The following is a 57,671-nucleotide window of genomic DNA, read 5'->3' on the forward strand; positions in this document are numbered from 1 at the left end:
CTCTCAGGTCGGCTACGTATCATTGTCTTGGTGGGCCTTTACCTCACCAACTAACTAATACGCCGCGGGATCATCCAGAAGTGATAGCCGAAACCACCTTTCAAACAAGAACCATGCGGTTCTTGTTGTTATACGGTATTAGCACCTGTTTCCAAGTGTTATCCCCTGCTTCTGGGCAGATTTCCCACGTGTTACTCACCAGTTCGCCACTCGCTTCATGGTTGAAATCAGTGCAAGCACGTCAATCAACGGAAGCTCGTTCGACTTGCATGTATTAGGCATGCCGCCAGCGTTCGTCCTGAGCCAGGATCAAACTCTCATCTTATAGATGATGTGCTTGAATAGCTCATCGATTGTTGTTACATTTTTAAAAGCGAATTGACTTCGCAAATATTGTTTGGGTTTGATATCAAGTATCAAACCGCCCTACACATATTTGGTTTGTCGAAACAATGTTCAGTTTTCAAAGGTCTACCAAGTTATCAGAGAAGCAATTGCTCCGTGACAACTTTTAAAGTATATCATGCTGTTTGAAGCGTGTCAACATCTTTTTCAACTTTATTTGAATATTTATTCAACATTCAAATGAAGAAATGAATTTTCCGTGACGCTTCGTGACAACATAAATCATTGTATCAGTTGTCGTTTAGCTCGTCAAGCATAAATTTCAAATCTGAATGACTATTCAATAATTTGTTATTTATGCATCAGCTGCCTCAAACAGCAACAGGTAATATCTTACCAATCATCCCCCCAGAGGTCAAGGGGAAAACGTAAAAAAATAAAAAGCCCCCTCTTAAGAGGAAGCTTGATCTTGGTCTAACCGTTGCAGTGCTTCGGTTTTCCACCCTGGTAAGCGGTCGGCAATGGGCTTAAACCCAATATTGACGCGATGATTCGTCCAGTAATGACGGTGCTGATGTTCCGGGGGCTCCTGAGTATACTTCACGTGTTCTAAGCATCGTAGAGACAAACTAATTTTTCCCGTGAACTCATCAATATCCAAAATCACCACATTGACTTCTTGGTTGACCTTTAAATAGTCGTGAATATCTTTGACGTAGCCACAATGACATTCGGAGATATGAATCAGACCCTGGCGATGACCGCCTAGGCTGACAAATGCCCCATAGGGTTGAATCCCCGTAATGTGACCCGTGACCCGCTGACCAATTTGAAACGGCATCGTCTCGCCCTCCTTATGATCACCAGCCGTACAGCCAATCGACCTTATTCGGCTTCTTTGACAGTTACCTTGTCCATGGTCACTGGCGTTGCTGGTTGGTCACTGGCATCCGTCTTGACTTGCGCAATGGCGTCGACAACATCCATCCCTTCAGTCACTTGACCAAAGACCGTGTGGCGGAAGTCCAACCAAGGGGTCCCACCATCTTTGTAGGCATCCACGATTTCGTCTGGGAAACCGGCATCCTTCATTTGTCCTTGCATTTGTTCCGTCATATCCTTATCCTGAACGATAAAGAACTGACTGCCGTTGGTGTTAGGACCGGCATTGGCCATGGAAACGGCCCCCCGCAGGTTGTACAACTCCTGGGAGAACTCATCTTCGAATGGTTGGCCCCAAATACTTTCGCCACCCATCCCCGTTCCGGTTGGGTCGCCACCTTGAATCATAAAGTTAGGAATGACCCGGTGGAAAGTCAAGCCGTCATAGTAACCGGCCTTGGCGTGGGTCACAAAGTTTTCAACTGTCTTTGGTGCTTGTTCGGGGAAGAGTTGCAGCTGAATGGTCCCCATGGACGTTTCAATCGTTACTTGTGGACCCCTGGCGTTAGCCAAATCAATTTGTGGAAACTTTGTCATAATTATCCTCCATATCTTTTAAAACACTTTCTGCTTATCTATTATCACCGCCAACCGTTAAAAATGCAACTGACAGCATCGGTGGTATACTAGGAGAACACGACACATAATGAAAGGAAGCCTCTCATAAATGACAAAACCAACTACGGCGTTAAGGCAACGGACCATTGACCTGCTGAACCAGCGTGGGGTCCAATTGACGGACATCGCTGCCCTCGTCATTTTCTTGCAAAAAGATTATATTGCTGACCTGACTCCGGCCGATGCGTTAGATAGCGTCCAGACCGTTCTCCACAAGCGGGAAGTCCAAAATGCCGTCATCACCGGTATTCAATTAGACATTGCCGCCGAACAACACAGCCTGTTAGAGCCGCTACAGACCATCGTTGAACGTGACGAAGGGCTCTACGGCGTCGACGAGACCATGGCGTTATCCATCGTCGACATTTACGGGTCCATCGGTTTCACCAACTATGGCTATATCGACCGGGTCAAGCCTGGTATTCTAGCCAAGCTCAACGCCCATGAACCGGGCATCATTCACACCTTCCTAGACGACCTGGTTGGTGCCATTGCCGCCGCGGCCGCTGCTCGGTTGGCCCATGATGACGCCGGTGAGGAAGATACGCCATTTAAATAGTTGGCTGAATGACCTGACCGACCGCGGCTAAACCTGACAATTTGGTTAAGTTTCACTGTCGCTACTGACGGTGAACGCAAAAGCTTCTACAATAGTGTTTGAAATTAAAATTAATGCATAAGGAGTACCTTAATGGGATATCTAATCGATTTTGTCTTACACATCGACGACCACCTGGTCAATATCGTCAATACGTTTGGCGGTTCCACTTATTTTATTTTGTTCGCCATCGTTTTTGTTGAAACTGGTGCGGTCATTCTCCCATTCCTTCCCGGCGATTCACTGTTATTCGCCGCGGCGGCTTTGGCTGCGAATCCCGCATATGGCTTAAACATCTGGTTCTTCGTGGCCCTGTTCTTATTGGCAGCCATTGGCGGTGACTCGCTGAACTTCTACTTAGGAGGTAAGGCCGGCGCCGCACTGTCTAGCCACTCTTGGTTCGGGCGACTCATCAACAAGGACAAGCTCGCCCAGTCGGAGAAATTCTTCCGTAAGCACGGCCCCTTGGCCATCTTCTTGGGCCGGTTCATGCCGATCATTCGGACGTTTGTCCCCTTCACCGCGGCCGGGTCACAGTTTCCTTACCGCCGTTTTCTAAAATACAACGTGAGCGCTGCCCTCACCTGGGTGGCCATCTGCTGCGGGGGCGGTTACTTCTTCGGTAACATCCCCTTCGTCAAGTCCCACTTCTCCGCAGTCGTGCTGGGCATCATCGTCATTTCCTTGATTCCCGCCATCGTGGGCTGGCTCAAGGGTCGCCACCCAGCAACCCCGAGTAGTCTCCCGGAAGACGACTAAACACTGATACTTAAAGAGCTTGAACGGCAAACGTCGTCCAAGCTCTTTTTTACATATCGTTTAATTTTTCAATCAAGCGCGTTTGATTGCGACCCGAGCTCGCCAGTACAGCACCGCTAACCCAGCTTCAAACAGCACGAAGGCCAACACGAAGCAGTGCAGGAAGAACGTGTCCGGTAGCGCATTGATGATGGGATCGAGATCCGGGTCAAAGATCCAATCGTTGTTGCGGAACAATACCTCGTGAAAGGCTATGAAAAAGCCATTGAAGTTCACGGCTAACATGGCCCCGAGCACAATCGGAACGACTGCCGCTACCTGTACAGGCCGCAACAAGCGCCACTGTTCAGCTCGCCGTTTCAGCTGCCGCAAGTACAGGACTGCTGGCGTCACACTGAGCAACAGGACCACGTTATTGAGTAAGAAGAGATTCTTCACGTCATGGAAGTGGACCATCCCCGTAAACGACGTGGGAAAGTCCGTCATCTTAAGGTCCGTCACCCACGGCAATTCCAGATAGCTTAGCATTTGCCAATAATTATGCATAATCTTGGCCGGCGCCATCTGGACCTCCTGGGTGATATTAAGCCAGTGAATATCCAAACGATAAAGCCACACAGCGTTGATCGTCAGAAAAATACTGAGGGTGACCAACGCCAGAAACAGAGCGGTCAAACCGCCCCACCGTTGTCCTCTAGTCAATCGGCCCCGCCTCCAGGTTCCAGTGATCCAGGTCCGGCACCGTATAGGTCGGCTGAATCGCCTGCTGGGCCACTTGCGCTGGCGTCGAAACACCGGTGTACGTCAGTAAGGTGTCCGTACCCGCGTGAATGCCCGCCAAGATATCAGTTTGATAATTGTCCCCGACCATGATGGCATCCGCGGGGGCCACGCCCATTTGCCGCAAGGAGTTCTCTAAGATAATCGGTTCTGGCTTGCCCACGAAAATGGGGGGCGTCTGCGTGGCGTAACGGACCAGATCGACCAATGCCCCAGCACCGGGCATCAAGCCCCGTGCCTTGGGGATGTTGGAATCCGAATTGGTACCGATAAAGGTCGACCCGCTACGAATCGCTAAAATAGCCTTGGCAAACTTCTCGTAGGTTACGTCGCTATCCAAGCCGACCACCACGTATTCGGGATGGTCCTCATCGACCGTAAACCCCTTGGCCGTCAACGCTTGGCGAAGGCCAATCTCACCGACCACGTAGACCGTGCGCTTGCCGGAACGACCAGCGCGTTTGTCCAGAAAGTCCGCCGTCGCCAGTCCCGCGGTGTACACGTTATCCGTGGTCACATGAATGTCGTGATTGTCGGCTAAATTAGCCACCACGTCTACCGGGAGTTTGGTGGTGTTATTGGTCACAAACTTGAACGGAATTTGCGCGGCCTGAAGGCGTTCCACAAACCGTTTGGCCTTGGGATAACGCTGGGTCCCCGCGTAAATGGTGCCGTCGAGATCAATCAAATATGCCTGATACTTTTTCACTGCCAACTCTCCCTAATCTTCTTTTTTACGAATGGTAAAATGCCGCCGTCCCTGGCCACCCGAGGCCACCGTCACCGTTTTTTGGCTATTGGGCGTCGGCTTAGCGACTGGTCGCCGCTCCTCGGTGTAGGGATGGTTGGTGTTGCGGTGTCGTCTACGTGACCGACGCCGGTGCGGCCCGTTACCATTGCCATTACCGGTATTGCCCTGATGCTGCTTGGTCTCCGGCTTGGCGGTAGCGGGACGGGCATTTTCCGTCTTCTGTTGCGGCGTCTTATCCGTCTGTGCCCCAGACGACTGGTTGCGCGAGTTCCGGCGGCGACGGGGACGACGCGGCTTGGGCGCTGATTTCACGTCCAGGTTGTGCAAAATAAAGTAGGCGCAGCCAAAGTTACAGGACTCATACAAGTAGTCTTGCACCGCGTCGATTTGATTTTGCTTGGCCCCTGCGCGGTCCTCCGCGTAAAAGCCCTTCAATCGGAGTTGTTCGAAGCCCCAGTCTCCCACAATATAGTCATATTTACTCAGAATCGTGCTGAAGCGCTGGGCAAACTCCGTGAAATCAAAGCCATCACGCACGTCAGTCACCAATTCATAAGGATGGTTATTGATGGCAATGTGAGTCTCATCCACCCGCACCACTTCGGCGGCTGGCTCCCGGTTCTCCTTTTGCTCGGCAACGAGTGCCTCTAAATCCTTGCGATCCACCGTCGTCATCCTTTCTAGTTACGAGATAAGGGGTAATGCTTACCCAGATATTTGGCAAACACTTCCCGTAATAAGTCTTGATATAAAATTTGATTCTTACCCACGATTGAAATTGTCGGGAAAAATGGAATGAACAAGTAATGGTCCAGTCCCGCAATCGTGTATTGCTTGGTCGGCGACAGCGGTTCACCCCGCCACGTCACCGCATGGGTCTGGGCGTCATAGGCGATACCCAAATAATTGAGTTCACCAAAGATTTTACCACGAAACCCCATGCCTTTTTGCGGAAAGTAGCGTAAAAATAACCGTGCCAACTCAAATTCCTGGACCAAACGCCACAGGTCATAGCCACTCAGCGTGATGGTCATCACGTGCATGTTGTGTGGCAACAGGTCGTGAAGCTGCTTTTGGTTGACGACGCCGCGGGGTAAGTCGCGTAAAAAGAGACCGGCATTCAGCACGGCCGCGTCGGTCCCCGCGTACTCCGCAATGGCGTGTAGCCCCTCTCGAATCAACTGCGAGTCGCCGACCGGATTGGCTTCCAAGTCAACGGGCAAGTTCGCCACGCGCTGTTCTGACAAGATGGACTCGCCCAATTCTTGCAAACCGGCGATCTCAGCGGCATCCCCCGGTGCTTCCGGCAACGTGGCCGTCTCCACTACCCCGGCTGTGGCGTGCGTGACCTGGTGATCCGTCAGGTCCAACGTGATGCGGCCCACGTAACGGCCCCATTTACCGGCCGCTGCCAACAGACTGTGCTGGTCTTGCTCGCCGTGTGGCAAGAGATGGTGGGTGTGACTGCCAATGATGACGGTCACCTGTGGAAAGCGCTTGGCAATCTTCCGGTCCACGTCTAGGCCCAGATGCGACAGCAAGACGCACACGTCAAATTGCCCGGCATACGTCTGAAGCAATTGCGTCAGCGCGGGTTGCACGCCGATTGGCTGCCAACCGGCCAACGGATACGTCAAATGATACGGCGCCGTCAGTCCCAGGACTAACACGCGGGTCCCCGCCGCCGTGGTGAACAGCTTATGGTCGACCGCCCACTTGGGTTGCTCGTGGGTATCACCCGTTAGGATATTGCCCAAGATTACCGGAAAATTGGCGTGGTCGTACAAATGGTCCAACTGAGGCCGCATGAAACCTAGCCCCTCGTTGTTGCCAATCGTCGCCGCGTCATACCCAATTTGATTCATCAATTCAATGTTTTTTTGCCCAACCGTGGCCTCGCTGACCGGGTGAACCCGGTCGATATGGTCCCCGAGGTCAAAGGTGTAGACGGTGTCGCCCGCCTGCTGGGCACTCTGCCGCGTGGCCGCCAAGTACCGCCGAATCCGCGGCCAATTCTCAAAGTGCGAATGCAGGTCGTTGGTATGCAAGATGGTAATCCGTTCCATTGTCTCATTTCTCCTCTTAACACTGAGTTTAATCGTACGGCATTGGGGGAAAACGGTCAAGCGCAAGCGCGGGTCCCGGTCAAATTTCGTTGCCAGCCCAACGGCTACTGTTTTGCCTGAAATTCTTGGGCCTTGCCCGTAACCATTTGCTCAATCTCACTGGTGGAAAATGGCGTGCCAAATGGCAGCGGCTGGTCCAGGTATTGTTGTTCCGGCGTGTCGACGCCGACGTTGATGTTTTCCTTCACCGGTACCGCGTAATGGTGGATGTGCCCGTGCAGGTTGATGATCTGCTTGACGATGCCCAGCATCATTGGGTAGTGGGTCATGTAGTACTGCCGGTGATCATACTTGATCAGCACGCCAACGTCGTGGAAGGCGAATTTCGGCTGACCATGGTCGATGGGATTGTGTGCCGCCAAGTATTTGAACAGGGCGCGGCTGTCGTGGTTGCCCTTGATCAATTCCAGGTGACCGTTCAGCTGGCTCAAGACGTCACACACCGCCTCGTCGGACTTGACGGCTGGCTTGGTAAAGTACAACGCAATGTCGCCCAGGTGATACACAGTATCCGTCGGTGCCACCCGCGCGTTCCAATTATCAATGATGGTCTGGTTCATTTCCGCCACGTTTGCAAATGGCCGTGGGGCAAAATCACTGTCGCCCAGTAGGTCTTCGTGAAAGAAATGTGTATCTGACGTAAAAAATTCCATGAGTGCTCCCCCTTCTAGAGAATATCGAGTGGTTGTTTGCTGGTTGGCGCCGGAAATTGTTGGTCCAACAGCGCGAGTTCAGCCGGACTTAGCGTCAACTCACCAGCCGCAATGTTTTCATTCATGTGCGCGACCGAGCTGGTTTGCGGAATCGCCAAGACATCGCCCTGCCGAATCACCCAGGCCAATAGAATCTGGTAAACCGTCGCGTGGTGCTGAGCTGCAATCTGCTTGACCACGTCATTGGTTGCCAGATGATGACCCCAAGAATCACCCTGTGCAATTGGTGAATAGGCAACGAAGGGCAGCTGATGGTCCCGTTGCCACGGCAAGACGGCGTATTCCACACCCCGACTGCCCAAGTGGTACAGATCCTCGTTGGCCACGGCCTGGTCACCACCGGGCAGGCCCCACAGTTCCTGGAGGTCGTCAATATCAAAGTTGGACACGCCCCATGCCCGAATCTTGCCGGACTGCTGCAAGCGTTGTAACTCGGCGACGGTCTCTGCCAGTGGAACGCTGCCACGCCAATGGTACAGGTAGAGGTCCAGGTAGTCCGTCCGCAACCGCTTCAAGCTGGCCTCAAGGCTGGTGGCCATCCGTTGCCGTGACGCATTTTCGGGTAGCACCTTGGAAATGAGGTAGAGCTTTTGCCGGTTAATCGGGGCCAAAGCCTCGCCTACCAGGTTCTCTGCCCGGCCGGAACCGTACATCTCCGCAGTGTCGATTACGCGGGCACCTGCCGCGATGCCAGCCTGAATGGCCGCAATCTCCGTTTCTCGCTGGGCTGGGCGGTCACCCATGTGCCACGTGCCGATGCCAATCGCTGGGACCTGTTGCCCGTCAATCGTTACTTGTTTCATTTGCCACACCCTCTGTTTCATTAACTTTTCAATCTGTGACGGCGTCCTGTTCAGCCGCCTAAAATTTGTTTCGACTCACTTCCTATCCTAGCACTTCCACTGGTTTTTCGCTGGCTTAGGCCCCTTGTTTTGACCTTATTTCAGATAGACGAAAAGGGCCAGAACTAGCTTGTCCTGACCCCCTGTCCGTTTATTTTAAATTAGACTCATCCGAACCCACGGAGACGGTATGTTCGGCCGCGCGCCGGTCCTTCAGGTATTTACCAATGCTTAACGCCACTAACCAGACCACGGACCCAATCAGGGCAACCAACGTGTCCGTTCTGAAGAGTAAGACGATCCCGACCATTGCCAGGAAGGCCAAGATGAAGTAATCACTCCACGGGAACAGTGGCAGGTGAAACTTGTTGGTGATTCCGGCTGCCAGCTGTTGCCGCTTGAATTTCAGATGGGCCACCACGATAGCTCCCCAGATAAACAGGAAGCAAGTCGTCGCCACACTGGAGACAAACGCGAAGACGTGGCCCGGCATGATGAAGTTCAAGAAGACAGATACCGCGATGATCAGCGTGGAGAACCGCAGTGCGGGCACCGGCACTTGGGCGCGGGACAGGGTCCCCATGTGCTTCGCAAAGCGACTCTTACCTTGGTACGTCAGTGAGAACAGCATCCGCCCAGTTGTGAACAACGAGCTGTTGCAGGCCGAAGCCGCCGCGGTCAAGACCACGAAGTTGATGACGGCCGCCGCCGATTGAATACCCACGTTCTTGAAGACCTGAACAAAGGGACTGCTGGTTGGTGACACGGCTTGCCAAGGGTAGATGCACATCAGGGCTAACAAGGAGCCCAGGTAAAACAGGATGATTCGCATCGGAATTTCGTTAATCGCCTTAGGCAAGACCTTCTTGGGATTAGCCGTTTCGGAAGCGGTCATCCCCACCATTTCAATACCGACAAAACTGAAGAGTACCATTTGAAATGACAGGAAGAAGCCCTTGGCACCGTGGGCAAAGAAGCCGCCCGTAGCCAGGTTGGCGACGCTGGCGTGCCCCGCTGGCGTTGGATAGTGCACGGCTACCATGTAGGCTCCGGCTAAGATCAAGGCCACGATCGCCACAATTTTGATAATGGCAAACCAGAATTCCGTTTCGCCAAAGGCACTGACGGTCACGGAGTTCAGCGTCAACAGAATTCCTAACAGGACTAACCCGGTCACCCACTGTGGCAGGTGCGGGAACCAGAACTGCATGTATTGGCCGGCCGCGGTGATCTCGGCCATGGCAATTGTGATCCAGCAGACCCAGTAAGTCCAGCCCGCCACGAAACTCATGTTGTCACCTAAATAGCGTTGGATAAAATCAATGTAAGAATGGGCATTCAAGTCTGAGAGCAGTAGCTCCCCTAACGCCCGCATTAGTAGGAAACACATCACCCCGGTCACCAGGTAAGCCAACACGATGGATGGTCCTGCAAGGTGAATCGATTGGCCGGCCCCCAAGAATAGCCCCGTCCCGATTGTGCCCCCCAGCGCAATCAGTTGGACGTGACGACTCTGAAGGCCACGTGAGAACTCTTGGTTATCATTCACTTGACTTTTTTTCATCTTAATCGCCCCTTTGTTGAAATTCATTATACACTGCCAAAGGGGGAATGCCAGTACCCGCACTGGTTGGTTCGGTAAATTAAATAGCTTTGCGTCCCGGTGTAAACCACTTTACGTCACCTTTATTTGTTTTAGGTGAAAGTTGTTCATCTATCAGTGAACACCACTTGTTGGGGTGCTGGGCACCTTTAATTTGGTTGCGCGTTAACCGTTAGCAACGACAGACTGCAAGCAAGAAAGTAGACTTAGCGTATTAATTTCTGGAATGATAGTGTTCTATCCGTAAAATTAGTGCAACCAGGAGCCTGCGTCAGCCAAAAAAAGACTGCCGCCCCATCCAGGACAGCAGTCAATAGACTCATTATTTACGTAAACGTTCGATGTCACGAACGATCATTAATTCTTCATCGGTTGGGATCAGTAAGGTCTTGATCTTTGACCCTTCCTTACTCAAGTCACGTTCAACCCCACGAATATCATTCTTTTCAGGGTCAACGGCAATACCAAAGTAAGCCAACTTGTCAGCGACTTCTTGGCGAATCATAATATCATTTTCACCAACACCGGCCGTGAAGACGATGGCATCTGCGCCGCCTAATTCAGCAAGGTAAGCGCCGACGTAACGGACGATCCGGTTGATGAACATGTCACGTGCCAACTTAGCCCGTGGGTTCTTGGCTTGAACCTTTTCCAAGTCACGCATATCAGCGGAAACACCGGAAACACCAATCAAACCAGACTTCTTGTTCAAGATATTGATCATGTCGTTAGGCTTGTCGATATTGAGTTTTTCCATCAAGTAAGCAACTAAGGATGCATCGATATCCCCAGAACGGGTAGCCATTTCGATTCCGGCCAGTGGCGTGAAGCCCATGGACGTGTCGTATGACTTACCATTCTTGATAGCGGTGATAGAACCACCGGCACCCAGGTGCATCGTGATCAGCTTCAAGTCCTTCAATGGCTTGCCCAACATGGCAGCGGCCCGGCCAGCGACGTAACGGTGGCTCGTTCCGTGGGCACCGTACTTCCGTGCCCCAAACTTTTCGTAGTATTCGTAAGGAATCGCGTACATGTAATTTTCTTGTGGCATGGACGTATGGAATGACGTATCAAAGACCGCGACACTCAGCACGTTAGGCAAAATCTTCTTGAAGGCTTCGATGCCCAAGACAGCGGCTGGGTTGTGCAGTGGTGCGTATTCGGACAGGTCCTTGATCTTTTGTAAGACATCATCGGTAATGACGGCAGAATCCTTGAAGTCTTGCCCACCGGCAACGACCCGGTGACCAATCCCAGTAATTTCGTTGAAGTCCGTGATGATATTAAGGGCCGTCAATTGGTCTAACATCAATTGGATAGCGGCACTGTGGTCGTTGATGTCTTCATGCGTTTCGTACTTTTGGCCGTCACCGTATTTGATTTCGACTAATGAGTTACCCAGACCGATCCGGTCAATGGCACCTTCGGCAATGACCGTTTCTTCAGGCATTTGGAATAACTTGAACTTTAAAGTCGAGCTGCCGGCGTTAATTGCTAATGATTTTCCCATGTGGTATTTCTCCTTTTATGTGCGATCCGTCAGCAGATTTTGTTCTTCCCACTGGACGATTTCCGCAACAAACTTTTGGAACGCTGATTGATTCTTAAATGATGGGAACTCTCCCAACATGACTTGTTCAACTTGCTTAGCACCAGCCCCGGGTTTCTGTAAGATCAGAATGGCCTTTTGGGCGTTGGCGTTAGCAAATAGCTCACTTGGCAGGTTCAATAACCCTTGTAAGTAAGCGTTATTGGGGAGCCACTTCAGTAAGTTAGGGGCTTGTTCACTCTGGAACAGCTGCGATGGCACCAAGAAGACGCCAATGCCGCCTGGTGTCAGTTGATTCAACGCTTGTTCCAAGAGCAAATGATGCACGTAGGTGTGTCCGGACTTGGCTGCGGTATGGAAATTAACCGCATTGTCGTCAACCGGGTAATAGCCGATCGGTAAGTCAGCCACGATCAAATCACTGGCTGGGACCAGTAACCGCTCCAAGGCGTCTTGGTGGATGAGTTCCACTGGGACCCGTTGCAGGTCACTGGACGTCTGTGCGATGGCTAACATGGAATCGTCGTTATCCACCCCGTACGCGTCAATCTTACCAGTCACCACACCTTTTAGCTGTGAAATCACGGCGGTTAACAAGTTGCCCGTCCCTACCGTCAGATCCAGTAAGGTCAAGTGTGTCTTGCCCTTTTCCAGGCGGGTCACCAGGTACCCCATAATGTAAGCAATCGTATCAGGCGTTAACTGATGATTGGCTTGGATTTCGTCGATGCGAATTGCCTTGAGCATGGCCAATTGCACCGCTCGCCGAACCGTTTCGCTATCAAAGCTTTGCCAATCGGCCTGTTGATAAAGGTCGGTCAGTTTTGCCACGGTCTCCTGATCAGGGCGACCGTCTTCAACTTGAACTTGTCCGTTCAGGAGGTTATCTCCCGTCTCAACGAACGCATCTAAATAAGATGTGCTTAGTGCTGCTTGTAAGGTCGTGGTCGACTCATCGAGGACCTTAAAGAGCGCTTCAGTCTGTTCTTGTGACAGCACGCTTCGCCTCCTTGTGAATATTCCATAACACATTGTATCCGCTATCTATACTACCGATTTTTCGAACGTTATTCAAGCAATCTTTGCGGAGAATCCTGTTTTAGCGGCTTGGAACGCCGGAAGCTATGCCGTTTTTTCACATGCTGACTAGTCTGTTTGGCAATCGTGCGGGTACTCGCTTGAAAATCTTGTTCAAGTTGGCGCGTCGTCTCGCGTCTCGCCGTCAGTCCTACACCGACCAAGCTAATGAACAAGCTCACACTCATCAAAAAGAACAGCGCCCATAAGGTCAAGAACCCCTGATGCCGCGCAGATCGACCAGCGTCGTTTGTACCGGTAGACCGGCTTGTTTGAGTTTTAATCTAACCACTCCCAACTTCAGTGTTTCCCAATGAATCGCCGTCACGTCTCGCAATAGCGGATAATAGCCGTGCCGGTTGACGTTGGTCAGCTTGAGGGTCCGCTTGCTATCGACCCGTAGCGCGACCTCACGATTTTCTTGCTGGTCACGGACCACTAACACTTCATCACTGGTCCGCACCAAACGGTAACGCCCGTCTTGTTCAAGTGCCTGAACGACCTGATACCAGGCGATGGGGTCGCGCTGAATCGGTCGCAAGAAGGCCCGGCCGACCCCGCTGACCAGGATAAAGAGGCCTGCGGTGATCACTAACGCCAGCAGCGCTTCAATCAAGGTAAATCCCTGCCGTTTTCTCATTGCGCCGCCAACCAGTGTTGCAAGGCCACGTCATGTTGATGCCGGACTTGCTGGAGGTGGACTTGGCGTTGCTGTTCCAAGTGGTGGGTCGTCTGTAAGAACCCCTGGGCCAGCATGACACTGGTCGCCACCACGCTCATCGCCAACAAGGCATCGGGGAGGATCCATCCCCGCCGACGCTCACGCTTGATCAACTGCCACATAAAAGATACCGCCTCCTAGTTGAAAAGTTTGTTTGAGATACTGATGGCTGACCGTGCTATACCAGCGGAGCGTTTGGGCCTTGGACGCCCCCGACGTATAAATTAGCCAACGCCCACTGTCCCCTTGTAGCTGCAAGGTCGGTGGGATGCGCAGCCGACCAACCACTTGGGCCGTCTTGGCCGTCACTAGGACCACTTGATGCTGACTTGACTGAACCTCAGCTACCAACTGTACCCGTTGCTGTCTGGCACGCTACCGTCCAGCCGTCCACATCCGCTGCCAGGCCGGCCAAAACGCCCGCTCGGTCATTAATGCCCGGTGTGGCGTCCCCTGAAAACTGACCAACGTGGTCAAGCCCGTCACGATGACCAGAACCAGCAGTGTTTCCAGCAACGTAAAGCCCCTACTTCTCATCGGTCACGACTCGTTCGTCGACAATCTTGATGTGTTCTTCCTGTGCGCGTTTGGCTTGGTCCGTCGTCAAGTACCGCTCCTTAGTCAGCACGTCATAGGTCACGGCATGGTGGCCGGGATGATCCTCCAAGTACGCCGTCACCTGGCCCTGAACCACCGTGACCATCGCGTGGCCGTGAATCTGGTTGGCCCGCTGGCGTTGCTTGTTCAAGTTCGGCAAGATGACGAGAATCAGTAATGAAATAATGAATAACACAATCGTCATTTCCACTAGGGTAAAGCCCTGGCGTCGTCTAATCATGATAGACCCCCTGTAAGTCTTGATACATTGGCAACAGTAAGCTGAGATAGGCGCCCACAATCAAGAGTGCCACTACGCCCAATAACACCGGCTGAACCAACGCGAGGCCCCGTTCCAGCCGGCGCACCAACTCACGGTATTGGAGTTGGCTAAAGGCCTGTAGCTCCCGGGCCAACTGTGGCGGTGTACTACCTTTGCTGAGAAAGACTACCACTTGACTGGGAATAAAGTCCTGGCGACGTAACCAGCCAACCGGTGAGCGGCCCACCGTCAATTGGCGCGTGAGCACCTCGGCCAGTTGGTACAGCAAGGCCCGTTCTGGTAGCTGATGTAAGATAGTCAGCATTTGCTTCACGCTCAACCCACTGCGGATCAACTGGCTCAGATTGGCCGTCAGGTAGTATCCATAGTATGCCCGCAAAATCGGCCCCACCAACGGCAGCCGTAAATACAGGCTGGCCAAGCGCAGACTCGGCTGTCGCCGCCACCATTTGGCGCCAGTCACCACACCCAGACCCCCTAACCCCAGACCACCCAGCCAGAGATATTGCCGCCAAGCCCCCGTCACCGGCACACTGGGCGCTAGGCCTTGCTGGAGCTGTGGTAAGATTCCCACCTGCAGGGTCGCAAATAAGCCGATCATCCCCAGGAATAACCCCACCGGATACGCCAGCAGCTGCCGCAATTTTTGCCGTTGTGTTGCCAGTAGGCGCAAGAAACTAGCCGCCTCTGCCAGTGCCGGTCCCAAGTCGCCATACGTGGTCGTCAACCGCAGCTGAAAGCACACGTTGGCCTGTAGGTGCGGCGTTAGCAAGTCGACCAGAGCCTCGCCGTTTTGTAATCCGGCCTCGACGCCTTGCAGATCAGCGGGAAAGCGGCCATCGACCGTACGGAGAAAAGTGACTGCCTGTTGCAGTGAAAACCCACTGGCCAGTTGATCGGCCAATAGTTGGCAAAACCGAGCCTGGGTCGCCAGCGACCACTTACCCGAATTGAAATTGCTGCGCCGTTGCCGTAGAGATTTGATGGGTGCGAACTGCTTCATCAAGATTTTGCTGCCACCTTTCCGTCATTTGTGTGGTCGTCCATAACTGTTCACCGTGTAACAGGTCTAATAACACCGCCGGGCCACCCGCCAAGCGTGGCAATAATCGCTGGTAACAGCTGGCGGTCAGGACCTGGCGTAACTGCTGATTGGCCACGCCCAGGTCTTGCAAGCGGCTGATGGCGCCCGCGGCGTGTTGGGCGTGGACCGTGCTCAGGACCAAGTGGCCACTGAGTGCCGCCCGAATCGCCGCTTGGGCCGTGGCGGCATCACGAATCTCACCAACAATAAAGACATCCGGACGATGCCGCAAGCCGACCTTGATCAACGCCTCATAGGTCATCCCCGCGGCCGGATTCACCTGCAACTGCATGAACCGCGGTTCCTTGATTTCAACCGGGTCCTCCACGGTCAAGACCACTGCCGTCTCGCTTAACTGACTGGCGATGTTGTAAAGCGTCGTGGTCTTCCCTGCTCCCGTCGGCCCGGCCAGTAAGACCAACCCCCGCCGACTGGCAACCTGCTGAAGCTGGCGTTCCTGGGCGGGCACCAAATAGGCACTAGCCGTGAGCGCATACGGATAGATCAACCGCAGCACCAGTGATTCGCGGTTGGCAAAGTCCCCAACCGTTGAGAACCGCAGCTCAATGGGCACGTCCCCCGGCCAGGTCATAGCTCCCACTTGCGGTCGTCGGCTTTCACTGACCGTCATGTTCGCGTGAAATTTGAAATAGCTGATGACCTGTTGCCCGCGAACAAATGGCAGCGTCCGCCACGCCACCAGCCCAGTCGCATGGCGCAGACGAATCTGATAGGTCTTGGCTTGAGGCAAAATGTAGACGTCGCTGGCCCGTTGCGCAATCGCCGCAGCCAGCAACTCGTTGATGATGGTTTGCAAGAGTCACCCTCCTCATTTAGTCGCTTTAAGTTAACTACGCCAAAAGGTGGTGGATTTTTTTATTTTTTGCGAAAAAAAAGAAGACCCCCGTAGGAATCTTCTTTCAGAATTTAGTCTTCAACGTTTTCTGGCAAAACGGCTGCTTCGTAAATATCGGAAACATCGTCATTGTCTTCCAACTCGTCGATTAAACCTTGGTATTGAGAAGCCTTGGCTTCTGGCACTTCAGTCGTGTTTTGTGGGAACATCCGAACTTCAGCAGTGTCGAGCTTGTAGCCCTTATCTTGTAAGGCGTCCCGGACTGCAACTTCACTCGAAGGATCCGTGTAAATCTTGAACTCTTCGTCCGTGGTTTCCATGTCGTCCGCCCCGGCGTCTAAAGCATCCATCAACATCGTATCTTCATCCGTATCCAAGCCGTCACGCAGGATAACAATGTATCCCTTACGATCAAACATGTATGAAACGGAACCCGCTGCACCTAGTGAGCCACCATGATGCGTGAAGGCAGAACGCACAGCCGCAGCCGTCCGGTTCTTGTTATCCGTTAAGGCAGCAACCATGATCGCTGTCCCGGCTGGACCGTAGCCTTCGTAGGTGATTTCTTCGAACTTGGCGCCACCAACACCAGAGGCCTTGTCTAAAGCCCGCTTGATGTTTTCCTTAGGCATGTTAGCTGCCCGCGCCTTGTCCATTTCCAAACGAAGTTGAGGGTTACCGTCGGGATCAGGACCACCTGCTTTTGCAGCTTGGTACAAATCACGTGAGATTTTTTGGAAGATTTTTCCACGTTTTGCATCCTGAGCATTTTTCCGGCCCTGGATGTTATGCCATTTAGAATGTCCTGACATCGTAACTCCTCTTTTCTAAAATTTTATTAGATATCCGTTCCGTATAAAACAGACACTGTTCATATTAGCACTTACTCCCGTTGTGTTCAATTGCCTAGCTCATTTATTCTATATTCAATAAAAAATGTATAAAATACACACCAATTTGCTTTAGATCGGGCAATTACTACTGAATATTCGAATAATTTATGTATAAAAACTGATTTTTCAAAATAAATCTTGTATAAATAAACGAAACCAGCTATAATCAAGGGCAACAACAAAAATATTGAGGAGCTTTTATATGAAAAAGAGATTGGTATTATTCCTTGCTCTGATGTTGACGTTGGTCACGGGTGTTGCCACCATGACCACCACGACGGCCAATGCCGCCAGCGACAACTCACTTGCCAAGGTCCAAAAGAAGGGGACGCTGGTCATGGGGACCTCGCCCGATTACCCACCTTACGAATTCCAAGCCACGGTCCACGGCAAGACCAAGATCGTCGGCATGGACGTTGCCGTTGGGGAAAAGATTGCCAAGGACTTGGGCGTCAAGCTTGAGGTCAAGTCCATGTCCTTTGATTCCTTATTAGTCGCCCTGCAAACAGGCAAGGTCGACATGGTCATCTCCGGGATGAACCCGACGCCCGCACGGCGGAAGAACGTCGACTTCACCCACACCTACTACCAAGGTGGCTACAGTATTGTCATCAACAAGAGTGACAAGGGCATCTATAAGGACAAGGATTCTTTCGTGGGCAAGACCATCGGTGCACAGACCGGGTCAACCATGTACAATGAATCTAAGAAACAAACCAGCGGCACGACCGTGAAAGGCATGACCTCCGTGTCCGACCTGATCTTAGCGCTGCAAAGCCACAAGATCCAAGGGGTCGCTATGGAAAAGCCATCCGCGCAAGCCTACGTGGCTAACAACAAGGAATTAGCTGCCATCCCTAGTAACTTTGATTTAAGTGCTTCTGACACCAGCGCTTCCGCCGCCTTTGCCAAGGGGTCTACATCTTTGGTCAAGGCCGCCAACAAGTCCGTCGACCAGATCAAGAAGCAAGACTTGGTCAACAAGGACTACCTGCCCGCTGCTGGGAAATATTTAAAGACCAACACCGTTAACACCAGCATGCTCCATTACTGGAAAGCCTTCCTGACCGGGGTTGAATACACCCTGATCATCACGGTCTGCTCCGTCTTCTTCGGGTTCATCTTAGGGGTCCTCTTATCCCTTGCCCGGATGGCTCGCGGTGGCGTCTTCAAGACTGCCCTGCGGTGGTTAGCCACGGCCTACGTTGAATTTATTCGGGGCACGCCAATGATGGTCCAAGTTATGTTCGTTTACTTTGGCTTAGGTCTCATCGTTAACCTACCAGCCCTGACATCTGGGATTATCGCCATCTCCCTGAACTCCGGTGCCTACATCGCCGAATACATTCGGGGTGGGATCAACTCCGTGGACGACGGCCAAACCGAAGCCGCTCGTTCCTTAGGGATGTCCAGTGGCGCTACCATGCGTTACGTAGTCTTACCACAAGCCTTGAAGAATATCTGGCCATCACTCGGAAACGAATTCATTACACTGATCAAGGACAGTTCCATCGTCTCCATCATTGGGGTCTCCGAACTGATCTTCCAAAGCAACATTGTGCGGTCTGACACCTACCGGGGAGTTGCCCCAATCGCCGTCATCATGGTCATTTACTTCGTCTTGACCTTCACGGCGTCTCGTCTACTGAACTACTTCGAAAGGAGAATGCAACATGACTAAACCCATTATTGAGGTTAAAAATCTCGCCAAGCATTTCGGCGACAACCAAGTGTTAAAAGATATCACGGAACAAGTCGATCCTGGGCAAGTCATCGTCGTCATTGGCCCTTCTGGTGGTGGGAAGTCCACCTTCCTCCGCTGCCTGAACCTCTTGGAACACCCATCCAGTGGTGAAGTCGACTTTGCCGGCGAGAACCTGACTACCTTGGATGACAAGCGCGTCAACGAACTGCGGGAACAAATGGGGATGGTCTTTCAAGGCTTCAACCTCTTCCCGAACATGACGGTGCTGGAAAACATCAAACTGGCCCCGATGAAGGTCAAGCACGTCGATGACGCCACGGCAACCAAGCAGGCTCACGAGCTCTTGAAGCAAGTCAACTTGGACGACCACGCCGACGCCTTCCCAGCCAGTCTCTCCGGTGGCCAAGCACAACGGGTCGCCATTGCGCGGGCCCTGGCGATGGATCCCAAGGTCATGCTGTTCGACGAACCCACGTCAGCCTTGGACCCTGAAATGGTCGGTGAAGTCTTAAACGTTATGCAAGAACTTGCCAAACAAGGCATGACCATGGTCGTGGTCACCCACGAAATGGGCTTTGCCAAGTCCGTCGCCGACCGCGTCTGGTTCATGGCCGACGGTTACATCCAGGAAAACAACACCCCGGATGAGTTCTTCAGCAATCCCCAAACGGACCGGGCCAAAGACTTTCTGTCAAAGATTTTAATGTAATGAACTACCCATCACAACAAAATGGTCTCACTGTCATCGATGATGATAGTGAGACCATTTTTGGGTTTAATCCTAAAAGTCGTCGGTGCAAGAACCCCTGCTAACACCTAGCTGACGGGGATTGTGGCCATTAACTTAGTCCACACCCATCGCCTGCGTTAGCCAGAGAATCTGGTTACGTCACCCCCACGAAGCTAGCAAGAACCTCACTGGAATGGCAACGTTTAATGACTATTGCTGATACGCGGCAGTTCACCGCTTTTATTGATGACGACGCTTCCGCAAACCAGCTATGCCTAACCCACCAAACAAGATGCCCAAGACCGTCCACCAAGTTGTAGGCGTTTCGTTGGTCTGTGGCAAGTTCGTGGCATGTTCATCCGTCAGGGACGCCTTAACCGCATCTGAGCGGCGACCGGATACCTTGGCTACCTTCGCCGCTTGAATCATCGCGCCATCACCGCCTCGTTTTAAGGTTGTCGTAGCTGTCGCTGGTTTGCCTGCAGGTGAATCTGGCTGAATGACAGCGCCAATACCGCCAGTCCGGCGCTTTAGGATGCCCTGTGCGCTACGCTTGGCCTGAATGTCAATCGTGGCGCCAGCGCCCTTCTTAACACCTTTGTCATTCGTGACGTGGTCAACGTCTGGGGCCGGATCAGTCGGGTCAACTGGGTCAGTCGGATCTGTTGGATCAGGTGTGCTTGGCTCAGTTGGGTCAGTCACATCCGGCGTACTTGGATCAGTGGTTGACCCACCGCCACCGGTCGTTGGTGCCACCACGTGTAAGGTGACTGTTTGTGTGACCCCATCATAAGTCAACGTCACCGGATAATCGCCGGCCTGGGTCAGGTCTGCCGTCCCCAGGTTCAGGGTGATCTCACTGGCAGAAACTGGCAACGCATTTGTATCAGTGGCAACCGCCTTAAAATTAACAACCGTTGGTGTCGCACCGCCGACAGTCATGGTGTAATCACTGGCAATCAACGTTGCGGCGACCGGATTGATCGTTAATCCAGTGGGCAACGTTATCGTGCTGACCTGATAATTCGGGTTCAACCCTTGTCTATTGACCACATACTGATACGTGCCAGCCGTTTCACCGAGTTGTCGGGTAATCGTTAGTCCTGAGTCAGTGACGACCTGATTAGCCATCGTCGTCGTTAAGGCGAACGCGGGATCCGTTGTACCGGCCGCCTTTTGGGTGTTGGGTACCGTGACGGTCAATTCCGCTGGCACAATCGTCAGAGTCGCCGTCGAGCCCAGCGAGCTCCAATCGAACAAATTACCAGCTGGTGTTTCCGCTAGTGTCCGTTCAATTGTAGCATCATCGATCACGACCGCATACTCTCCCGCGTCGCTGGTACTACCCGAGCTAACATTCGGAATTATTTCCAAGTCCCCCGCCTTTAACGTGTAGACAAAGCCGTTACTAAACGTCACGGTATACCCCGTTCCGTCAAGCACGGGTGTCTGTCCATTGTAGGTGACCGTCGCACTTCCTGTCAGTTGGAAATTGGCTTGGCGCTTTTGCACCGTGATAATGGCCGTCGCTGATTCACCTTCGTAACTATAGGTGACTTGGTAGGTTCCTGGCGTCTGGGTCATGGTATCAGCCGTGACTGTCCGCCCATCCTCGTCAGTGACCGGCTGGCCGTCCATATCGGTAATCGTCACGGTAAAGTTGTCCCACTCGCTTTCAGGAATCGCCGTACCGTCCGTCATCGTTGCAGAAACAATGTTATCGCTAGGAGACCAGCTATCACCGTACCAAACCGTTGAATTGGCCACTTGAATCTTAGGGTCATTTAACACAACCTGGTACTGGCCACTATACGTCAGGCCCGTACTGTCAGTCAGGGTCCAGTTAAACGTAAACGTGTTCACGCCATCAGGAATCGTAAACTGGCCATTGTTTTCAGTGACGCCATTGGTCAAACCAGTCAGTTTCAGGTCAGCATTGGTTGCCGCCCCAATCTGAGTTGTAAATAAATCATCGATCGTTTTGAGTTGATTTCTGCTAGTGAAGACCGTGACTGTCTGGTTGAGCGCCAAACTAGCGTTACCCGCGCCAACCGTTAGCGCATTGATTCGGTTGTAGCTAAAGGCATCAGTCCCCACCGCCGTGCTCGTGGGCACCTGAACACTCGTCAGCTGGTTGCCGAAGAAGGCTTCTTCACCAATTGTCGTGATAGCCGTCCCTGTTAAGTCAAGGTCACCAGCCAGCGCGTTGTAGGCAAAGGCATTATTGCCAATCGTCGCCAAGTTTGTGTTTAACTGTATCTTTTCTAAATGATTCCCCGCAAAAGCTAAATCTCCAATGGTCGTTAACGTTGCGGGCAGCTGCAATGTCCCGGTGAGCCCCGCATATTCAAACGCGCCAGTCTCAATGGTCGTCAGCGCCGCCGCTTCACTAGTATCAACGGTAAGGAGCGCCGCGTCATACGTGAAGGCGTTGGCCCCAACCGTGACTAAGCTAGCAGGTAAATTGATGCTACTCAATGACGAGTTCGCCAGAAAAGCCTGACTGCCGATACTTACCAAGCTAGCGGGTAAGGTCACGTTATCCAATTGAGTATCATAAATAAAGGCCGAATTGCCAATCGTTTGCAGCTGACTGTCCGGGGCAAACGTCACCAGGGTCAAGCCGCCGTTGGTATTGCCATCCGCATCTTTCGTCGTCATGGCCCCAAAGGCAAAATCACCGATGCTCCGCAAACTAGCGGGGAAGTCAACCTCCGTGATACCGCCATCATAGGTAAAAGCATAATTACCGATCGTTTGCAGACCGTTACCCAAGTTCAGAACGGCTAATGACGTATCCGCATTAAAGATGTTATCCCCGGCTTGGTAAGTTGAAAAGGCATAATCGCCAATTTGTTGGACACCATCCCCCAGAGTGACTGACACTAAGCCCGTGTCACCCGCAAAGGCGGCGGTCCCCATCGTCGTTAAGGTGGGGATGTTTAAGAGCGTTAAATTAGGATCCCCAGCAAAGGCCAAATCCCCAATCGACTGCAGTTGGGTAGCTTGACTGAAGTTGACGCTCGACAAATTTTCATTAAACTCAAAGGCACTCGGCCCAATCGTTTGGACGGTTTCCGGTAAACTCAGGTCGTAAATCCCCGTGCTCACAAAAGCGCCTTCGCCAATATTAGTCAGCGTATGGTTCTCACTAAGATCGACAACCTGAATATTATTCAGATAGCCAAACGCGTACGCCCCAATTGACGTGATACCGTTTCCAATAACCAACGTTGCCATATTCTGCGTCAAACTCGGTTGGTTAAAGAACGCACCCTCACCAATTGCCGTCACGTTATGGCTCACACCGTTGGCATCAGTCATCGTTGTCGGAATCACCACGGTGCTCGGCAACACTTCCCCGGATAGGCCGGCTAAGGTCACCGTCCCATCAGCGTTATTCGTGAAGGTAAAGTCACTCTGGTCCGTTGCTGGCAACGTCGCTGCCATTGAGGTAAAGGATGCCGCCATGGCCATCACTGGTGCCCCACTGGTCGGCGTCGTTGTCTTGTCAGTGCTGGCCCCTGTACCAGACTGAGAGCCAAGTGATGTTGCGTCTACGGCCGATTGGGCTTGGTCATCAGCTAATGATGCTGATGCTTGGCTAGCTGGTGCGTCACTTTCTGCATTGACGGTCGGCGCATTGGTCGTTGCGTCGTCGTCCGCTGGCGCTGAGGATGTTGGCTCTTCAGGCTGACTGGAAGATGTCTCTTCTGACGCGGCTGAGCTGTTCGTTGGCGCTGAACTCACAGAACCTTCCGTATCGGCATCAGTCTCCGCGGCGTGACTAGTTGCCGTTTCAGCCGCACCGTCCGCGTTCATGTCGCCAGCCGTAACGGAAGACCCACTCGCAGTTGAATTTCCAGCTGCCGCCACCGATTGTGCATTCGTGGTAACATTTTCACTCGTCGTCAATGCCACGCTCTTGGCCGTTGCACTTGCGTTTGTCGTTGTCCCCACTTGACTGCTGCTTGTACCCGCTGTGGTATCCGCATGAGCAATCTCCTGATCAGTCATCGCGCCAAGCCCCATCACAGCAACCGTAATCGCCGCGAAAACCCAGTGCTTGCCATCCTTGTACATTTTGTAATGCTGCTTCATTTGCATCGCTGCTTACCCCTCTCACAATTGGAGTTCTTTGTCCCCCAAAGCCTAGTGCTCATCAACTAAATGATTGGGTTATTACTGCCTCAACTTGTATTTTAGTGGCTCAACTGGTCGGTGCAACTAACTGCTATTTGTGACACCGAGTTAGCGCGCAATCCTTACCAATTCAACAATCATTTCTCACTAATGCGGTTCTAGTCATCAACAAATTAACGGATGCTTATTTTGTCGGCACAGTCACTGATTACCTGTCCTTACCCATAATGCAAATTGATGTTAGGGCTACTTTCTGGACCGAATTTCACAATTATTTTAAACACTATGTCTACTTTTCACCTTGTTATATGCCGTTACTATAGCATATTTTTAGGTGTAATCATAGTCGTAAACCATTTAAACTCACCATTTTCAATCAACTCAAAATATATTATCCCTTCATAGAAATCCATTGCACACTTATCACAAGCTGATAGTTTCAACGTAGGCACCTAATAACTGACCGTCTATGATTGGCGGCTACAACACGATATGATTACCTCATCAAATAAATTGGTGAGGTTTTTTCTACGTCTTGCTCAGTAGACGCCTCATCAACATTCGTGTGTGGGCCATTAGCTGTTGGGCTTTCATCAACATTGGTCTCAGTCGTTGAATCTGACGTTGTATCCTTGTTCAAAGCATTGTTTGCCGAATCAGCATCGTCCTGAGCAGTCCCATCAGTATCATGTGCAGTATCCGTCGCCACGATCGATGGTGATTTCGTAGTACCTGATCCTGCTGTGTCGCTTACTACCGGCGAATCAGACACATGAGTCGGTTCTGTGGTCCCTGACCCCTCAGTATCGTCAGGCGTACTTGACGTCTCCTCGTTTGCCGTATCTGATGTGGTTTGTTCGTCTGACTGCGGCGTGGCTTGTTTCCCGTTATCGCCCGCGTTTTTCAAGGCGACAGTCTTCTCAGTTGTTGCCGACCCAGTCGTTGGTGTTTCATCGGTAGTTGGCACCGTTGTCGTATCCGCATGAACGACCGTGCCTTGACTAACCATGGCTCCTAATCCCATGGCAGCAACCGTTACCGCTGCAATAACCCAGTGCTTCCCATCCTTGTACATTTTATAATGTTTCTTCGTCTGCATTAGTCCTTACCCCTTTTAAGGAAGGGATGCCACTCCCTAAACATCTAAACAAATTTTTCAATTTGTCTACTGCCCTAGTCTTTTTAATGCACAAGTCAAATAACGCGACTAATTTTAATTTGTGACACCAAATTGTATTTCAATCCCCGTCATTTAGCCGTTTATCTAACGAGTTATGCCATTTATACAATGAAATTATTAATATTTTATCCCCAAGAATTGCACTCGTCAACTAATAGTTTTAAATAATGTCAATTCAGTTAAAAAGATTGCTGCTTAATTAATTTGACATGTGGGTTATCGATTTTAATGCGAAAAATTGGTAAATAAAAAGCCCGCAACAATAATCGTTACGAGCTCGTTTAGAAACACATCAAAATTATATTATTTCGTATGACAACTCGACAGGGACCAGTAGAACCAATGCTACGATTGTTTTTTTCTGCATCCTGCCACCCTCCCTCGTCCCAATCAAGAAATCAACTATCTATCGACAACAAGTTTATCTACTTATAATCATCAATCGAGTAAGTAATACTATCCTCGTCAACATCCGTAAAAAACTTCACATGACCATTCCGATAGACATCAACGTACCCCCCACCATCAAAGCCTAACGTTTCCAATCTAACTAATTTCTTATTTTTAGTTGAGTAGAAGCGGCTTCGAGTGGCATCAACAGTGAGGTAATCATATTCATGTTGTACGAGATACTTTGTTCGCAATTTTTTCTTATTGGTTGTTGATTTCCAGAGCGTTCGCCGATACTTATAGGTCTTTACCTTAACCGCTCGTCCATTGCGGAAATAAATTTTAGTGGGGCGATTATCCATACTGATAATCAGTACTCTAACAATTTGATTTTTCTGGTTCTTAACCAGATAAGCGCGTTGTTGTAGCGATAAACTATCGTTAACACCGACACGATTCTTCGTTGCTTTCTTACTCTGAATCTTGGTGACGAGATGTTCATGCTTCTTTAACTTCAGCAGTTGTTTTCCTGGATCACGGTATTTCCCCGCAATAAGCGTATGCCGAGCCTTATAGACCCAGCCTAACTTTCGCCCCTTTGCGGTCTCTAAGTACACATAATGCAGATTCTTATGCGTAATCAGTTCCTTAGTCGCATACAATTGCTGGGTGGTCAACCGATCGAAGACGTGAGTGACATAAGTATATGCTTCCGTATACGCCGGTCGGTTCCAAATGCGATGACTATTCGGGTCAGCAACATAATATGGCTTCTTATGGGCATACGCCCACTCGGACTTAATCGTTTTGAATGGCCGAAGATCCTGACCACCGACGTATCCCAAGGAATCCGGTTTTTGTTTCCCTTCAAAACCGTGAGCTTCACTTACTGTATACATAACGACATGATAATAAGCGCCCTTAGTCGCTGTGATGATCTTGTCAATTCCAATAGTTTCACCCTTCTCACTAATATAATCGGCATATACACCGCCTTTAGTCCCAAACTCCCTTAAACTACGATAGAACTTAACCCGCTTATTTGCCATCTTATAAGCAATGTTAGGATTGCTGGGTTTGGTAGAAATAATATTTCCAACCGGTAACTCAACCTCTGATGATGATTTTGTTACTGATCTTTTACTTTCCGATAAGCTTTTTGAACTACTAGCAGACACTTTATTTTCTTGAGATGTACCATTTGCACATCCACCAATAACAATGCCCAGCATCGCTAAAACTATAATTGTCCTCTTTTTCATTTTTACGTCCCCCTTTCTCCAAATCTATAACCTTATGTAAACGAGACTGCAACGAACCCAAAAATCTAATTCGAGCCGATAACCAGTCCCGTCTGATTTCGTTAACTAATCGTACTCATGATATGGATACGTAATATTATCTTTCTGACCGCCAGTCACAAATTTCACTTGCCCTTTACGGTAAATCAAAACATAAGAATAGCCATCTGCTCCTAGAGTCAAGACTTTAACCAATTTTTTACTCTTGCTAGCGTAAAAGTGCGTACTAATTGCGGCAACACTTAAGTAAGAACCCACATGCTGTGCTAAATACTTACTCCGTAACTTTTTCTTATTGGTTGTCGATTTCCAGAGTGTGCGCCGATATTTATATGTCTTTACCTTAACCGCTTGTCCGTTGCGGAAGTAAATCTTGGTAGGGCGATTATCCATACTGATAACCAGAGCTCTAACAATCTGGTTTTTCTGGTTCTTAACTAAATAAGCGCGCTGTTGTAACGATAAGCTATCATTGACACCAACCCGATTTTTCGTTGACTTCTTACTTTGAACCTTGGTAACAAGATGTTCACCCTTCTTCAACTTCAGCAGTTGTTTTCCTGGATCACGGTATTTCCCCGCAATAAGCGTATGCCGAGCCTTATAGACCCAGCCTAACTTTCGCCCCTTTGCGGTCTCTAAGTACACATAATGCAGATTCTTATGCGTAATCAATTCCTTAGTCGCATACAACTGCTGGGTGGTCAACCGATCGAAGACGTGAGTGACGTAAGTATACGCTTCCGTATATGCTGGCCGGTTCCAAATGTGATGACTATTCGGGTCGGCAACGTAATATGGCTTCTTATGAGAATACATCCACTCGGACCTAATCGTTTTGAATGGCCGAAGATCCTGACCACCGACGTATCCCAAGGAATCTGGCTTTTGCTTCCCTTCAAAACCATGAGCTTCACTAACAGTATATTGAACGACGTGATAATAAACACCTTTAGTAGTCGTAACAACCCGATCAACTCCCAAAGTCCCTCCATTCACGCTGAAATAATCAGCATATACGCCTCCCTTGGTTCCAAACTCCTTTAAGCTGCGGTACACTTTAACCCGCTTATTTGCCATCTTATAGGCAATATTTGGATTATTAGATTTACTGGAAATAACATCTCCAACCGGCAATACTTTCTTCACACTACTAGTCTTAACGGACTGAACTGGCTTTTCACTGGAGCTACTCGCTACGGTTGGTTTACTTTCACTCGAACATCCAGCAACGAATAAAGTCATCGTCAATACAAAAATATAATTACCCTTATTCTTCATTTTTCTTCCCCTTGATTTAGGAAATTCCGAGGATTATTTTCTTCGCCTCTCAACCTTCCCAACTGCTTTTCATTTACCAAACTATTTAAAGTTGGCGTACGGATAAGTGATAATATCTTTGTACGGATGCGTAGCAAATTTCACCTTTCCATTACGATACACAATCGTTGTTGCTGATCCATCTGCTCCAATTGTCTTATTCTTAAATAATTTTCGGCTATTATGATTATAGAATGATGTCTTAGTAGCCGGCGTATCAATATAGGTGTGATGAGCAAGATATGAATGACGTAATTTCTTTTGGTTCTTGACTACTCGCCAAACTTTTCGGCGATAAGTATAACTAATCAGTTTGGTAACGCGCCCCTTTTTAAAGCTCAACTTAGTCGGCCGGTTATCCATCCCCATGACTAAAACCCGTCGAACTTGATGATTTTTTCCCTCAATCACATAAGCTCGTTGCGGCATTGACAAGCTATCATTGACACCAACACGGTTCTTAGTTGATTTCAATGACTGAACGTGAGTCAGCTTGGTTTCTCCTTGTTTTCTTTTAAGAAGTTTTGTACCTGGATCAACAAACCTCCCTCTTACCAACACTTTAGGTGATTTGTAAACCCAGCCTAACTTATGATTCTTGGCCTCCAAATAAACATAGTGAGAACCATTGTGCTTAATTAGCTCTTTTGTTGCGTACAATTGCTGATGTGACAATCTATCAAAGGTATGGGAGATATACGTATAGTGAACTGTATACGCGGGCTTCGTCCAAATTCGATGATTGCAAGGATAAGCCAAATAATAAGGACGGCGTTGCGAATACGTCCAGATTCGTGTTACTGGCTGAAATGGCGTAACATAACTTGCCTGAATGTATCCTTGATTTTCATAGGCTTTGCTCTCCGTTTTTGGAGTCACATCATTTTCAAAGCCACCGGAAATATAAGTCCCCATATGATAATAGGTTCCCTTCGTAGTAACGATTTTTTCAGTAGCACCGATTGTTAAATTAGAACCATGAACTGTCTGATAATCCGAATAAAATCCCGATTTCTTACCGAATTCTTTTAAACTACGATAAAAAATAGCCTTCTTATTCGTCACTTTATAGGCATCATCAACATTCATTTTTTCCCGAGAAACAATTTTTCCAACTGGAAACTTAACCTCTGATGATGATTTTGTTAAATATTTTTTGTTTTCAGATGAACCCCTCGAACTGCTAGCAGATACTTCATTTCTTTGTGATGTGCTATTAGCACATCCCCCGACAATGATACCTAACGTCGCTAAAATTATAATTGTTCGTTTTTTCATTGCTATGCCCTTCTTGTGTTAATTAACCGTCCGATTTGTCCTAGCTGCTTCCGCAATTCTATTCATAATGAGATACCCATGTCCTTGAGCAGTTATCCCCATTCCTTCAGATTCGCGATGGAATTTAGAACTTAAGACCGTAAAATTCACTTGCTTTTGAGAAATTTTATGTCCTAGCTTTTTGATAGGAAAGGACATATACGCATTATCATACACTATAAATATTCTACTTCCTTCTTTCGTTTTACCATACGAAAGGCCTTGACTCACACTTCCCAGTGAATTAGATACCTTCTGTATAAGCTTAATATGTGCAGACTTTCCCGTTAAGTACCCTTTATAAATATAAGCAGATTTTCCAACTGACTTATTAAAACCTCTGTAGAAATTTTGATCGGGTATAAACTTCTTCCCATTAACTCTTTTGGTATACATTTTCATTCTATTTTTAGGTCTCTGTTTACCGCCATACATTTGGGTAAAATAAAACTTATTAGACCCATCGAAAGTTAGATCATGCATTTGTAAATATCGATATGCTTTAACATTTCCTCCGTTATATTCATACCTCAACATTCTGATGTTAAGCCGCCATACTTTTACTGGTCGCAACTTTGATAAACTAATTTTCTGCAAACTGAACGGATGTCTGCTTCGACTATCATGATCACTTGCTAATCGATAACTAGCATTGTAAAGACTCTTTTTCTTCGCGTTATACGCAAAACTTTGGCCGTGTCCAGCTTGATACATGGGTCCAAAAGTCACAGCCGAATAAATCTTGTAATTAGTTGCACTTAGGTGTTTTTTGGCCAACTTTTTTCTCTTATTCCGAGTACTCTTCTTATTGTGCATCGTATACAGATATTTTTTACTTTTCTGTAAGGCCAGTACAATTTTGTTATGTTTTCCTCCTTTATTTACTATCGAATTAAGCATTGATAAGTTATATTTAATAATTCGACCCTTTCGCCGATTTTGCGCTCCTCTATGTTTCCTCAAGTATTTCTTTGTGTGCTTATACGTCATCTGAATGTATAATTTTCCATGAACAATTGCAACGCCTTGTGGTTCTGCATGACGTCCAATGAATCGAATATGATGATATCCTCCTCTGCTTGCACCATCAATTAAAAAACCATAACGTCTCAAATAATACTGAGTCCCTTTTTCAGCAACTATTTCGCGCCCAGAATAATTAGCATTTTTCCCAGTCAATCTTTGGGCTTGGTACTTCGTTGGCCTTGATCTTGGTCGATACCATTTTTTTGTAATATTTAATGTGGGTACCTTCTTCTTTGGCGCAGAGTTCTTAATTGTTACGGTCTTGTGCACCACCGTAACCTTTTTTGACTTAGCATCACTAAAACTCATTGGAGCTACCAAACAGAAAATTATTGATAAAGTAATTGCTCTTAATACTACTCGTTTAATCATCATTTTCCTCATCCCGCTTTTTTACGATTGCCAACACTGATCCAAACATAACGCCTATCAAGCCCAAAATAACTCCAACTAATGACTGACTCTCGCCAGTTTGTGGCAAGTCTTCTTCGGTCTTTCCAGCGGCTGTACGCTTTTCACTGACCGCTAGGTTAATAGCACTGTTAGCAACATGGCTGTCCACCAGACTTCGACTCCCCTGAACAGCCTTAACGTTGTCGCTATGTGCCGCCAACCAATCTCGTTGTTGCGTTGCTGAGAGCGTCACAAAATCCGCTGGTATGCGATTGCCTTCGTGTAGATGGTAAGTTATCTTGTCTGATTGCTTACCACTCCGATTATAGTCAATGACCTGCCAACGATTATTACCAAGGTACGTTACTTTCTGAGTACCGGTAACGTGCCCACTCATGGCAGAGCTAGCCTCTGGTTCGTCATCATAGTACTGTTCCCGATACTGTCCATAAGTCTTCGTCGTTAGGCTAATGAGCTGGTGTTGTTTAATCACGCCTAGGCTGGTCCACTTCAACGTTCCACCGAAAGTTAACTGTTGAACGTACGATTGGCCATTTCCAGCCTTGTTAGCTACAATCAGTTGCGCATTCAAGGCGCCGTACACGTTGCTCTTAAAAATCCATCGGTTGTTACCAACTTTGATTGTCGCATTCTTGGTCAGTTTAAAATTATGCTTGTTGTAGACTTGCTTGCCCTTGACATTTTTGACGGTAATCTTAACCTGATTTGGATTACTGCTATCGTAGATTGTCGTGTAACCATTGGGCCATTCCTGAATAGCCTGGCGAAAACCATATTCACCATTCACCGAGAGTGCTGAACTTCTTAAGCCAGTCACCGCGCTCTTCGTATCAATATATTGCTTGACCTCACGCCCATTGGCACTGACTATGGCACGATCTGCCACCGGTAAGGTCTTGCTATTCAAGTGTGCAATGGTGATTGCACCATTCTTAGAGATGGATACCTTGATTTTCTCCCCCGTATTACTGGTGATTGTCACGGATTTTCCCTTTAGTACCGTCGCTTGTTGATGGAAAGTATCGACGTCAATATCATCGTCTAGGGTTCCCACTAGGTATTTCCCATTGGGTTTAATCAGGACCGTGGTCGTCTCTTCACGGTTCCCTGGATGGACCTGCATAACCCCAATTAACTTGTCCAGACCATTAAAGACTGGAATCGTTTGTGACCCATCATAATTATCGTAGTTCTGATTCCAAGCCTGCTTATACCGCAACGTAATCGTTCGGTTTTCCGCGTAGGTCCCCGTCAACAGAGACTTGGCCCCCGAATAGATTTCACTCCATTGAGGAACGTCCAACACGGACAACTGGTAAGGGTCGTTATACAAGCCTTGAATCGTCCGCTTCAAGCCCAATTCCTTGTCTAAATCATTATCATAATTGTCAATATCACGAATCTTGATGGTAATCGTCTTGGCCTGGTAGTGGAAGATGATGGCTGTCGGATTAGCCACATACGTGCCGGTGACGTGTTCCACTGACTTCAGGTCGTACCCCGTCAACGTGCGCTTCAAGCTATTGGCGTCATACTGCGTGGTTAACCGGCCCGTTAGACTAGTAGCGGGCGAAATTTCCTTGCCCCGTTGGTCCACGAATTTGACTGGAATGGTGACCGTCAATGGCGCGTATTCGTAGATTGCCGGTTGATTCTCATCGGTAAAAGTTCCACTGGTCCGGACTTGACCGACCAGTCGATAATTATCAAGCGTAAGTGCACTGGTCGTGTAGGACGTCCCATAGATCAGTCGCTGCCGCTGGTCAGGGGCGACTGGCGTGGTTGTGCCTTGAATATAGTAATGCGTCACTAAGTAATGCTTCTTATCGACCATCGTCGTGACCGAATTGGACGCCTGCGTGTCCCCATCGATAGTGGTTGCCACCTGAAAGTTCAGCTGCTGCACCTGATCCGTCTGGGGAACGTTCATGGTTAATTGCAAGGTATACCGGTGACCATAGAAGGCACTATTCTGCAGGGCGTCCGCATTGACCGTAGCCTTGAAGGCCTGTCCGCTGCTGGCATTAGTAAAGTACTGGGTAACATCATTGCCGACTTCATCCAGAACTTTGAAACCAGTAATCGTCGTATTCTGCGGTAACGTGCCCGTCAAGGTCACACTGCCATAGTAGAACTGCGCCCACTCATCTGGGATGACCTGATTCAGATTGTACGTGTACGTCGATTCGCCATCCTTTACCGTATCTCGTAAAACAGTCGTCTCATCACTATCACTAACAGTCACGGTGGGCGTAACCGTAGCCGTAGCTAAAGGCTTTTGCGGAATATAGTTGACACCCCACGCCGTCATCTTGGTTGGCACGGAGCCGTCTAAGCCATCGCTGTAGCGAAAAGTCAAAGCACTCTGATTGGTATATGTAAACGTCAACATGGAGTATTTGCCATCGGAAGGCGTATTCCCAGAATCAGGTGACACTAATGTTAAGTAGCCATTGTTCTCCGTATAGCGTAGCCAGTTATCCGTTTGCCCACTCAGGGGATCCGGGCCCTCGGGAATGTAGACGTTATCAATATTGGCCCACTGGCTATCCGTAATGCTGACGGTTTGATTGCCGTCGATGTCGGTCAGTGTCAATAATCCCGTCACGTTTTCGGCGGCGCCAGAATCGCTTCGGACAAATTGGTACTTCACATCACCCCAGCCGGCACCCCGAAAGTTCGAATAGATCATCGTGGTGTACGTTTCCACGTACGCTGGGTCCGTCTCCGACAAACGACCCCAATCCGTGTAGAGAATGTTCATGTCCATGCTGTGACCCTCGGCATCGAAGCCAACGTTCGTGTACTTAAAGCCCACCGCACCCTTGGTAGCCGTGGCCAAGTCAGCCGCAATCGTATTCTTCTTGGTGACCGACTTTTCTGTCCCAATTACCGATACAGCCGTCGTACCGCTCCCATTGAACTTGGGAATAAACGCATACTTGCCAGCCAACTTCTGAGTGCCATCGGGCGTCACCGCCTTCGGATTCTCAGCAATCGGCGTTGCACTGGCATAATCGGTTTGCGTGGTCGTGTCATTGACCGGAGACCCAGACTGCGTTTCATCAGTAGCAGTTGGTGCAGCATCATCCGCTGGCACATTACTGCGCACTAGGTCCTTAGCCGCTTGTTTGGGCGCTGTCGGTTTCTCTGGCAGTGCGTTTCCAGTAGTCGAAGCCGATTCCGGGTCAGCTGATTGCTGATCCTTATCGGAATCAGGATCGACAGGTTGCTTTGAGGTATCCGGCTGGCTAATCGGCGCGTCGTCTTCCGCCGACTTACCATTTGCCAAAACCACGCTGTTTGCTGGTCGGACCGCCGTCTTCTGAGCAAGTGGTGTTGCGTCCTGCGCCGGTGTGGTATCCGTATCATCACCCGTAGCGGCCTTGGCGGACGTCACGCCTAGACTAACACTCAGTAAGATGGTTCCAGTTAGTAGTCCGTAGTTTAGCGACTTTGTACATTTTTTTTACGTGAAGACTATTATGGTTGTTTACCTTTGTTCTCCCGTTGCTCATTTGTTGAGCCCCCTACTAAAATAGTGTTTCGACCCCTGGTAGCCGGCAATCGGCTGATAGTTCACTGAATTTACTGGTACACCGCTCTCACTTTAACCTCACAGATTTAATTTGGTGGGGTCAAGCAATATTGCTCTTAAATTCACATGAATTAATCTGTGACATCCCCGATTCACGAATATCCCCGAGCGTATCAGTCTTATTGGCCATTATTTCCGATTCTTAGAATCCCAATAAAGTCGAATTATTACATTTCTTATATTGCACCTCCCTTAAACTAATTGCAAGATAATATGACAAAAATATTTCAAAAGTTGATTATTTTAATGACCGGTTATTCGGCTGGCTATTTTCCTATACTCTTACTAACGAAATTCAATCGAGTTTTGTAACTCTGATTGAACATCCTTAAGAAAAAGATAATATTTCTCTTTAAACCAAAAAAAGTCCGAGACCCACGTCCCGAACTCATTAGTATTTAATTCTCTCGCCGGAACGTCCGGTGTCCCAATAGCACCAGACCACCGATGATAATTTCTGCCGCGCCAGCAAACATAATCACGCCAAGACCACTACGGCCAATCGCCGTTAATAGGTTGTTAACCATCTGGCTAGTCCCGGTCAGGACGAATGGTAAGAGGAAATACCCTCCGACCCCCACTAAGACTGTCAGTAAGCCACCCAAGGCCAACCCGGGGCCCAGGCTACCAAAGACGTGGTGCACACTCAACGCGTAGAAGAACGTCACGATCAGCAGTAAGACTGCCGCTAGCATAGCCCAAAAATTCAGCTTTTTAGCCCGTTGAATCTGGATCGCAGCTTGTTGCATTGCCGGCGTGTTAAATGCCGCCTTCGCCCGTTTTTGGGCCTCTTGGCTGACCTGGCTAAGCAACTTACTGGATGCTGTGACACCTAAGGCCTGTGCCTGACTGCTGACGGCCGCTGACAAGTCAGTTGTGCCGACAGCCGTGGCCGTTTCACCATACAACTGAGCCACGCCCACCGCTAAATACGGCTGGGCCACGCCAGACGTGATCGGTGCACCCGAGATTCCCAGGTTTTCCAGGTCGTCGTTCAAATGATTGATGACCTTTTCACCGTAGCTTGACCTAGAGACCACGCCAGCGGTGTAATTTGCATTGAAAACCGTCAGTCGTAAACCGACTGTGACGGTCAATAAAAGTAGTAAGAAAGCGACCCACCGTGCCAGCGCTGGTCGGCGTTGATACGCAGTTGGTGACGCTGGCTGTTGTTGTGGTTCCGGCTCCTCATTGGCATGGTAGCGCGCCATACGGCTATTTTGACTCATTAGAACCACCTCCCGTTACCCAATATGATTTGCTTATCATTGTAGCACATCTAGATTTCAGTTTGATTAACTCTGGCTTAATCATACGGAAACTTACAGATTTGTTTGTCAAAAGCTGCCAGATGAAAATCGCAACTCACGACGTTAAGATTAGTCGTTACAGCCTCTCAGTAAAGACTATCTGTAGACAGACGAAAAGGTTTTGGAAACACTGCTCCAAAACCTTTTCGTCAATTGTTTATTTCGTCGAACTCCGCTTCATTAACCCGTAAGGCAAGATGACGGTGTTCTCTTCAACCGTTTCATTGTTCATTAATTTCGTCAGTAAACGCATCGCTACGGCACCGATATCGTACAGTGGCTGCGTGATGGAGCTCATCTTTGGCCGAACCAGTTCCGTCAGCTTGGTATCGTTGCTGGTGATGACTTCAAATTCACCAGGAACGTCCACACCAGCGTCGGTCAAGCCGTTCATGACCCCAGCGGCCAATTCGTCGTCACCAACAAAGGCAGCGGTCGCACCGGCAGCGCTCAATGCGGGTTCCAGGGATTGCCCCGCCTTGTAGGTGTAGTCCGTTTCAAAGACCAGCTTGTCGTCGTAGGCAATGCCAGCGTCCTTCAAGGCCTTCTTGTAGCCTTTCAACCGGTAATCGTGGTTGATGGCTTGGTCCATTGAGCCGGAAACAAAGGCGATCTTTTGGTTGCCATGGTCGATCAGGTTCTTAACGGCTTCCGCAACTGCGGCCACGTAGTCGATGTTAACGCTAGGTTGTGCCTTTTCAGCATCCACAGACCCCGCTAAGACGACGGGTGCCTTAGAGCGTTTGAACTCTTCACGCAATTCGTCGGTCACTTGGTTCCCCATGAAAATGATGCCATCAACTTGCTTGGCCATTAAGGTATTCAGGACTTGAACTTCCTTGCCGCCGTTTTCATCGGAGTTGGTCAAAATAATGTTGTACTTGTACATCATCGCAATATCGTCGATCCCCCGTGCTAATGAGGAGAAGTAGATGTTGGTGACGTCGGGAATGATAACCCCCACAGTCGTCGTTTTCTTACTTGCCAGTCCCCGAGCAACAGCGTTTGGCCGATAATCAAGTCGGTCAATAACTTCTAAGACTTTCTTTCGTGTAGCTGGCTTAACATTGGGATTGCCATTAACCACCCGCGAGACGGTGGCCATGGAGACCGCCGCTTCGCGTGCCACATCGTAAATTGTAACTGTTTGTTTTTCCATAGCGATAGCCCTTTCTTTCTTGTTTTAATTTGTTTTCATTCGTTTTCAAGCAACTTGACCAGTATACAGAAAGTCAATCAGGGACGCAACATTGAAAACGCTTTCATCTCAAAGAATACCTTAATTTCATCGAACTTTCAAGATGAAACTCTCATATGCGATAACCTTTGTGGGAGACATAGTTTACTATAGGTCTTTTTATCCGCGTTGTTAAGCCGTTTACAGAAAATGATTTCAATGGTCGCCTGATAAAATAAAATCCGAAAAATTTCGGACGCCTAGTCATTTTCAAGGATTGCCACGCCCCAACCCCCTCTCGGAATATGAGTAGCGCTATGCTATAATTAACACATCTTTTAAAGGGGTGATTGAATGACAAAACTCGAACAGATTCAGCGATGGACAGCAGAACACCACGCCAGCATGACTTATCTCAGCAATCCCAAAACGATCCAGTACTTAACTGGCTTTGGGAGCGACCCGATCGAGCGGGTACTGGCACTCGTCATCTTCCCGGACCAAGACCCGTTTATCTTTGCGCCCGCCTTGGAAGTCGAAGTCATTAAAGCAACCGGCTGGCAATTCCCAGTCATTGGCTACCTAGACCACGAAAACCCTTGGGCCATGATTGCGGACCAAGTCAAGCAACGCCACGTGAACCCCGACCACATTGCTTTGGAAAAGGGCCAACTCCAAGTTGCCCGGATGGAAGCTTTGGCCGCACAGTTCAGTGACCCCCACTTTGACCTGGACATCACCAGTTTCATTGAACATATGCGCCTGATCAAGTCTGCCGAAGAAATCAAGAAGCTAGAAATCGCCGGTAAATGGGACGATTTCGCCTTTGAACATGGTTTCGCTGCGGTAAAGGCCGGCAAGACGGAACAATCCGCCGTGGCCGAACTGCAATACGCCTTGATGAAGGAAGGCATTATGGAAATGTCCTTCGGCAGTCTGGTCCAAGCCGGTGCGCACGCCGCTGAACCACACGGGGCTACCAACGCAACGAAATTTGAAAACAACGAATTAGTCTTATTTGACCTCGGGACCGTTTACGACGGTTATATTTCCGATGCCTCACGGACAGTTGCCTTGGGAACACCAACGGCGAAGGAAAAAGAAATCTACGACGTTTGTCTGGAAGCCCAACTGACGGCCCAAGCCGCTGTGAAGCCCGGACTGACCGCCGCTGAATTGGACAAAATTGCCCGTGACATCATCACCAAGGCCGGCTACGGCGAATACTTCATTCACCGTCTCGGCCACGGGATGGGCATGAGCGATCATGAATTCCCATCCATCATGGCGGGCAACGACCTGGTCTTAGAACCCGGCATGTGCTTCTCCATCGAACCCGGCATCTACATCCCGGGTGTCGCCGGCGTCCGCATCGAAGACTGCGTCCACGTCACTGAAGACGGCAGCCTACCATTCACCCACACCTCAAAGGAACTGACTTACGTGGGTTAAACACAACTGTTCACTGGGTCCACAACTGTTTGGGTTGTGGACTTTTTTATGTCATCTTCTATCGCCTGCGGCTAAGGCAACAAAGCCCTCAGCCAACGCGGTTGTTCCTCAGTAAACTGTGACCAACTCTCATTGTCGCTGACCACAACTACCGTAGCCGAGAGTTCGCTAAATATGGGCTCAGCCGTGGGAGTTCCTTTAGCAGCGCGGTTCATGCTGCTTAGGAAACTGGCGACTTTGAGACGCGGTCTTCGGCTCGAAGTCGAGGAGACGAGACCGCTCTTTGGCTCGTCCCGCCGCCCACAGCGTTCCGGCCCATATTTAGCGAACGGTAGGCGGCTAGCATTGCCAGTGGCAGCCGCAGGCGACCGCCCAACCCAATCCAGTTTGCCGACAAAATAAAAAAGCCGCGGCCGGGGCCGTGACTTGGTGATACGGGATTAAACTGGCTTGTCTGCGGATGGTTCGTCTGCGGCGGGCTTTTCGTCGCTGGTCGTGTCGTCTGCAGTTTCATCAGCAACGTCGTCAGTCGTCTCAGTGGCTGTATCATCAGCGGCATCATCGTCTGGCAGGTCGCTCACATCATTGCTGCTCAATACGATGTCGTCATCGGCATCTGCGGCTGTTTCATCATTGCTGGCGTCTTGCCATGCGGGTGCGTCCGTCTTGCCGGCCAACCGGTCGTCTAAGGCGGCCTTGAAGTCATCGGCGGCATCGGCGGCGTAGAACGCGTAGTCTACTGCCCGATCCTTTAAAGCGTTGTACCGGTCACGAGCGGCATCTTTCAACGCTTCACGTTGTTCCAAATCTAGCGTGTGATAAGCCGCGTAGGCCACGCCACCCAATACCAATCCTGCTAATAATTTGTGTTTTGCCATCTTCATGACTTCCTTTCCGTAAATAACCTATTCTTTATGCTTACGATTCTTGTATAAATCAAATGCGGTCTTGCCCACGCGAGCGGCCAGCGACGTCTTGGCCGTGGCTTTAGCGGTCTCCCCCACGCGGTCGGTTAAATTGCGGGTAGCTGTGTTCAAATCAGAAACACTCTCACCCAAATCAGCGGCGGCTTGGAATACTGGATCAATGGTCGCAACTTTCTTATTCACGTCTTCCAACAGCTCGTTGGCATTGGCCATAATATCTTCGGCCTGGTGACTAATGACGTCCACATCTGACGTCATCGTCTTCATTGAGCGATTGACCTCACTCAACGTTTTATTCATTTTTACTAAGAACATGCCAATGAAGAGAACCAAGATTAGAAACGCAATTGCTGCAATCAGGCCCGCTACTTGTCCACCGGTCATGACAACCCCTCCTTTTGCTCGTTACTTACCAATAGAATAGCATTCTCAGCGCTTACACGCAATTAATACCCCGATTCTGATTGGTTTTCTTTGGCAAGACTAGTAAAATAAGGTTTACGGCGCGGCGAGTTCGCCGTATTCTGATATTTAGCAAAGGAGGCTCGTCTCGTGACGGACCTAATCACCACTTCGGCCACCTCTTCTAAGTGGCTCCAACATTACTTAAGTACTTTCGACTGGGAAAAAGTGCTGCACCTGATTACCAGCCGTTTTCTCAGCTTGCTCTTCTTAACGATCTTATTTCTGGTCATTAACGTCATCGGCCGCTGGATCCTGAATCGCAGTTTCAAACGCTACCTGGCCCCTAAAGAAGGCCCTAGCAACCGGCTGCAGACCATCAGCATGCTGACAATGAATCTCTTTCACTACACCATCATCTTCTTTTGGGCGTACGCCATACTGTCCACCCTGGGCGTCCCGATTGGCACGTTGGTCGCCGGTGCCGGAATCTTCAGTCTGGCTTTAGGGCTGGGCGCACAGGGCTTTGTCAGCGACCTGGTCACCGGGATCTCGATCCTACTCGAACAGCAATTTGACGTTGGCGACACGGTTAAAATCGGCCTGATTGAAGGAACGGTGTCGGCCATGGGGCTGCGGACCACTCAGGTCACGTCGGCGGATGGGACCGTGAACTTCATCCCCAACCGCAACATTACCATCGTGGCCAATCGCTCGCGCAACGATATGCACGCCACCATCAATATCCCCATTGCGTCCACTACGCCCGTCGAACAACTACCGGAGATTATCCGGGCCACGAATACGCGGCTATTACCGGAACATCCCAGTGTGGTGGGCGACCCCGTGATTACCGGCGTCGTGACCCTGCCAACCGGCGAACTGGTCTACCAGATCACGCTGGTCACTAAGAACGGCAGTCAATACAAGCTTCAGGCAACCTTTTTGACAGCCTACCTCAAGGCGATTCGTGAGGCTGGCATCACCCTGCCGACCCACGCACCGCTTGCGGGAAAGTGATCTGTTTGGGCTACTTGACTTGTTTTTCCGACTAATGATAGGTTGCACTGGCCGCCTACCGTCCGCCAAATATGGGTTGGAACGCTGTGGACGGACCAGACCGAGCCTGAAAAGCGGTCTCGGCTTCGCTTTGAGCCGAAGAACACGTCTCAAAGTCGCCAGTTCCCTAAGCAGCATGAACCAGGCTGCTAAGGGAACTCCCACGGCTGAACCCATATTTGACGAACTCTCGGCTACAAGGATGCTTGCCAACAATAATCGACTTAACCCTCTGGCAATTACCCCCCCAATACAGCGAGGTGTCAACTTTGGAGCCTGACGAGCCTTGCTAGCTTTTCCAGCGACCTGGAAGCCAACTTTCAACAGATATTTTTGTACTTGCAACCCCTAGTAACCAATTAAAAAGTCGTGATGTCTCAGCCAAACTACTTGGCAAAGACCTCGCGACTTTTTTCTAAGTGTTTATTTAGCGGTCCAGCCGCCACCAGTCGATCGTACTGAACATGACTAGCACGAACAGAATCAAAAACGACCAGTAGCTACCCGCACCCGTGGCGGCCATGATGGCCAAGCCAATCGTGAACAGCCATAAAATGCCGATTAAAATGCCTAAGACTACTTTCAAAGTGGTCCCTCCTCATTACGTTACGGGCCAAGACCACGCTAGCCTTCGGAACTATGCACCATGTCGGTTAAGGCCGTCACGGTGTAATGGTTATCCAGGTTGTGGGCTAAGTAATTCACGCGCTTTAAAATTTCTCGTCGCGTGATGATTCCTTGAAAAACGTTTTGGTCATTTAACAAGGGGATAAAAGGCTCGTCAATCATATAGTTTAAAATCGTTTCCAGTTTCTTGGGATCGTCTACCCAGTGGTCCACAGGTAGCATTGCGTCAGCTACGGTATAGTTACTGAGCTGTTCGACCGCGGCGCCAGGCACGTGCAGCAGTTTGTCGGTAATCGCGGCTAACGAGATCATCCCTTGCAGGTGGTCATCTGCGTCCAGCACCGGAATCCGGCTGTACCCCACTTTGGAGAGCACCATTAAAGCATGCTCCAGCGTGTTGGTCGCCGTAACGTTGGCCACGACGTCCGCTGGAATCACGTAACTTTTGGGGTCGTCTAGCAGTAACTGCTCAACAGCAGCGTCAATCATGCGTTACGTCATCCTTTCTGGTTCCGCGTAAAGGTAAATTTTAACTCTGGCACGGGCTGGGCATCGCGGGTGTAATACTGCACGACCCATGCAGTCGGCGTCACGGTGATCAGCGCACAGGTTCCGCCTAATTGCCGGTACTCACCGCGCGGCTGACTGATACTACCAGGATTCACAAAGACGTGACCCCCAGCCTCTTCAGCCGCCAGCTCATGCGTGTGCCCAAAGAAGACCAGGTCGGCTTGCTCTTGGTCCGCGTGGAGTTTGAGCTTGGTCAGATCCCAATGGACCTCATCGTAGTGCCCGTGCGTCAACAGGACCTTGCAGCCATCCACCGTGGGCGTTTGTACCAGCGGCAACTGACTATCAAAGTCCATGTTGCCCTGCACCACGTACGCCCCCTTGAACCAGGGGTCATCCGCCGTCATTTCCGAATCGCCACAGTGAAAAATGGTATCCGGTTTTAAAGCCGCCTTGAGACTCACCAAGATGTCGCGGTCGCCGTGATTATCACTGATTACCAGCCAACGTGTCATTATTTTTCCTCCCACCATTCATCGAATTGCGGTAACATCGCCGCCGTGGCTTTCGCGCGGTGGCTGTGCTTGTTCTTCAACGCCAGACCCATCTCAGCAAATGTTAGGCCATCCTCGGCCACGTAAAACAACGGGTCGTAGCCAAAGCCATCGTGGCCGCGTGGCGCCGTTAAGATCTCCCCTCGGACTTCGCCGGTAGCGACCAACTTCTTGCCATTGGGCTTGATCAAAATCAGTGACGTGTGAAAGGCCGCTCCCCGGTTTTCCGCGGGAACGCCTTGTAAATTGGCCAATAATTTGGCGTTGTTCTTGGCGTCGTCATGGTCCCCAGCGTAACGCGCGGAATAGATCCCCGGTTCACCGTTTAAGGCGTCGACCATCAGGCCAGAATCATCGGCCAAGACGGGCAACTGGGTCTGTTGCGCAACCGCGGTCGCCTTCAGCGTGGCGTTTTCCGTAAACGTCGTGCCAGTCTCTTCAACTTGCTTGAGATCAGGAAAATCCGCCAGCGTTTTGACTTGCAGGCCCTTGGGTTCAAAGATGGCGCGGAATTCACGGGCCTTGCCGGGATTGTTGGTTGCGATGACTAAGGTGTTTGCCATGAGTTAATCTGCCTCCACGGAAGTGTCTAGAACGGACTCGGGCAAATGAGTCACGGCCTTAGGTGCCAGGTCCAACCATTCGCTCGCCAATTGGTTAAATTGTTTAACGTCACCCGTCGTAAAGTAGGTCGCCGTAACCGGTTCCCCACTGACGTTCAACGCGTGTTGCTGTTTCAAAATCTCTGCGGCCTTTTGGGCAGCGGCCACGCCGGGATCAATCAACATCACATCCGGTCCCACGGCCGCCTGAATGGCGTCGCGTAAGAGTGGAAAATGTGTGCAGCCCATGACCAGCGTATCGATGCCGGTTCCCTGGAGTGGCGCCAAGTTCTGGGCCACGATTTGCCGCGCGTGGTCGGAATCCAAATCATTTTGTTCCGCCAAGGTCACCATCTGCGGACACGCCACACTGATGACTTGGCTCTTGGCGTCAGCCGCCAAAATATCACGCTGATACTGACCGCTGTTCACCGTGCCCTCCGTGGCGATGACCCCGATCTGATGATTCTTCGTGGTCTGGGCCGCCATGGTCGCGCCGGGGGCAATGACGCCCACGACTGGCACTGGTAACTCGGCTTGCATCTGGCTCAAAGCCGCAGCCGTGGCCGTGTTACAAGCAATAATAAATAACTTCATGTTGGCCTGTTGCCGTAAGTAAGTGGCAATCTGCCGGGTAAAGGTCGTCACTTCTTCTGGCGACCGGGGACCATATGGCAAGCGTGCCTGGTCACCTAAAAATACCGTGTTTTCAGCAGGCAAGACCCGCTGAACTTCCTTTAAAACCGTTAAACCGCCGACTCCTGAATCCATAAGGCCAATCGGATCTGTTTGCATGAATCAACGCTCCTTCTCGATGTTCTTGAATCTCCATTATCGCCTTTTTATGAACCGGTTTCAAGTTTCCTGCTAGTCAATATGGCAGGTTAGTCCTAAAAAAAGCCTAAAGTTTATCAGATTGTCATATTTGTAAAGGAACTACGGTATAATGGTCACAGAACTGAAACGGACTAAAGGAGCCAACCATCGTGAAAAATTTATATCAAACCGTCATGGCCGATGCCGACGGAGCCGCTAATTTCCCGCAACTGCTGATTCGTGAAGCGCTACTCCCCGAATTACTGGGGGACGACCAAGGCGCTATTAGTTACTGGGCTGGCAAATCACTAGCCCGGCGTTTTCCTTTGGGCAACCCCAAAGACGCAGCAGCCTTCTTCGCCCAGGCCGGATTCGGTACCCTGACCCTGGTCAAACAGACCGCCCAAATGACGCGCTGGCAGTTAAGCGGCACGCCCGTTAAGCTACGCAAACAGGTTGCTGGTGAAGACGACTTCACCTTAGAGGCCGGGTTCTTGGCAGAAATGATGGCCCAACAACTAGGCGTTGAGGCTGAAGCTGAATTGGTGGACTCGCCGCGCAAGTTGCAGGCAACCACGGTGACCTTTGACGTTTACACGGATCCAGAAGATGTCATCCCTGATTACGATGCGCCAGAGCCCTTGGCCATCGTCCACCCAACGTCACCAGACGCGGAGTAGCCCGATCTCGCCTAATCTGTTTTTTTCACAGGGAGTTCATTAAAAAAGCGGCCGTCACAGAAAATTGTGGCGGTCGCTTTTGTGCGTCCATTACGCTTCAACGTATTGGTCTAAAATCTTCTTCAATTGATCCTTGGAGTGGTAACCCACGATGGAATCGACCACTTGGCCGTCTTTCTTAACCAACAAGGTTGGGATACTCATAATACCAAAGGATTGTGGGGTGTTCGGGTTGGCGTCAACGTCCATCTTGTTGAAGGTGACGTTGTCCATTTCCTCAGATAACTGTTCAACAACGGGTGATTGCATCCGGCAAGGACCACACCAAGTTGCCCAAAAATCAGTTAACGTAACGCCCTTCGCTGTATCTTGTTCGAAGGTCTTATCAGTTGTTTCTGCTACTGCTGCCATACATATTGCCTCCCTCTCAAATTATCAACTATAAGTCTTAGTCTACCAGAATATTCTGAAATCACAACTAAATTGCTTACAATTTATTAGTAGTTCTAGTTAACCGCCTGTGGTCACACGCTTTTACTTAAACCGGACGACCGTCGAGCCATCCCCACCGGCATTGGCTGGTGAGAAGCCGAAGCTCTTGATTCGGTTGTTGCGCTTCAGGTATTCGGTGACCCCTTTTCGCAAGGCCCCGGTCCCTTTCCCGTGAATAATGGTCACGGACGGGTAGCCGGCCAGCAAGGCAGAATCGATGTACCGATCCACCTCGGCCATGGCTTCTTCATACCGGTGACCCCGCAGGTCTAAGGTCGGTGACATGCCACTCGAGCCACTGCGTTTGACGCTGGCCCGTGGCTGCTTGGCCGACTTGGCAGGGTCCTTGGCCTTTTCGAGGTCGTTGTTGGCGATCTTCATCTTCAAGATGCCCAGTTGAACTTCCCAGTGATTGTCATCCAGCTGCTGCATCAAGACGCCAATTTGCCCATAGGACTTGACCAGCACGCTGTCGCCCTTGTGGAAGTCCAGCTTGGCCTTTTCGCGCCGGAGGACCCGGTTTTTCTTCAGCTTGGTATCCTGTTGTAAGGCGTTCAAGGCCCCTTGCGCCGCAATCAACTCGTCTTCCTTGACCACACTCTTCCCAGCGGCTAACTGCTTCTTGCGCAGGTCGGAAATGATCTGGTTGGCCCGCTTGCGGGATTCGTCGACTAACCGATTGGCGTCGCGCTTGGCGTCCGTCATCAGCTGGTCTTTTTGGTGTTGGTACGCATCAAATTGCTTTTGCAACTGATCGTGGACCTCGTTGGCCTCGGCCAGTTGGGTCCGTAAGTTCTCGGCATCCTGATCGACCCGGCGCTTCTGCTCGGTCAGATCAGAGATCATGGCGTTTAGGTCCTGACTGTCTTGGTCGGTCAACCCGCGCGCCGCATCCACGACCTGCGCTGGCATTCCCAGCCGTGCCGCAATGTCTAACGCGTTACTGCGCCCAGGAATCCCGATTAACAGGTGATAAGTTGGCTGCAGCGTTTCCCCATTGAACTCCATGCTGGCGTTGATGGTCTCCGGCCGATTGTAGCCGTAAGCCTTCAGCTCTGGATAGTGGGTCGACGCCATGGCGTAACTGCCCAGCGTCCCAATCTCATCCAAAATGGCGATGGCTAGGGCCGCCCCTTCTTGCGGATCGGTCCCGGCACCCAGTTCATCGACGACGATCAGGCTGTGTTCGTCGGCCTGTTTCAAAATGGCCACGATGTTTTCCATGTGTCCCGAGAAGGTACTCAGGCTTTGTTCGATGGATTGTTCATCCCCAATATCCGCAAAGATATCGTGGAAGACACCAATCACACTGTTCTCGTTGGCTGGGATAAATAACCCAGACTGCCCCATCAGTTGGATCAGCGCCAATGTCTTCAAGGTGATCGTCTTCCCACCAGTGTTAGGCCCGGTGACGATGATAGCCTTGTAATCCTTACCAATGGCAATATCGTTGGCGACGACCTTCTTTTGGTCGATCAGTGGGTGCCGCGCCTGGCGCAAGTTCACCTGGTCGTCTAACGACAACTTTGGCTCCGTCGCCTTTAACGCGTGGGCGTACTTGGCCTTGGCGTTGATAAAGTCAAAATGCCCCAAGATTTCCGAGTTCCGTAAAATCTCATCCTGGTAAGGCGCCAATAACGCGGTCAGTTCCGCCAAGATCCGTTGTTCCTCGTGGCGTTCGTCGATTTGGTTTTGCCGCAACCGGTTGTTCAATCCCACGACCGCTTGGGGTTCGATAAACAGCGTTTGCCCACTGGCACTTTGGTCGTGAACGATGCCACCGAAACGTTGCTTGTATTCGGCCCGGACGGGGATCACGTAGCGGTCATCACGAATCGTGACGATCGTTTCGCTCAGGTATTTGGCATCCTTGCCCCGGGTGTATTGGTCCATCGACGTACGAATGGCCGCCTCCGTTTGGGTAATGTGTTGGCGAATCTGCTTCAGTGCCGGTGAGGCTTCATCGGTCAACCGGCCGTCACCTTCCAGCGAGACCCGCAACCGCCGTGTCACGTCAGGTAGCGTGACCAGTTCCTTGACTTCTCGGTCAAGTCGCCGCAGTGCCACTTCCTTTTCGGCTAAGTCACGGAAAAATTTCGCCACGGACCCAGTCGTCCAAAGCACCCGACTGATCTGGGCCAACTCCAACCCGTTCAGAGCTGCCTCCATGGCCAGCCGATGCAGGTGCGGCCGAATGTCGTCTAGCTTGGGCAGTGGAATGCCACTCTCCAAACGATAGATATCCGCGCCATCCCGGGTCTCGTCTAACCAGATTTGGAGTTGCTTGGCGTCCGCTGTGGGCGCTAATTCGGCGAGTTCATGTTGCCCCGCCGCCGACACCAGGTAGCCACGCAAGGCCTGCTTGATGCGGTCGTACTCCATAATTTTTAAAGTTTTTGAATTCATTGCGTTCCTCCCGAATTAAATTAATTCGATGTGTGTTCCGTTAGCCACCAGCTGAACACCCGCTTGGATAGGACCGGCGTTTGCTTGACGATCCATTGGGCGACTGGTGAGGCTTGATAACTGCTTTGGAAGCCCGAAATGGGCACCAAAATCAGTAAATTTAACGTTAAAAAAATAACCACGTAGCGAATCGCCAGGTTAATGAGCCCGCCCGCTAACGAGTTGACTTGATGGATCACGGGGAGCCAAGTCACCTTGTTGATGCCGTTGGCCAGCCGGTGAACGATGAAAAAGCCCACCGTTAAGATGGCCGAGAAAGCCAGCCCGTTTAGGAAAAAGCTACTACTTTCACTCGCCGTCACGGCACTGACCGAGCTATTCAGTGACAGATTGCCCACAAATTGGCCAATCCCACTGGCTAGCGGTCGCGCACCCACGCGCGCAACGATCCAGACCACAATGTAGCCGATCGTGTTGATGACCTGTAAGACCAGCCCCCGCCGGTACCCCCGGCGAAAGCCGAAGATCAAAACGGCCAGAATGATTAAGCTTAAAACCAAACTATTCCCCCGTTTCTGCTGGATCTTGCTGGGTGTCATCGTCGTGGTCGTTCGCCGCGGCCATTTTTAATTGGTCCGAAACGGCGTTGAACGCCATTAAGATGGCAGCGTCTTCTTTACTAATATTAGGTGACAGTTCCTTGAGCTGCGTGAACTGCTGGTTCAGCACCTCGGTCACTGCCCGCATATGTTCATCCGTTGCTTGGCCGACAATCGTGTAGCTTTTGCCCGCGATAACGGCTTTAAAGCGGTGTGTCTCTTCAGTCATTTTAAAATTCCCCCTGTTTTGCACAACGCCTTATTTTACCATTAAATGATAGGCGGCCGCACGTTTTGCAGCTTAAATTGCTGGTAAGATTCTCTGTTCCGTCCTAAACTTACTTTTTGCTTTAACTTGTATTTTGCTGTCCGCCTACCGTTCGCCGTTGACACTGACATTGTCCAAACCAGTGCCTGCGGCTGCCAGGGGTTCCGCCTGCTCTGGGGAACACCTCCAGCCTAAGAAACGGGCTTCCGGTTCGCTTGAAAGCCTGGCAAAGCCCACCAGTCTCCCAAGTCGTCCCACGCTGTAGGCTGAGACAAAACCTCAGCCAACACCGTCGACACAGCTGGCTACACCCCTGGCCTCCTCCGGCAGATTAGCTGTTGACTATCATCTGTCTCAGCATAACAGTTACCACTAGCATCGCTGCAAAAATTAGCAGCCTAATCTACCTCTCTGACCACCACTAACGTAGCCGAGAGTTCGCTAAATATGAGCTCAGCCGTGGGAGTTTGCTTGCCAGCGTTCTTTGCTGGTTAGGAAACTGGCGGCTTTGAGACGCGGGCTTTCGGCTCAAGGCCGAGGTGTCGAGACCGCTCTTTGGCTCGACCCGTCCGCCCACCGCGATCCAGTCTCATATTTAGCGAACGGTAGGCGGCAATGACACACAGTCTCGTCAGCTAAGGAGTGATTAGGACCACGGAAATTTTCCGTAGCAAAAAGGACGGAATTTCTTCCGTCCCTGCGTTGAAACTGACTAGTCTTTTTTGCCGGCGTTAGGATCAATGGTCCCGTCAGCTAAGAAGGTGTTCAGTACGGATTCAACCATATCCCATTCTTCGTCGGACTCAATCAATTGTAAGTCGCCACCAGATGGGTTGGCTGGATCATCGTCTTCTGGTAAGGCGTAGGCTTGGATATCAACTTCGTCGTCATCGCTCTTGCCGGATGGGTAAATCAAGATGTATGACTTACCAAAATCGTCAGATTCAAAGGTAAACAGGACATCGTACAGTTCTTCATTACCGTTTTCGTCAACTAATGTGATTTGTTCTTGGTCTTCGTTCATGGGAAACCTCACTTTTCTTTAGTCAGCTTGCCGTGGCGATCCAGATAGTTCTGGAGAATCAGCCCGGCAGCCAATTTATCAATAACTTTTTTGCGTTTACGACGAGACGTATCCGCTTGTTCCACTAACATACGCTCCGCCTCAACGGTTGTCAACCGCTCGTCTTCAAAGTCGACGGGCAGGCCGAACTTCTCCGTTAGCATCTCACCGTAGTGCTTGGACGCTGCCGCCCGCGGTCCTAACGAATTGTTCATGTTCTTGGGTAACCCGACCACAAAGCCTTGGACTTCGTGGGCCTGTACCAGTTCCGCGACCCGATCCAACCCAAAGACTTGTTCCTCTTCTTTGATTGGAATGATCTCGATGCCTTGTGCCGTCCACCCGAGGGCGTCGCTGATCGCAATGCCGACGGTTCGGGACCCAACGTCTAACCCCATTAATTTCATGAAGGTTTCACCGGTCCATTCTGATTCAGGTAAACCCGCACGAGTTCTTCAATAATCTCGTCACGTTCATGTTTACGAATCAAGTTCCGGGCATCATTGATCCGCGGAATGTATGCAGGATCGCCCGATAGGAGGTAACCGACAATCTGATTAATTGGGTTGTAACCCTTTTCCTCTAGTGCCTGATAAACCGTTACCAGTGTATCGTGGACGTCCTTTGGTTGGTTAGCGCCAAAGTCAAAATACATCGTTTTGTCTAATGAACTCACTATAAAACACCCCCGCACTTCCTCACTTAGCCTCAATTTTACTCGATTACCGGTCAAACTACAACGGACTAGCGCAATGTAATCTATTCGTAATACGACTGGTACGAAGGGAGCCGCCCAATTGAGCTGCTCCCCTCCACTAAGCCATTCTTTAGTTTCAATTGCTGATGAATCAATCGCACTCACCAGGTTAACCCAGTTAAATATATTACCAGTGTAACAGAACTCGCTGAACTTGCAAGTAACTCGTTACCTGATTGCCGATCATCAGTCTAGTCTTGCGCTGATAACCAATCGGCAGCTGCTGTCATGGCGTCTGGCAAGCCCGCTGGGTTCTTCCCACCGGCTTGCGCCAGGTTCGGCCGACCGCCGCCACCACCGTTGATCTTCGGTGAAATGGCTTTGATCAAATCGCCGGCCTTGACCTGCTTTTGCTTGTCAGCACTGACCGCAACGATCAGGTTAGCCTTGCCATTGACTTCAGCTCCTAATACTAACACATCAGAGAGGGCTTGGTCACGCCAAGTGTCTGCTAAAGCCCGCAACTGATCCATCTTGGAGACTTGAACGGTCCCACTGATCAGCTTGTAGCTCCCGGCCGTCGTCACGTTGTCAAAGACAGCGCTGGCTTCTTGACTGGCTAACTTGCCTTCTAAGGCAGCTTGCTTCTGTTCTAAGCTCTTGACTTGGGCTTGGAGGGCCTGGACCTTCTGTTCGACCTCAGTGACCTGAGTGACCTTCAAATCGCCAGCAACGGCGCTTAAGATCTCATCATGGTCATGCAGGTACTTGTAAGCGGCCGCAGACGTTACGGCTTCGATCCGCCGAACACCGGCACCAACACCGGATTCAGAGGTGATCTTGAACAAACCAATTTCGTTGGTGTTCTTGACGTGGTTCCCACCACAGAATTCAGTGACGAAATCACCTGCGCTCACGACCCGGACGACCTTGCCGTACTTTTCGCTAAACAGCGCGATGGCGCCCATCTTCTTAGCGGATTCAATATCCGTTTCAACCGTCGTTACGGGCATTTCTGCGAAGATCTTCTCGTTAACGATGGCTTCGGCCTTGGCTAAATCAGCGGGGTCGACTTGCCCAAAGTGGGTGAAGTCAAACCGCAAGTAGTCGCCTTCAACCAATGAACCGGCTTGTTGGGTGTGTTCGCCAAAGACTTCACGCAACGCCTTGTCCAACAAGTGGGTCGCGGTATGGTTCTTTTCGACCTTGCTGTGGAAGACCGTGTCGACCTTCAGCTGGTAAGTGGCACCCTTCTTCAATGGGGCAACGACCGTCAACGTGTGCAGGTTTTGGCCGTTTGGCGCATGTTGCACGTCCGCCACGTGGGCAACCACGTGACCGGCTTCGTCCAAGATGTCCCCTTTATCAGCGACTTGACCACCCATTTCCGCGTAGAACGGTGTGGTATCGAACATGGCTTCGACCGTGCCGGACGCGGCTTCGTCAGCCAGTTGGTCATCAACGACCAGTTCCGTCAGCTTGCTGGTCGTGGCCAGTTGGGTATAGCCCACGTACTTGCTAGGGGTCTTCACGTTGATCAACAGGTCATGTTGCAGGCCCATCGCCGTTTGCTTGCCCCGGGCATTACGGGCCCGATCCTTTTGCTTTTGCATTTCAGCCTTGAAGCCATCAACGTCGACCGTAATGTCTTGGTCGTCGGCGTACTCTTCCGTTAATTCAACCGGGAAGCCGTACGTATCGTAGAGCTTGAAGGCATCGGGACCAGCGATTTGGCTGCCACCCTGCTTCTTCAAGTCGGCAATCAAGCTGTTTAACAGCGTCAACCCACCGTCCAGTGTTTCGCCGAATCGGTCTTCTTCTGACCGCACGACCTTGGCAATGTAATCGGCTTGCTTCAGCACGTCTGGGTAGTAGGATTGCATGATCTTACCCACGACTGGTACCAATTGGTCCAAGAAGGCCCCTTGGATACCCAGCTTTTGGCCATTGACGATAGCCCGCCGAATCAAACGCCGGATGACGTAACCGCGGCCTTCGTTTCCAGGCAACGCGCCGTCACCAATGGCAAACGTAATTGCCCGCGCATGGTCAGCAATCACCTTAAACGACACGTCGTCTTCAGCGTTGGCACCATACTTCTTGCCGTCGCTAAGTTCCGCCGTCTTTTCGATGATTGGCAGGAACAAGTCGGTCTCAAAGTTCGTCCGAGCATTTTGGAAAATGGAAACGACCCGTTCGAGGCCCATCCCCGTATCAATGTTCTTCCGAGGCAATGGCTTGTATGAGCCATCGGGTTCGTGGTTGAACTGGGAGAACACGATGTTCCAGACTTCCAGGTAACGTTCGTTCTCGCCACCAGGATAGTTTTCTGGATCGTCATCAGCCAGGTTGTTGAAGGCTTCGCCACGGTCGTAGAAGATTTCGGAATCGGGACCCGAAGGACCTTCACCAATATCCCAGAAGTTATCTTCAACGGCAATAATGTGGTCGGGCGCAACGCCAGCAGCTTCCCAATCCTTTTTGGCATCCGTATCCTTTGGGTAGACCGTCATGTACAGTTTGTCTGGATCCCAGCCAAACCAGTCTGGGGACGTTAATAATTCCCAAGCCCACGTGATGGCTTCTTTCTTGAAGTAATCCCCCACGGAAAAGTTCCCGAGCATTTCAAACAACGTGTGGTGCCGCGCCGTCTTCCCAACGTTTTCGATATCGTTGGTCCGAATACTCTTTTGTGAACTGGTCAACCGCGGATTCTCTGGCACAACTTGGCCGGAGAAGTATTTCTTCATCGTGGCAACCCCGGAATTGATCCACAGTAATGATGGATCGTCCTTAGGCACCAGTGATGCACTGGGTTCAATCGTGTGGCCCTTCGACTTAAAAAAGTCGAGGTACATTTGACGAATTTGACTACTTGTAAGCTCTTTCATCTCTTAAATACCCTCCCAAAAATGTCAAAAACACCGTTGCCCGTAGAGACGCCGAAGCGCGGTACCACTCTACTTGCAACGATGTTTTAATCGTTAACCTCTTAAACTCATAACGCTGAGTCGCGATGAAACTGAGGGAGCGCCACCAAATTCATGAGTCGTTTTTCACAGCTACCAAAACGTTTCTGAAAGTCACGAACTCGGGGTATATCCTCGCAATAATATTTAAATGTCCAATTGAAATTATAGGGGTGGTGCGGCTCCTTGTCAATTAAGGTTTCTTGGTTTTGGAGAATGTTGGGGATTTTTTTCTAACTGGGGGGTTGCGGACAGTAAAAATTAGGCCTCCTGCGCTTAGAAAAATAAGGTGTCCCTATCCTGGGGTGGTTCTTTGCGGTTGGACTGGCTCGGTTCGTTCAAGATATTTTCGCCACTTCATCCCGGTCCTGGCGGCTTCCGAAACGTGCTCCGCGAACCAGACTCCTGCGCTTAGAAAAATAAGGTGCCCCTATCCTGGGGTGGTTCTTTGTGGTTGGACTGGTTCGGTTCGTTCAAGATATTTCCGCCATGCTATCCTAGTCCTGGCGGCTTCCGAAACGTGCGAAAAAGGGCAGGTCCCTGCGCTTAGTAAGAATAAGGACTCCTGCCCGGGATCCGCTCTTCAAGTTTGGACTGGTTCGGTTCGTTCAAGATATTTCCGCCATGCTATCCTGGTCCTGGCGGCTTCCGAAACGTGCGAAAAAGGGCAGGTCCCTGCGCTTAGTAAAAATAAGGACTCCTGCCTGGGATCCGCTCTTCAAGTTTTGACTGGTTCGGCTCGTTCAAGATATTTTCGCCAATCTATCTTGGTCCTGGCGGCTTCCGAAACGTGCTCCGCGAACCAGACTCCTGCGCTTAGAAAAATAAGGTGCCCCCATTCGGCTTTGCCGAACAGGAACACCTTATTCCTCTAATGCTCAGAGTCTAAGCGGTTCGCTCCACACTCTTTACTGATACCGATCCGACTCGCGCTTTCTTCTCTTGCGCTCGTTTCTTGCGCTTTGACGTTGGGCGATTCGGCGTTCTTGGTCTTTTCTGCGGTGAATTTCTTGCTTGATTTGGTGCTTGTACCCTGGTTTGATTTTCTTCTTCTTTTTCTTCACGTAGCCAATCAAACCTGGATCTAGCTTTTCCGTACTCTTGTTTCGCTTGGTCCGGCGGTTACGGTCGTAGGAGTCCACGATTTCGTTGTTACTGATACGCTTGGGCTCGAACTTGATGCCCATGGCTTCAATCTCAGCGACCTTGGCTTCCTCGTCTGGTGAGTACAGCGTGATGGCCGTCCCGTGCATTCCCTGACGACCCGTCCGGCCGACCCGGTGGACAAAGAAGTCCAGGTCTTCTGGGATGTCGTCGTTGATGACGTGGGAGACCCCTTCGATATCAATCCCCCGTGCCGCTAAATCAGTGGCCACGACGAATTGGTACTGCAGGTTCTTGACCTCACGCATGACCCGCTTCCGTTCCCGCGGTTTGATGCCTCCATGAATCATGGCGACCTTCATGCCCTGTGCCTGCAAGAAGTCGTGAATCTGTTCGACCCGCGTCTTGGTGTTGGCAAAGATCAAGACTAAATAAGGTTCACCCATCGTGATCAATTGGTAGATCAATTGGTTCCGGTTTTGGCCCTTGGTCGAGATCAACCAGTTGTCGATGGTGTCGGAAATAATCGTATCGGTCGGAATCTCTTCCACGACGGGATGGTTCATATACTTTTGCAAAAATGGGTTCAACCGTTGCGGAATCGTTGCGGAGAAGACCATCATCTGTAGGTCTTTAGGCATCCGCCCGGCAATGCGGTCGACCTGATCCAAGAACCCAAGATCCAGCGTCATATCGGCTTCATCAACGACAAATTGGCGCGCGGTATGCACGTCCAAGGCGTCGGATTGAATCAAATCCATGACCCGACCCGGTGTCCCGATGACCAGTTGGGGTTGGTAATGATGGAGTTTTTCCACCTGGCGCTTCTTATCAGTCCCGCCAACGTAATTACCAATGCGAATTTCAAAGGGGGCTTCTGCGGCCAACTGTTCGGCCGCCGTGTGAATCTGGTAAGCCAATTCCCGGCTCGGCGTGGTGATCACGGCCTGAACCTGGTTGTCTGAAGTTAATTGATTAAAAATCGGCAACAGGAAAGTATGGGTTTTCCCACTTCCCGTTTGTGATTGGCCCACAACGTCTTTACCCGCCGCAATCACGGGAATCAACTTTTCTTGGACCTTGGTCGGCTCGGTGAAGCCAATCTTGTGCAACGCCGTCATGATGTACGGCTGTAGCTTGAATTCATTAAAATCTGCGGTCATTCATTTTCTCCTTTAGTGCTAGCCACCAACTCATCGAGCTCGTGGATAACCTGGTCAATTTCTGCCTGATCGTGGGCCGTGGCACCACTGGCAAGGGCGTGGCCGCCCCCACCGTGGTTCTTCGCCAATTCATTGATGGATGGTCCCTTGGAACGGAGCCGAATCCGGAACGTCTTGTCCTTGGATTCCACAAAAATGGCCCAAGCGACCACCGTGGTGATCTTTCCGGGTAGCGGTACGACCGCGGACGTCGAATCCTTGGCCGACAAGCCAAAGGATTCCACGATTTCGTCGGTCAACTTTAAATAAGCCGCCCCACTTGGCAAAATTTCTAAGTTCTGGTAAACGTAAGCGGACAACCGCGCCATAGCGGGCGAAATTTCGTCTTCCGCCTGGTTGACGTCGGTCATCGAGAAGTTGTACGTCAACAGCTTGCCAGCAACGGCAAACGTGTTGGCGGAGGTGGCGGGGTACATGAAGCGACCCGTGTCGCCAATAATGCCGGCATACAGTAGCCGTGCCGCATCGTCTGGCAGCGTCAATTCCGCTTGGTTAGCGGCGTACCAATCGTACATGATTTCTGAGGTGCTGGACGCTTGGTCCAAGACCCATTGGATGTCGCCAAAGGCATCATCATTGGGATGGTGGTCGATCTTAATGACCGCCGCCCCCGTTGACCAACGTTCATCGTCGATCCGTGGTTGGTTAGCCGTGTCCACAACGATCACTAACGCCTCGTGATACGCATCGTCAGGCACATCTTGGTCGGCCTGGCCCATCCAATCAAAGCCTGGATAGTGTTTGCCCACAGCGAAGATCTTCTTATCGGGAAAACTAGCCCGTAAAATGTCCCGTAAGGCCAGCTGCGCCCCAATACAGTCAGGATCTGGCCGTTGGTGACGGTGAATCATAATTGTTTGGTATTTCTTGATTTCTTCTAAAATGGCAGCTTCAATAGCCATAATTTCACCCGTTTTCTATCCGATTTTTTCGACCAAGACGCGTCGATACCGCGTTTCAGTATACAAGTTTTGGCGCCTAATTTCAAAGAAAGTTTACGGCTTTTCGTTCAGTCACGGTCGGTTCGATCGCCATCAAACAGCGGTAGGCGGACATTTTCAAATGTTTGCGCGGCTAGTCCGGTCAGCGTGATGCCCAACAAGCGCACCTGCTCGTCGGCGCTGGCCACACTGTGATACAGGTCTAACGCCAGGTCGTAGTACACCGCGGCATCGTTCTCAATGAAGTCAGTCTGGGTCACGCGTTTGGTAATCGTGTTGAACTCGCTGTCCCGCAACTTAAGGACCAAGGTCTTGCCGTGGCGTTGTTTTTGCTTAACGGTCACGGCAACCATTTCGGCTAGCCGCTGGAGTTGGCTTTCGACCTCGCCGACCGACGCCAACGGCGGGCCGTAAGTGCGCTCCTTGCCAATCGACTTGCGTTCACGCTGGTACTCGACCGGCCGCTCATCAATGCCGCGCACCCGCTGATAGAGCACGTAGCCGAATTTACCAAAGTCATGAATCAGCTCGAGTTGCGAGCGCTGATACAGGTCGGCCCCGGTCAGGATTCCCAGCTCATGCATCTTGGGCACCGTCTTCTTACCGACCCCGCGGTAGCGTTCAATGGGCAACGCCATCAAGAAGTCGTGGGCGTCCTCGGGCAAAATGACGCTGACCCCCACCGGCTTGCGAAAGTCCGAGGCCTCCTTGGCCAGAAACTTGCTGTAGGAAATCCCGGTCGAACAGGTCAAATGCGTCTTATCGAAAATCTCCACTTGAATCTCATGGGCGACCTGAACCGCGGAATGCAGGTGTTTTTTGTTCTCGGTCACGTCCAGATAGGCTTCGTCAAACGCCACGGTTTCAATCTTATCGGTATATTCATGAAAAATGGCGTGAATCTGATCGGAAATCTCGCGGTAATGCGGGAAATCTGGGGTCTTAAAGGTAGCCTTGGGCGCCAGCTTTAAGGCTTCGTTGGCATTCATTGCCGAGTGCACACCGAGCTTTCTGGCGACGTAATTGGCGGTGGTCACCACGCCGCGGCCGCCAGTCGTTCTGGGGTCCCGAGCAATGATCAACGCGTGGCCCTTGAATTCGGGGTGGTCGCGCTCCTCAATGGAGGCGTAAAAGGCATCCATGTCGACGTGAATAATTTTGCGTTGCGTATACTTCTCCGGCACCACGCGGGCCACCCCCCTTCTTGGACAATCTACATCATGGCCACTGGTTAGAAATTGTGACCTCCCTTTAATAATTAAATTATACCCAAACAAACGTTTGTCTTCAATTACTTAAGGCTGGAAAACGAAATTCGGCTAGAGCTATTGTCGCTATGCGGTTTATGACGTTAAGATTAGTCGTTTACAATTTCGTATTAGAAACTGGCCGCCTACCGTCCGCCAAATATGGGTCGGAACGCGGTGGGCGGACCGGACCGAGCCTGAGGAACGGTCTCGGCCTCGCTTTGAGCCGAGAACCCGCGTCTCAAAGACGCCAGTTTCCTAAGTGGCATGGATCGCGCCACTA

General features: G+C 50.5%; 52 protein-coding genes and 1 rRNA gene. 7 read left to right on the forward strand and 46 right to left on the reverse strand.

The window, feature by feature from the left end; genetic code table 11:
- From NGM66_RS04785 to NGM66_RS04795, 3 genes are all read right to left on the reverse strand, one after another.
- Nucleotides 1-325, reverse strand: a 16S ribosomal RNA gene (locus tag NGM66_RS04785); the annotation flags it as partial.
- A gap of 471 nt (nt 326-796) precedes the next feature.
- Nucleotides 797-1,186, reverse strand: a complete 390-nt coding sequence (locus NGM66_RS04790) for a CvfD/Ygs/GSP13 family RNA-binding post-transcriptional regulator (protein ID WP_208909969.1) — start codon at nt 1,184-1,186, stop codon at nt 797-799.
- A 44-nt stretch (nt 1,187-1,230) separates the two neighbouring features.
- Nucleotides 1,231-1,824 (reverse strand): peptidylprolyl isomerase, encoded by a 594-nt coding sequence (locus NGM66_RS04795; protein ID WP_125576644.1) that lies wholly within the window; start codon nt 1,822-1,824, stop codon nt 1,231-1,233.
- Between the two features lie 130 nt (nt 1,825-1,954).
- Here NGM66_RS04795 and NGM66_RS04800 point away from each other — a divergent pair, with 130 nt between their 5' ends.
- Both NGM66_RS04800 and NGM66_RS04805 read left to right on the forward strand, forming a co-directional pair.
- The gene (locus NGM66_RS04800; protein ID WP_208909971.1) at nt 1,955-2,464 is read left to right on the forward strand and encodes a phosphatidylglycerophosphatase A family protein; all 510 of its coding nucleotides are present in this window, start codon (nt 1,955-1,957) and stop codon (nt 2,462-2,464) included.
- Between the two features lie 132 nt (nt 2,465-2,596).
- Nucleotides 2,597-3,262 carry a VTT domain-containing protein gene (locus tag NGM66_RS04805; protein WP_208909973.1) on the forward strand — a complete coding sequence of 222 codons (666 nt, stop codon included), beginning with the start codon at nt 2,597-2,599 and terminating at the stop codon, nt 3,260-3,262.
- A 72-nt stretch (nt 3,263-3,334) separates the two neighbouring features.
- On the opposite strand, the gene NGM66_RS04810 is transcribed toward NGM66_RS04805, so the two are convergent.
- The 16 genes from NGM66_RS04810 to NGM66_RS04885 form a co-directional block, all read right to left on the reverse strand.
- On the reverse strand, nt 3,335-3,964 hold the full coding sequence (locus NGM66_RS04810) for a TIGR01906 family membrane protein (protein ID WP_208909974.1): 630 nt from the start codon (nt 3,962-3,964) through the stop codon (nt 3,335-3,337).
- Nucleotides 3,957-4,751, reverse strand: a complete 795-nt coding sequence (locus NGM66_RS04815; RefSeq protein WP_208909976.1) for a TIGR01457 family HAD-type hydrolase — start codon at nt 4,749-4,751, stop codon at nt 3,957-3,959. Before NGM66_RS04815 ends, NGM66_RS04810 begins: the two co-directional genes overlap by 8 nt.
- Before the next feature lie 12 nt (nt 4,752-4,763).
- On the reverse strand, nt 4,764-5,468 hold the full coding sequence (locus NGM66_RS04820; RefSeq protein ID WP_208909978.1) for a YutD family protein: 705 nt from the start codon (nt 5,466-5,468) through the stop codon (nt 4,764-4,766).
- 5 nt (nt 5,469-5,473) lie between these two features.
- Entirely contained in the window at nt 5,474-6,859 is a 1,386-nt protein-coding gene (locus NGM66_RS04825; protein WP_208909981.1) for a bifunctional metallophosphatase/5'-nucleotidase, read from the reverse strand.
- Between the two features lie 104 nt (nt 6,860-6,963).
- Nucleotides 6,964-7,572, reverse strand: coding sequence for a metallophosphoesterase family protein (locus tag NGM66_RS04830; RefSeq protein WP_208909983.1), 609 nt, complete (start codon nt 7,570-7,572; stop codon nt 6,964-6,966).
- Between the two features lie 14 nt (nt 7,573-7,586).
- Nucleotides 7,587-8,435, reverse strand: a complete 849-nt coding sequence (locus NGM66_RS04835; RefSeq protein WP_208909985.1) for an aldo/keto reductase — start codon at nt 8,433-8,435, stop codon at nt 7,587-7,589.
- Between the two features lie 190 nt (nt 8,436-8,625).
- Nucleotides 8,626-10,038 carry an amino acid permease gene (locus tag NGM66_RS04840; protein ID WP_208909987.1) on the reverse strand — a complete coding sequence of 471 codons (1,413 nt, stop codon included), beginning with the start codon at nt 10,036-10,038 and terminating at the stop codon, nt 8,626-8,628.
- Between the two features lie 361 nt (nt 10,039-10,399).
- Nucleotides 10,400-11,590, reverse strand: a complete 1,191-nt coding sequence (locus NGM66_RS04845; RefSeq protein ID WP_208909989.1) for an acetate/propionate family kinase — start codon at nt 11,588-11,590, stop codon at nt 10,400-10,402.
- A 15-nt stretch (nt 11,591-11,605) separates the two neighbouring features.
- Nucleotides 11,606-12,628: a class I SAM-dependent methyltransferase gene (locus tag NGM66_RS04850; RefSeq protein ID WP_208909990.1), complete on the reverse strand. Its 1,023-nt coding sequence runs from the start codon at nt 12,626-12,628 to the stop codon at nt 11,606-11,608.
- 289 nt (nt 12,629-12,917) lie between these two features.
- Complete coding sequence (locus NGM66_RS04855) at nt 12,918-13,346, reverse strand: prepilin-type N-terminal cleavage/methylation domain-containing protein (RefSeq protein WP_208909991.1); 429 nt, start codon at nt 13,344-13,346, stop codon at nt 12,918-12,920.
- A complete protein-coding gene (locus NGM66_RS04860) occupies nt 13,343-13,549 on the reverse strand; it encodes a hypothetical protein (RefSeq protein WP_208909992.1) in 207 nt (68 codons plus the stop codon). Before NGM66_RS04860 ends, NGM66_RS04855 begins: the two co-directional genes overlap by 4 nt.
- Nucleotides 13,550-13,802: 253 nt before the next feature.
- Complete coding sequence (locus NGM66_RS04865; RefSeq protein WP_258115416.1) at nt 13,803-13,964, reverse strand: prepilin-type N-terminal cleavage/methylation domain-containing protein; 162 nt, start codon at nt 13,962-13,964, stop codon at nt 13,803-13,805.
- Entirely contained in the window at nt 13,954-14,265 is a 312-nt protein-coding gene (gene comGC, locus NGM66_RS04870; protein ID WP_208909994.1) for a competence type IV pilus major pilin ComGC, read from the reverse strand. The genes NGM66_RS04865 and comGC overlap by 11 nt, the downstream gene beginning before the upstream one ends.
- Nucleotides 14,258-15,310 carry a type II secretion system F family protein gene (locus tag NGM66_RS04875; RefSeq protein WP_245155351.1) on the reverse strand — a complete coding sequence of 351 codons (1,053 nt, stop codon included), beginning with the start codon at nt 15,308-15,310 and terminating at the stop codon, nt 14,258-14,260. The genes comGC and NGM66_RS04875 overlap by 8 nt, the downstream gene beginning before the upstream one ends.
- On the reverse strand, nt 15,249-16,208 hold the full coding sequence (comGA, locus tag NGM66_RS04880) for a competence type IV pilus ATPase ComGA (RefSeq protein ID WP_245155245.1): 960 nt from the start codon (nt 16,206-16,208) through the stop codon (nt 15,249-15,251). Before comGA ends, NGM66_RS04875 begins: the two co-directional genes overlap by 62 nt.
- 110 nt (nt 16,209-16,318) lie before the next feature.
- A complete protein-coding gene (locus NGM66_RS04885) occupies nt 16,319-17,059 on the reverse strand; it encodes a YebC/PmpR family DNA-binding transcriptional regulator (protein ID WP_208909995.1) in 741 nt (246 codons plus the stop codon).
- Between the two features lie 283 nt (nt 17,060-17,342).
- On the opposite strand from NGM66_RS04885, the gene NGM66_RS04890 reads away from it, so the two are divergent.
- Both NGM66_RS04890 and NGM66_RS04895 read left to right on the forward strand, forming a co-directional pair.
- Nucleotides 17,343-18,821: an ABC transporter substrate-binding protein/permease gene (locus tag NGM66_RS04890; protein ID WP_208909996.1), complete on the forward strand. Its 1,479-nt coding sequence runs from the start codon at nt 17,343-17,345 to the stop codon at nt 18,819-18,821.
- Nucleotides 18,814-19,554 carry an amino acid ABC transporter ATP-binding protein gene (locus tag NGM66_RS04895; protein ID WP_208909998.1) on the forward strand — a complete coding sequence of 247 codons (741 nt, stop codon included), beginning with the start codon at nt 18,814-18,816 and terminating at the stop codon, nt 19,552-19,554. Before NGM66_RS04890 ends, NGM66_RS04895 begins: the two co-directional genes overlap by 8 nt.
- Nucleotides 19,555-19,815: 261 nt before the next feature.
- On the opposite strand, the gene NGM66_RS04905 is transcribed toward NGM66_RS04895, so the two are convergent.
- The 9 genes from NGM66_RS04905 to ccpA all read right to left on the reverse strand — a co-directional run bounded on the left by NGM66_RS04905 (nt 19,816) and on the right by ccpA (nt 36,733).
- Nucleotides 19,816-23,682 (reverse strand): leucine-rich repeat protein, encoded by a 3,867-nt coding sequence (locus NGM66_RS04905; RefSeq protein ID WP_208910008.1) that lies wholly within the window; start codon nt 23,680-23,682, stop codon nt 19,816-19,818.
- A 532-nt stretch (nt 23,683-24,214) separates the two neighbouring features.
- Complete coding sequence (locus NGM66_RS04910; protein WP_208910009.1) at nt 24,215-24,817, reverse strand: KxYKxGKxW signal peptide domain-containing protein; 603 nt, start codon at nt 24,815-24,817, stop codon at nt 24,215-24,217.
- A 506-nt stretch (nt 24,818-25,323) separates the two neighbouring features.
- A complete protein-coding gene (locus tag NGM66_RS04915; protein WP_208910011.1) occupies nt 25,324-26,550 on the reverse strand; it encodes a hypothetical protein in 1,227 nt (408 codons plus the stop codon).
- Between the two features lie 105 nt (nt 26,551-26,655).
- The gene (locus NGM66_RS04920) at nt 26,656-27,870 is read right to left on the reverse strand and encodes a hypothetical protein (protein ID WP_208910013.1); all 1,215 of its coding nucleotides are present in this window, start codon (nt 27,868-27,870) and stop codon (nt 26,656-26,658) included.
- Between the two features lie 81 nt (nt 27,871-27,951).
- Nucleotides 27,952-29,187, reverse strand: a complete 1,236-nt coding sequence (locus NGM66_RS04925; protein WP_208910014.1) for a GW dipeptide domain-containing protein — start codon at nt 29,185-29,187, stop codon at nt 27,952-27,954.
- Nucleotides 29,188-29,205: 18 nt separating this feature from the next.
- Nucleotides 29,206-30,627: a hypothetical protein gene (locus tag NGM66_RS04930; protein WP_208910015.1), complete on the reverse strand. Its 1,422-nt coding sequence runs from the start codon at nt 30,625-30,627 to the stop codon at nt 29,206-29,208.
- Nucleotides 30,617-34,066 carry a MucBP domain-containing protein gene (locus NGM66_RS04935; protein WP_208910016.1) on the reverse strand — a complete coding sequence of 1,150 codons (3,450 nt, stop codon included), beginning with the start codon at nt 34,064-34,066 and terminating at the stop codon, nt 30,617-30,619. Before NGM66_RS04935 ends, NGM66_RS04930 begins: the two co-directional genes overlap by 11 nt.
- Nucleotides 34,067-34,662: 596 nt before the next feature.
- Nucleotides 34,663-35,493, reverse strand: coding sequence for a hypothetical protein (locus NGM66_RS04940; protein ID WP_208910017.1), 831 nt, complete (start codon nt 35,491-35,493; stop codon nt 34,663-34,665).
- A 238-nt stretch (nt 35,494-35,731) separates the two neighbouring features.
- On the reverse strand, nt 35,732-36,733 hold the full coding sequence (gene ccpA / locus NGM66_RS04945; RefSeq protein ID WP_208910018.1) for a catabolite control protein A: 1,002 nt from the start codon (nt 36,731-36,733) through the stop codon (nt 35,732-35,734).
- Nucleotides 36,734-37,105: 372 nt separating this feature from the next.
- Here ccpA and NGM66_RS04950 point away from each other — a divergent pair, with 372 nt between their 5' ends.
- Nucleotides 37,106-38,203: an aminopeptidase P family protein gene (locus NGM66_RS04950; protein WP_208910019.1), complete on the forward strand. Its 1,098-nt coding sequence runs from the start codon at nt 37,106-37,108 to the stop codon at nt 38,201-38,203.
- 440 nt (nt 38,204-38,643) lie between these two features.
- Here NGM66_RS04950 and NGM66_RS04955 read toward each other — a convergent pair whose 3' ends face one another.
- Nucleotides 38,644-39,081, reverse strand: a complete 438-nt coding sequence (locus NGM66_RS04955; protein WP_245155246.1) for a hypothetical protein — start codon at nt 39,079-39,081, stop codon at nt 38,644-38,646.
- A 27-nt stretch (nt 39,082-39,108) separates the two neighbouring features.
- Nucleotides 39,109-39,513 carry a DUF948 domain-containing protein gene (locus NGM66_RS04960; RefSeq protein WP_208910021.1) on the reverse strand — a complete coding sequence of 135 codons (405 nt, stop codon included), beginning with the start codon at nt 39,511-39,513 and terminating at the stop codon, nt 39,109-39,111.
- 168 nt (nt 39,514-39,681) lie between these two features.
- Between NGM66_RS04960 and NGM66_RS04965 the strand changes: the two genes are divergently transcribed.
- Nucleotides 39,682-40,551, forward strand: coding sequence for a mechanosensitive ion channel family protein (locus NGM66_RS04965; protein WP_208910023.1), 870 nt, complete (start codon nt 39,682-39,684; stop codon nt 40,549-40,551).
- A 466-nt stretch (nt 40,552-41,017) separates the two neighbouring features.
- Here NGM66_RS04965 and NGM66_RS04970 read toward each other — a convergent pair whose 3' ends face one another.
- The 5 genes from NGM66_RS04970 to murI are packed head-to-tail and all read right to left on the reverse strand — an operon-like array spanning nt 41,018 to nt 43,678.
- Nucleotides 41,018-41,176 (reverse strand): hypothetical protein, encoded by a 159-nt coding sequence (locus NGM66_RS04970; RefSeq protein ID WP_164505636.1) that lies wholly within the window; start codon nt 41,174-41,176, stop codon nt 41,018-41,020.
- Between the two features lie 38 nt (nt 41,177-41,214).
- Nucleotides 41,215-41,706 (reverse strand): cyclic-di-AMP-binding protein CbpB, encoded by a 492-nt coding sequence (gene cbpB / locus NGM66_RS04975; protein WP_258115417.1) that lies wholly within the window; start codon nt 41,704-41,706, stop codon nt 41,215-41,217.
- A gap of 8 nt (nt 41,707-41,714) precedes the next feature.
- Nucleotides 41,715-42,242, reverse strand: coding sequence for a YfcE family phosphodiesterase (locus NGM66_RS04980; RefSeq protein ID WP_208910027.1), 528 nt, complete (start codon nt 42,240-42,242; stop codon nt 41,715-41,717).
- Entirely contained in the window at nt 42,242-42,844 is a 603-nt protein-coding gene (locus NGM66_RS04985; RefSeq protein WP_208910029.1) for an XTP/dITP diphosphatase, read from the reverse strand. Before NGM66_RS04985 ends, NGM66_RS04980 begins: the two co-directional genes overlap by 1 nt.
- A 3-nt stretch (nt 42,845-42,847) precedes the next feature.
- On the reverse strand, nt 42,848-43,678 hold the full coding sequence (gene murI / locus NGM66_RS04990) for a glutamate racemase (protein WP_208910032.1): 831 nt from the start codon (nt 43,676-43,678) through the stop codon (nt 42,848-42,850).
- A gap of 191 nt (nt 43,679-43,869) precedes the next feature.
- On the opposite strand from murI, the gene NGM66_RS04995 reads away from it, so the two are divergent.
- Entirely contained in the window at nt 43,870-44,379 is a 510-nt protein-coding gene (locus NGM66_RS04995; protein ID WP_209279979.1) for a DUF2507 domain-containing protein, read from the forward strand.
- Nucleotides 44,380-44,469: 90 nt separating this feature from the next.
- On the opposite strand, the gene trxA is transcribed toward NGM66_RS04995, so the two are convergent.
- The 11 genes from trxA to dinB form a co-directional block, all read right to left on the reverse strand.
- Nucleotides 44,470-44,790, reverse strand: a complete 321-nt coding sequence (gene trxA / locus NGM66_RS05000; RefSeq protein ID WP_125765755.1) for a thioredoxin — start codon at nt 44,788-44,790, stop codon at nt 44,470-44,472.
- Between the two features lie 123 nt (nt 44,791-44,913).
- A complete protein-coding gene (locus tag NGM66_RS05005) occupies nt 44,914-47,277 on the reverse strand; it encodes an endonuclease MutS2 (RefSeq protein ID WP_208910034.1) in 2,364 nt (787 codons plus the stop codon).
- Nucleotides 47,278-47,297: 20 nt separating this feature from the next.
- Nucleotides 47,298-47,837 (reverse strand): CvpA family protein, encoded by a 540-nt coding sequence (locus NGM66_RS05010; RefSeq protein WP_208910036.1) that lies wholly within the window; start codon nt 47,835-47,837, stop codon nt 47,298-47,300.
- Nucleotide 47,838: 1 nt separating this feature from the next.
- Nucleotides 47,839-48,105 (reverse strand): cell division protein ZapA, encoded by a 267-nt coding sequence (locus NGM66_RS05015; protein WP_208910038.1) that lies wholly within the window; start codon nt 48,103-48,105, stop codon nt 47,839-47,841.
- A gap of 751 nt (nt 48,106-48,856) precedes the next feature.
- A complete protein-coding gene (locus tag NGM66_RS05020) occupies nt 48,857-49,168 on the reverse strand; it encodes a DUF1292 domain-containing protein (RefSeq protein ID WP_208910040.1) in 312 nt (103 codons plus the stop codon).
- An 8-nt stretch (nt 49,169-49,176) separates the two neighbouring features.
- A complete protein-coding gene (ruvX, locus tag NGM66_RS05025; protein WP_208910041.1) occupies nt 49,177-49,614 on the reverse strand; it encodes a Holliday junction resolvase RuvX in 438 nt (145 codons plus the stop codon).
- The gene (locus tag NGM66_RS05030) at nt 49,611-49,883 is read right to left on the reverse strand and encodes an IreB family regulatory phosphoprotein (RefSeq protein WP_020088343.1); all 273 of its coding nucleotides are present in this window, start codon (nt 49,881-49,883) and stop codon (nt 49,611-49,613) included. Before NGM66_RS05030 ends, ruvX begins: the two co-directional genes overlap by 4 nt.
- 272 nt (nt 49,884-50,155) lie before the next feature.
- On the reverse strand, nt 50,156-52,795 hold the full coding sequence (gene alaS, locus NGM66_RS05035) for an alanine--tRNA ligase (protein WP_208910042.1): 2,640 nt from the start codon (nt 52,793-52,795) through the stop codon (nt 50,156-50,158).
- 986 nt (nt 52,796-53,781) lie between these two features.
- Nucleotides 53,782-55,140 carry a DEAD/DEAH box helicase gene (locus NGM66_RS05040; protein WP_208910043.1) on the reverse strand — a complete coding sequence of 453 codons (1,359 nt, stop codon included), beginning with the start codon at nt 55,138-55,140 and terminating at the stop codon, nt 53,782-53,784.
- Complete coding sequence (locus tag NGM66_RS05045; RefSeq protein WP_208910044.1) at nt 55,137-56,102, reverse strand: DHH family phosphoesterase; 966 nt, start codon at nt 56,100-56,102, stop codon at nt 55,137-55,139. The genes NGM66_RS05040 and NGM66_RS05045 overlap by 4 nt, the downstream gene beginning before the upstream one ends.
- 107 nt (nt 56,103-56,209) lie before the next feature.
- Complete coding sequence (gene dinB, locus NGM66_RS05050) at nt 56,210-57,328, reverse strand: DNA polymerase IV (RefSeq protein ID WP_373418469.1); 1,119 nt, start codon at nt 57,326-57,328, stop codon at nt 56,210-56,212.
- Between the last annotated feature and the right edge of the window lie 343 nt (nt 57,329-57,671).

The organism is Levilactobacillus yiduensis, assembly GCF_024718525.1.
GTDB classification, from domain to species: Bacteria; Bacillota; Bacilli; order Lactobacillales; family Lactobacillaceae; genus Levilactobacillus; species Levilactobacillus yiduensis.

Excerpts from the sequence above, each read along its gene's own strand:
- NGM66_RS04790 (WP_208909969.1), bottom strand. The coding sequence starts at position 1,186 with ATGCCGTTTCAAATTGGTCAGCGGGTCACGGGTCACATTACGGGGATT.
- NGM66_RS04795 (WP_125576644.1), bottom strand. The coding sequence starts at position 1,824 with ATGACAAAGTTTCCACAAATTGATTTGGCTAACGCCAGGGGTCCACAA.
- NGM66_RS04800 (WP_208909971.1), top strand. The coding sequence starts at position 1,955 with ATGACAAAACCAACTACGGCGTTAAGGCAACGGACCATTGACCTGCTG.
- NGM66_RS04805 (WP_208909973.1), top strand. The coding sequence starts at position 2,597 with ATGGGATATCTAATCGATTTTGTCTTACACATCGACGACCACCTGGTC.
- NGM66_RS04820 (WP_208909978.1), bottom strand. The coding sequence starts at position 5,468 with ATGACGACGGTGGATCGCAAGGATTTAGAGGCACTCGTTGCCGAGCAA.
- NGM66_RS04825 (WP_208909981.1), bottom strand. The coding sequence starts at position 6,859 with ATGGAACGGATTACCATCTTGCATACCAACGACCTGCATTCGCACTTT.
- NGM66_RS04830 (WP_208909983.1), bottom strand. The coding sequence starts at position 7,572 with ATGGAATTTTTTACGTCAGATACACATTTCTTTCACGAAGACCTACTG.
- NGM66_RS04835 (WP_208909985.1), bottom strand. The coding sequence starts at position 8,435 with ATGAAACAAGTAACGATTGACGGGCAACAGGTCCCAGCGATTGGCATC.
- NGM66_RS04840 (WP_208909987.1), bottom strand. The coding sequence starts at position 10,038 with ATGAAAAAAAGTCAAGTGAATGATAACCAAGAGTTCTCACGTGGCCTT.
- NGM66_RS04845 (WP_208909989.1), bottom strand. The coding sequence starts at position 11,590 with ATGGGAAAATCATTAGCAATTAACGCCGGCAGCTCGACTTTAAAGTTC.
- NGM66_RS04855 (WP_208909991.1), bottom strand. The coding sequence starts at position 13,346 with ATGAGAAAACGGCAGGGATTTACCTTGATTGAAGCGCTGCTGGCGTTA.
- NGM66_RS04860 (WP_208909992.1), bottom strand. The coding sequence starts at position 13,549 with ATGTGGCAGTTGATCAAGCGTGAGCGTCGGCGGGGATGGATCCTCCCC.
- NGM66_RS04865 (WP_258115416.1), bottom strand. The coding sequence starts at position 13,964 with ATGAGAAGTAGGGGCTTTACGTTGCTGGAAACACTGCTGGTTCTGGTC.
- comGC (WP_208909994.1), bottom strand. The coding sequence starts at position 14,265 with ATGATTAGACGACGCCAGGGCTTTACCCTAGTGGAAATGACGATTGTG.
- NGM66_RS04875 (WP_245155351.1), bottom strand. The coding sequence starts at position 15,310 with ATGAAGCAGTTCGCACCCATCAAATCTCTACGGCAACGGCGCAGCAAT.
- NGM66_RS04885 (WP_208909995.1), bottom strand. The coding sequence starts at position 17,059 with ATGTCAGGACATTCTAAATGGCATAACATCCAGGGCCGGAAAAATGCT.
- NGM66_RS04890 (WP_208909996.1), top strand. The coding sequence starts at position 17,343 with ATGAAAAAGAGATTGGTATTATTCCTTGCTCTGATGTTGACGTTGGTC.
- NGM66_RS04895 (WP_208909998.1), top strand. The coding sequence starts at position 18,814 with ATGACTAAACCCATTATTGAGGTTAAAAATCTCGCCAAGCATTTCGGC.
- NGM66_RS04905 (WP_208910008.1), bottom strand. The coding sequence starts at position 23,682 with ATGCAAATGAAGCAGCATTACAAAATGTACAAGGATGGCAAGCACTGG.
- NGM66_RS04910 (WP_208910009.1), bottom strand. The coding sequence starts at position 24,817 with ATGCAGACGAAGAAACATTATAAAATGTACAAGGATGGGAAGCACTGG.
- NGM66_RS04915 (WP_208910011.1), bottom strand. The coding sequence starts at position 26,550 with ATGAAAAAGAGGACAATTATAGTTTTAGCGATGCTGGGCATTGTTATT.
- NGM66_RS04920 (WP_208910013.1), bottom strand. The coding sequence starts at position 27,870 with ATGAAGAATAAGGGTAATTATATTTTTGTATTGACGATGACTTTATTC.
- NGM66_RS04925 (WP_208910014.1), bottom strand. The coding sequence starts at position 29,187 with ATGAAAAAACGAACAATTATAATTTTAGCGACGTTAGGTATCATTGTC.
- NGM66_RS04930 (WP_208910015.1), bottom strand. The coding sequence starts at position 30,627 with ATGATGATTAAACGAGTAGTATTAAGAGCAATTACTTTATCAATAATT.
- NGM66_RS04940 (WP_208910017.1), bottom strand. The coding sequence starts at position 35,493 with ATGAGTCAAAATAGCCGTATGGCGCGCTACCATGCCAATGAGGAGCCG.
- ccpA (WP_208910018.1), bottom strand. The coding sequence starts at position 36,733 with ATGGAAAAACAAACAGTTACAATTTACGATGTGGCACGCGAAGCGGCG.
- NGM66_RS04950 (WP_208910019.1), top strand. The coding sequence starts at position 37,106 with ATGACAAAACTCGAACAGATTCAGCGATGGACAGCAGAACACCACGCC.
- NGM66_RS04955 (WP_245155246.1), bottom strand. The coding sequence starts at position 39,081 with ATGGCAAAACACAAATTATTAGCAGGATTGGTATTGGGTGGCGTGGCC.
- NGM66_RS04960 (WP_208910021.1), bottom strand. The coding sequence starts at position 39,513 with ATGACCGGTGGACAAGTAGCGGGCCTGATTGCAGCAATTGCGTTTCTA.
- cbpB (WP_258115417.1), bottom strand. The coding sequence starts at position 41,706 with ATGATTGACGCTGCTGTTGAGCAGTTACTGCTAGACGACCCCAAAAGT.
- NGM66_RS04980 (WP_208910027.1), bottom strand. The coding sequence starts at position 42,242 with ATGACACGTTGGCTGGTAATCAGTGATAATCACGGCGACCGCGACATC.
- NGM66_RS04985 (WP_208910029.1), bottom strand. The coding sequence starts at position 42,844 with ATGGCAAACACCTTAGTCATCGCAACCAACAATCCCGGCAAGGCCCGT.
- murI (WP_208910032.1), bottom strand. The coding sequence starts at position 43,678 with ATGCAAACAGATCCGATTGGCCTTATGGATTCAGGAGTCGGCGGTTTA.
- trxA (WP_125765755.1), bottom strand. The coding sequence starts at position 44,790 with ATGGCAGCAGTAGCAGAAACAACTGATAAGACCTTCGAACAAGATACA.
- NGM66_RS05005 (WP_208910034.1), bottom strand. The coding sequence starts at position 47,277 with ATGAATTCAAAAACTTTAAAAATTATGGAGTACGACCGCATCAAGCAG.
- NGM66_RS05015 (WP_208910038.1), bottom strand. The coding sequence starts at position 48,105 with ATGACTGAAGAGACACACCGCTTTAAAGCCGTTATCGCGGGCAAAAGC.
- NGM66_RS05020 (WP_208910040.1), bottom strand. The coding sequence starts at position 49,168 with ATGAACGAAGACCAAGAACAAATCACATTAGTTGACGAAAACGGTAAT.
- ruvX (WP_208910041.1), bottom strand. The coding sequence starts at position 49,614 with ATGAAATTAATGGGGTTAGACGTTGGGTCCCGAACCGTCGGCATTGCG.
- alaS (WP_208910042.1), bottom strand. The coding sequence starts at position 52,795 with ATGAAAGAGCTTACAAGTAGTCAAATTCGTCAAATGTACCTCGACTTT.
- NGM66_RS05040 (WP_208910043.1), bottom strand. The coding sequence starts at position 55,140 with ATGACCGCAGATTTTAATGAATTCAAGCTACAGCCGTACATCATGACG.
- NGM66_RS05045 (WP_208910044.1), bottom strand. The coding sequence starts at position 56,102 with ATGGCTATTGAAGCTGCCATTTTAGAAGAAATCAAGAAATACCAAACA.